The 43,244-nt window shown below is 43.1% G+C and carries 37 protein-coding genes, 3 tRNA genes and 1 pseudogene; 19 read left to right on the top strand and 22 right to left on the bottom strand.

From position 1 onward, the window contains the following. The 3 genes from FTU98_RS09715 to FTU98_RS09705 form a co-directional block, all read left to right on the top strand. Positions 1-236, top strand: a 236-nt coding sequence (locus FTU98_RS09715; protein ID WP_180051344.1) for a zinc ribbon domain-containing protein, incomplete at its 5' end; no start/stop codon positions are given. Positions 237-442: 206 nt separating this feature from the next. Next, the gene (locus FTU98_RS09710) at positions 443-679 is read left to right on the top strand and encodes a DUF2061 domain-containing protein (protein ID WP_004976091.1); all 237 of its coding nucleotides are present in this window, start codon (positions 443-445) and stop codon (positions 677-679) included. A 207-nt stretch (positions 680-886) separates the two neighbouring features. Further along, a complete protein-coding gene (locus FTU98_RS09705) occupies positions 887-1,747 on the top strand; it encodes a LysR family transcriptional regulator (RefSeq protein WP_180009098.1) in 861 nt (286 codons plus the stop codon). A gap of 94 nt (positions 1,748-1,841) precedes the next feature. Here the strand turns inward: FTU98_RS09705 and FTU98_RS09700 are convergent, their stop codons facing one another. Both FTU98_RS09700 and FTU98_RS09695 read right to left on the bottom strand, forming a co-directional pair. Beyond that, entirely contained in the window at positions 1,842-2,087 is a 246-nt protein-coding gene (locus FTU98_RS09700; RefSeq protein ID WP_004976087.1) for a DUF2789 family protein, read from the bottom strand. Positions 2,088-2,240: 153 nt separating this feature from the next. Beyond that, positions 2,241-2,891 carry an HAD family phosphatase gene (locus tag FTU98_RS09695; protein ID WP_070155338.1) on the bottom strand — a complete coding sequence of 217 codons (651 nt, stop codon included), beginning with the start codon at positions 2,889-2,891 and terminating at the stop codon, positions 2,241-2,243. A 183-nt stretch (positions 2,892-3,074) separates the two neighbouring features. Between FTU98_RS09695 and FTU98_RS09690 the strand changes: the two genes are divergently transcribed. Together FTU98_RS09690 and ptsP are read left to right on the top strand one after the other, a co-directional pair. Beyond that, complete coding sequence (locus tag FTU98_RS09690) at positions 3,075-3,557, top strand: RNA pyrophosphohydrolase (RefSeq protein WP_004976084.1); 483 nt, start codon at positions 3,075-3,077, stop codon at positions 3,555-3,557. 99 nt (positions 3,558-3,656) lie between these two features. After that, entirely contained in the window at positions 3,657-5,954 is a 2,298-nt protein-coding gene (gene ptsP, locus FTU98_RS09685; protein WP_167845752.1) for a phosphoenolpyruvate--protein phosphotransferase, read from the top strand. 15 nt (positions 5,955-5,969) lie between these two features. Here ptsP and FTU98_RS09680 read toward each other — a convergent pair whose 3' ends face one another. Further along, positions 5,970-6,161 (bottom strand): hypothetical protein, encoded by a 192-nt coding sequence (locus FTU98_RS09680; RefSeq protein WP_004976081.1) that lies wholly within the window; start codon positions 6,159-6,161, stop codon positions 5,970-5,972. 442 nt (positions 6,162-6,603) lie between these two features. Here FTU98_RS09680 and FTU98_RS09675 point away from each other — a divergent pair, with 442 nt between their 5' ends. Beyond that, a complete protein-coding gene (locus FTU98_RS09675; protein WP_004976080.1) occupies positions 6,604-7,095 on the top strand; it encodes a macro domain-containing protein in 492 nt (163 codons plus the stop codon). 135 nt (positions 7,096-7,230) lie between these two features. Here FTU98_RS09675 and FTU98_RS09670 read toward each other — a convergent pair whose 3' ends face one another. Continuing rightward, positions 7,231-8,883 (bottom strand): acyl-CoA dehydrogenase family protein, encoded by a 1,653-nt coding sequence (locus FTU98_RS09670; protein WP_131261059.1) that lies wholly within the window; start codon positions 8,881-8,883, stop codon positions 7,231-7,233. 81 nt (positions 8,884-8,964) lie between these two features. Between FTU98_RS09670 and FTU98_RS09665 the strand changes: the two genes are divergently transcribed. Both FTU98_RS09665 and FTU98_RS09660 read left to right on the top strand, forming a co-directional pair. Next, complete coding sequence (locus tag FTU98_RS09665) at positions 8,965-9,597, top strand: TetR/AcrR family transcriptional regulator (RefSeq protein ID WP_180051342.1); 633 nt, start codon at positions 8,965-8,967, stop codon at positions 9,595-9,597. A 537-nt stretch (positions 9,598-10,134) separates the two neighbouring features. Then, positions 10,135-11,655: a catalase gene (locus tag FTU98_RS09660; RefSeq protein WP_096902685.1), complete on the top strand. Its 1,521-nt coding sequence runs from the start codon at positions 10,135-10,137 to the stop codon at positions 11,653-11,655. 163 nt (positions 11,656-11,818) lie between these two features. Here the strand turns inward: FTU98_RS09660 and FTU98_RS09655 are convergent, their stop codons facing one another. The 8 genes from FTU98_RS09655 to hcaE form a co-directional block, all read right to left on the bottom strand. Continuing rightward, positions 11,819-12,871 (bottom strand): MBL fold metallo-hydrolase, encoded by a 1,053-nt coding sequence (locus tag FTU98_RS09655; protein ID WP_180009104.1) that lies wholly within the window; start codon positions 12,869-12,871, stop codon positions 11,819-11,821. Between the two features lie 247 nt (positions 12,872-13,118). Then, on the bottom strand, positions 13,119-14,027 hold the full coding sequence (locus tag FTU98_RS09650; protein WP_096902690.1) for a DMT family transporter: 909 nt from the start codon (positions 14,025-14,027) through the stop codon (positions 13,119-13,121). An 88-nt stretch (positions 14,028-14,115) separates the two neighbouring features. Next, positions 14,116-15,342, bottom strand: a complete 1,227-nt coding sequence (gene hcaD / locus FTU98_RS09645) for a 3-phenylpropionate/cinnamic acid dioxygenase ferredoxin--NAD(+) reductase subunit (RefSeq protein WP_180009106.1) — start codon at positions 15,340-15,342, stop codon at positions 14,116-14,118. Positions 15,343-15,346: 4 nt separating this feature from the next. After that, positions 15,347-16,312: a 3-carboxyethylcatechol 2,3-dioxygenase gene (locus tag FTU98_RS09640; RefSeq protein WP_167845747.1), complete on the bottom strand. Its 966-nt coding sequence runs from the start codon at positions 16,310-16,312 to the stop codon at positions 15,347-15,349. A 71-nt stretch (positions 16,313-16,383) separates the two neighbouring features. Then, positions 16,384-17,199 carry a 3-phenylpropionate-dihydrodiol/cinnamic acid-dihydrodiol dehydrogenase gene (gene hcaB, locus FTU98_RS09635; RefSeq protein ID WP_004976058.1) on the bottom strand — a complete coding sequence of 272 codons (816 nt, stop codon included), beginning with the start codon at positions 17,197-17,199 and terminating at the stop codon, positions 16,384-16,386. A 2-nt stretch (positions 17,200-17,201) separates the two neighbouring features. After that, positions 17,202-17,528: a 3-phenylpropionate/cinnamic acid dioxygenase ferredoxin subunit gene (hcaC, locus tag FTU98_RS09630; RefSeq protein WP_004976057.1), complete on the bottom strand. Its 327-nt coding sequence runs from the start codon at positions 17,526-17,528 to the stop codon at positions 17,202-17,204. After that, positions 17,528-18,046, bottom strand: a complete 519-nt coding sequence (gene hcaF / locus FTU98_RS09625) for a 3-phenylpropionate/cinnamic acid dioxygenase subunit beta (protein WP_104853007.1) — start codon at positions 18,044-18,046, stop codon at positions 17,528-17,530. Before hcaF ends, hcaC begins: the two co-directional genes overlap by 1 nt. Then, positions 18,043-19,410 (bottom strand): 3-phenylpropionate/cinnamic acid dioxygenase subunit alpha, encoded by a 1,368-nt coding sequence (hcaE, locus tag FTU98_RS09620; protein WP_167845746.1) that lies wholly within the window; start codon positions 19,408-19,410, stop codon positions 18,043-18,045. Before hcaE ends, hcaF begins: the two co-directional genes overlap by 4 nt. A 281-nt stretch (positions 19,411-19,691) precedes the next feature. On the opposite strand from hcaE, the gene hcaR reads away from it, so the two are divergent. Continuing rightward, on the top strand, positions 19,692-20,594 hold the full coding sequence (gene hcaR / locus FTU98_RS09615) for a DNA-binding transcriptional regulator HcaR (RefSeq protein ID WP_104853006.1): 903 nt from the start codon (positions 19,692-19,694) through the stop codon (positions 20,592-20,594). A gap of 331 nt (positions 20,595-20,925) precedes the next feature. Beyond that, positions 20,926-21,603 carry a DUF1345 domain-containing protein gene (locus FTU98_RS09610; RefSeq protein WP_096901303.1) on the top strand — a complete coding sequence of 226 codons (678 nt, stop codon included), beginning with the start codon at positions 20,926-20,928 and terminating at the stop codon, positions 21,601-21,603. 65 nt (positions 21,604-21,668) lie between these two features. Here the strand turns inward: FTU98_RS09610 and FTU98_RS09605 are convergent, their stop codons facing one another. From FTU98_RS09605 to FTU98_RS09575, 7 genes are all read right to left on the bottom strand, one after another. Beyond that, a complete protein-coding gene (locus FTU98_RS09605) occupies positions 21,669-22,529 on the bottom strand; it encodes an alpha/beta fold hydrolase (protein WP_004976044.1) in 861 nt (286 codons plus the stop codon). Positions 22,530-22,808: 279 nt separating this feature from the next. Then, on the bottom strand, positions 22,809-24,128 hold the full coding sequence (locus tag FTU98_RS09600) for an OprD family outer membrane porin (RefSeq protein ID WP_179989465.1): 1,320 nt from the start codon (positions 24,126-24,128) through the stop codon (positions 22,809-22,811). A gap of 426 nt (positions 24,129-24,554) precedes the next feature. Next, positions 24,555-25,574: a 4-hydroxy-2-oxovalerate aldolase gene (gene dmpG / locus FTU98_RS09595; RefSeq protein WP_096901305.1), complete on the bottom strand. Its 1,020-nt coding sequence runs from the start codon at positions 25,572-25,574 to the stop codon at positions 24,555-24,557. An 11-nt stretch (positions 25,575-25,585) separates the two neighbouring features. Beyond that, entirely contained in the window at positions 25,586-26,482 is an 897-nt protein-coding gene (locus FTU98_RS09590; RefSeq protein WP_004976037.1) for an acetaldehyde dehydrogenase (acetylating), read from the bottom strand. A 25-nt stretch (positions 26,483-26,507) separates the two neighbouring features. Continuing rightward, on the bottom strand, positions 26,508-27,305 hold the full coding sequence (locus FTU98_RS09585) for a 2-keto-4-pentenoate hydratase (protein ID WP_004976036.1): 798 nt from the start codon (positions 27,303-27,305) through the stop codon (positions 26,508-26,510). 429 nt (positions 27,306-27,734) lie between these two features. After that, positions 27,735-28,403, bottom strand: a complete 669-nt coding sequence (locus FTU98_RS09580; protein ID WP_154321084.1) for an HAD-IA family hydrolase — start codon at positions 28,401-28,403, stop codon at positions 27,735-27,737. 353 nt (positions 28,404-28,756) lie between these two features. Then, entirely contained in the window at positions 28,757-29,719 is a 963-nt protein-coding gene (locus FTU98_RS09575) for an RluA family pseudouridine synthase (RefSeq protein ID WP_154321085.1), read from the bottom strand. 762 nt (positions 29,720-30,481) lie between these two features. Here FTU98_RS09575 and FTU98_RS09570 point away from each other — a divergent pair. The 5 genes from FTU98_RS09570 to FTU98_RS09550 all read left to right on the top strand — a co-directional run bounded on the left by FTU98_RS09570 (position 30,482) and on the right by FTU98_RS09550 (position 36,509). Further along, the gene (locus tag FTU98_RS09570; protein WP_180009112.1) at positions 30,482-33,913 is read left to right on the top strand and encodes an Rne/Rng family ribonuclease; all 3,432 of its coding nucleotides are present in this window, start codon (positions 30,482-30,484) and stop codon (positions 33,911-33,913) included. A gap of 259 nt (positions 33,914-34,172) precedes the next feature. Further along, positions 34,173-36,014: a long-chain-acyl-CoA synthetase gene (locus FTU98_RS09565; RefSeq protein ID WP_180051340.1), complete on the top strand. Its 1,842-nt coding sequence runs from the start codon at positions 34,173-34,175 to the stop codon at positions 36,012-36,014. Between the two features lie 194 nt (positions 36,015-36,208). Beyond that, positions 36,209-36,284: transfer RNA gene (locus FTU98_RS09560), tRNA-Lys, on the top strand. Positions 36,285-36,305: 21 nt separating this feature from the next. After that, positions 36,306-36,381: transfer RNA gene (locus tag FTU98_RS09555), tRNA-Lys, on the top strand. 52 nt (positions 36,382-36,433) lie between these two features. Continuing rightward, positions 36,434-36,509: transfer RNA gene (locus FTU98_RS09550), tRNA-Lys, on the top strand. Positions 36,510-36,772: 263 nt separating this feature from the next. Here the strand turns inward: FTU98_RS09550 and FTU98_RS09545 are convergent. Then, the gene (locus tag FTU98_RS09545) at positions 36,773-37,300 is read right to left on the bottom strand and encodes a hypothetical protein (protein ID WP_225530221.1); all 528 of its coding nucleotides are present in this window, start codon (positions 37,298-37,300) and stop codon (positions 36,773-36,775) included. A gap of 363 nt (positions 37,301-37,663) precedes the next feature. Here FTU98_RS09545 and FTU98_RS09540 point away from each other — a divergent pair, with 363 nt between their 5' ends. Beyond that, positions 37,664-37,930, top strand: a complete 267-nt coding sequence (locus FTU98_RS09540) for a PspC domain-containing protein (protein ID WP_131261073.1) — start codon at positions 37,664-37,666, stop codon at positions 37,928-37,930. A gap of 228 nt (positions 37,931-38,158) precedes the next feature. Here the strand turns inward: FTU98_RS09540 and FTU98_RS09535 are convergent, their stop codons facing one another. Next, positions 38,159-39,262 carry an HPP family protein gene (locus tag FTU98_RS09535; RefSeq protein ID WP_131261074.1) on the bottom strand — a complete coding sequence of 368 codons (1,104 nt, stop codon included), beginning with the start codon at positions 39,260-39,262 and terminating at the stop codon, positions 38,159-38,161. Positions 39,263-39,463: 201 nt separating this feature from the next. Between FTU98_RS09535 and glyQ the strand changes: the two genes are divergently transcribed. The 3 genes from glyQ to FTU98_RS09520 all read left to right on the top strand — a co-directional run bounded on the left by glyQ (position 39,464) and on the right by FTU98_RS09520 (position 43,150). Continuing rightward, on the top strand, positions 39,464-40,450 hold the full coding sequence (gene glyQ / locus FTU98_RS09530; protein ID WP_004976017.1) for a glycine--tRNA ligase subunit alpha: 987 nt from the start codon (positions 39,464-39,466) through the stop codon (positions 40,448-40,450). Further along, positions 40,450-42,519, top strand: coding sequence for a glycine--tRNA ligase subunit beta (gene glyS, locus FTU98_RS09525; protein ID WP_179996344.1), 2,070 nt, complete (start codon positions 40,450-40,452; stop codon positions 42,517-42,519). Before glyQ ends, glyS begins: the two co-directional genes overlap by 1 nt. A 70-nt stretch (positions 42,520-42,589) precedes the next feature. Continuing rightward, positions 42,590-43,150, top strand: coding sequence for a YaaC family protein (locus FTU98_RS09520; protein ID WP_180009116.1), 561 nt, complete (start codon positions 42,590-42,592; stop codon positions 43,148-43,150). Here the strand turns inward: FTU98_RS09520 and FTU98_RS09515 are convergent. Further along, positions 43,128-43,244: pseudogene (locus FTU98_RS09515) on the bottom strand (IS982 family transposase); the annotation flags it as partial. The gene FTU98_RS09520 and the pseudogene FTU98_RS09515 overlap by 23 nt on opposite strands.

Raw genomic sequence — 43,244 nt, 5'->3', positions numbered from 1 at the left:
AGTATAAATGCGAGAACGCAGGGGTATGTTATGAAGAAGTCAATGAAGCCTATACCACCCAAATTTGTTCGTGCTGTGGCTCACGCTCCAGTAGTCCGGAAGGTAGAGCAGGACTTGGAATAAGAGAATGGCAGTGTGTGGAGTGCGGTACGCTCCATGATCGGGATGTAAATTCCGCACTGAATATTCTTGCGCTCGGGCATGAGCGTCTAGCAGTAGGAATCTCCGTCCTTTAGGTCGGGGAGGATGTCAATGATTCATCACGACCTGCCTATAAGCAAAAACAAATAGATGCTTAAAATTTTGACCTTATAATCTTTCTATTAAAATCTAATTTTCCAATCAAAATTACAAAATTATTCGTTTTTACAAATTAAATAAGAATAATTATCCTTTAGCTATCCACACAGAAAACGGTCAAAGCAGCAGAAGGAGTATTCACATGAGCCATATTCAAAAATTTGTCGCCAACAATCAACGCATGTTCAAAAAAACTTTAAGCTACTACATCATGCACATCACCGTGGCGATGGTGGTCGGTTATATAGTCACAGGCAATATTTGGATGGCCATTACCTTAAGTTTGGTCGAACCGACAGTACAAGCTGTTGCGTATTTCATTCACGAGCGGATTTGGGAAAAGAAAGCACAAACGCAAGATTCTAAAATTATCGCTTAATGGTTTTATAGATTCTGCTTGTGAATATTCCATTTCAGTTTGAGATCATCTTGGTTGCAGCCCACGATGATCTTTTTTTATCTCTGCTGTATCTCTACAAGATCATCCCGAATGCATAGTTTAAAAATAAGTAGAATTTGTTTTGATTAATTCTAATTTTTTCTAAATAATAAGCACAGTAATAAAAAATCTTTATGGATGGTGCAAATGAATCTTGCAGCCTTTGAAGCCTTTGTTAAAGTCATGGAAACAGGTTCTATTTCTTTGGCAGCAGATCAGTTATTTATTACCCAACCTGCGGTGACCAAACGTATTCACAGCCTAGAAGACTATTTTGGCGTGAAACTGTTTGAATCAGCAGGTCGTGGAGTGCAAGCCACGCATGCAGCACATTCATTATTACCCAAAGTCAAAAACTGGCTGAATGAACTGGGCGATATTCACCACACTCTCAGTCATGAGCAAGGACAGGTTCAAGGCAAACTGAAAATCGGCACCAGTCACCATATTGGTTTGCACCATTTACCCAATCATTTACGTGAATATGTACAGGAATTTCCCAACGTCACGTTAGATGTGCATTTTGTCGACTCAGAACAGGCACATGAACAAGTTTTGGCAGGCGATTTAGAACTGGCTTTTCTGACCTTACCGCCCAAATTAGATGAACGTCTGTCTTATGTCACCATTTGGAATGATCCATTGGTGTTTGTGGTCGCATCTTTTCATCCGCTTGCACATCAGGAAAACCTGCAATTGACCGATTTACTCGCCTACCCTAGTTTGTTGCCTGCCGCGCAAACCTATACCAGTCAAATCACTTTGGCAGAGTTTGAAAAGCAAGGTGTTAAACCTAAAGTCACCATGAGCAACAATCCGTTAGAATCAATTCGGATGTTGGTGTCAATTGGTTTGGGATGGTCTGTTTTACCTAAAACGTTGGTCAATCAGGACTTACAACAGTTAGATATTGACTTAGAAATGAACCGTCAATTGGGCATGGTATGGCATCCGGGACGGACGCAATCACGCGCTGTTTTAGAATTGATTGAGATGATGAAACACTAAAAGATTAATGGTTTCTTTTGAATGAAAAACACCCTCAGACACGATTGTACTGAGGGTGTTTTTTTATTGGCTCAACTTGGACACAAGTGAAGTCTTAACGACTCACCGAATCTTCATGCAAAGATTCATTCAATTGGTCTACCACAATTGCCCATGAACCATCCGATTTCATTTTTTCGACGATAAACTGACGCTGTGCTTCCGTCCAAAATTCTGCCTCGGCAATTGTTGTTTCTGCATTCAATTGATGCGTTTCAATAAATTGCTGAATCGCAGCTTCACTGGCATCCAAACCCAGTTGTTCAAATAAATGTGTCATTCTTGGGCGTACACCACTCATTTTTTCACTCCTGATCATTTTTAATTCTTGTCTTACCTTAGCATGCCTATTCTAAAAATGAATGACATAATCCAACATTGCAATAAATAAAAACAAAAAATAAATCAATAAGCTAGTAAAAGCCAGAGTAGCAACACCTCAAAAAATTCAGACTTAAATTGACCAATCCTGCACATCCCAACCTTGCTCTTCAGCCAAAGCCTGTAAACGTGCATCAGGATTTACAGCAATGGCGTGATCTGCATATTCCAACAAGAAACGATCATTAATCGAGTCTGAATATGCCCAAGATTCTGTCACTTCACGCCCTGCAAGCCATTGCTCCAAACGCACCAACTTGCCTTGTTGATAACACGCAGTATTAATGACTTTGCCTGTATATTTACCATCGACCACTTCGGCATTGGTGGCAATAATTTCACTAATACCAAACTCACGGAAAATAGGTGCAGTAATAAAGTCAGATGTTGCTGTAATCCCCACCAATTCATGCCCTAATTCTTGATGACGCTGAATAGCTTTAAACCCTTCAGGGCGCATTTGTGGACGAATCACCTTTTGCATAAATAATTCATGCAAATCTGTGAGGTACTGATTGTCGTGCTGGGTTAAAAACTCAAATACAAATTCGTTATATGCAATTGGGTCGAGTTGCCCTGCTTTGTAGTCTTCATAAAACTTGTCGTTCATGGCGCGATGGCGAACAGGATCGACCAAGCCTTCACTTACCAAAAACTCACCCCAAGAATGATCTGAATCAGTATTTAACAAGGTGTGATCGAGATCAAATAGCGCCAATTTCATGAAAATACTCGTAAAAACTGAAATTTAAGAAAAAAATTGTAAATCTATCTCCGCTAGTCGATAGAAATTCGTTAAGATCATAGCAATTTTAACATTATTTACACTTTGCGTTTTCGAGTTGGAGAAAAGAAATCATCATCCCCGAGTGCAAAGTCATAAATTAAACAATATTTAGGTAGCCAAATGATCGACTCAGAAGGTTTCCGACCCAATGTCGGGATCATTTTGGCAAACGAGTTTGGACAAGTTTTATGGGCAAAACGCATTGGTCACAATGCATGGCAATTTCCGCAAGGAGGTATCCAATATGGAGAAACCCCTGAACAGGCACTTTATCGTGAGCTGAGAGAAGAAGTTGGCTTACTGCCCGAACACGTCCAAGTTATCGCGCAAACTAAAGGTTGGCTGCGTTATCGTTTGCCACATCGGTATATACGCACGGATTCGGATCCCGTATGTATTGGTCAAAAACAGAAGTGGTTTTTATTGCAACTGACAGCGTCAGCGCATCATATTCGGCTGAATTTGTCAGATCCACCCGAATTTGATCAATGGCAATGGGTCAGTTACTGGTATCCGCTTGGTCAGGTCGTCAATTTTAAACGTGACGTCTACCGTAAAGCGATGGTGGAGTTGTGCAATCAATTGCCCCTGAAAAAACCTTAAAATTTGCATGAAGATGTAGATTTTTTAGCTTATTGTTATAGGGTCATCTGTGGTGTAAAACTGACCTCAAATCATTGATTGGAATATGGAGTAGCGCGTATGTCGAACATGCAACTGGATACCCTTAGACGCATTGTACAAGAAATCAATGCGTCCACCAGTTTGCATGAATCACTCGATATTATGGTCAATCAGGTCGCAGAAGCCATGCATGTGGATGTCTGCTCTATTTACCTGCTCGATGAACGCAATCAACGCTATTTGCTCATGGCATCAAAGGGTTTAAATCCTGAGGCTGTGGGGCATGTGTCTCTACATACCAGTGAAGGTTTGGTCGGTTTAGTCGGACAACGTGAAGAAATTGTCAACCTAGACGACGCACCTAAACACGAACGCTTCATGTATTTGGCCGAAACAGGCGAGGAAATTTATAATTCTTTCCTTGGCGTGCCTGTCATGTATCGCCGTAAAGTTATGGGCGTTCTTGTGGTGCAAAACAAGGACAAACAAGACTTTTCTGAAGCGGCAGAATCCTTTTTAGTCACACTTTGTGCTCAGCTTTCAGGTGTCATTGCGCATGCGCATGCCGTGGGCAACATTGATGTGTTCCGCAAACCCAACAACCTGCCTGCCTACAAAACCTTTCAGGGCGTATCAGGTTCGGGCGGGATTGCACTGGGTCGTGCGGTAATTCTGTATCCACCTGCAGATTTGGCGGCTGTACCTGATCGTGAAGCTGAAGACATTAGTGAAGAGTTAGAATTACTAGACAACGCACTAGATGCAGTGCGTCAAGAAATTCAGGCACTAGATGACAAAATGCAGGATGCCTTAATGGCAGAAGAACGCGCTTTATTCAGTGTGTTCCTACGCATGTTGGATGAAAATGCCCTGCCTGCAGAAATTAAAGAACTGATTCGTGAAGGTAACTGGGCACAAGGTGCAGTGCGTATTGTAATTGACAATCACATTGCCCTATTTTCGCAAATGGAAGATGACTATTTACGCGAACGTGTTTCTGACCTGAAAGATTTAGGGCGTCGTATTCTCGCCTCTTTACAAGAAGCCGATGCCAGTCACCGTGAACTGACCGATGAAAGTATTTTAATTGGCGAAGAAATTTCCACAGCAGCTTTGGTAGAACTACCTGTCGATAAAATTGCAGCGATTGTTACCACCGAAGGCGCAATGAATTCTCACATGGTAATTGTGGCACGTGCTTTGGGTATTCCAACCGTAGTTGGCGTAACTGAGTTGCCGATCAACAGCCTAGACGATGTGGAAATGATTGTAGATGCGCACCAAGGTCGGGTGTTTATCAACCCGCCACGTCGCATGCGGACACGCTATAAAGAAATTCAAAAAGAAGAAGAACAGATTGCCAAAGACCTCAAGCAATATGAAACCAAAGATGCCATTACCCCTGACGGCGTAGCGGTAAAATTGTATGTCAATACAGGCTTGATGATTGACGTGGTGCGTGGCGTACAACGCGGTGCTAAAGGTGTTGGTTTATATCGTTCTGAAATTCCATTTATGCTGCGTGACCGTTTCCCGGGCGAAGAAGAACAGCGTGCTATTTACCGCCAACAGCTCAGTCACTTTGCCAACAAACCTGTGGTGATGCGTACGCTAGATATTGGCGCAGACAAGGACTTGCCGTACTTTTCGATTGAAGAAGAAAACTCAGCCTTGGGTTGGCGCGGGATTCGCTTCACGCTAGATCATCCTGAAATTTTTTCTTCGCAAATTCGTGCCATGCTCAAAGCCAGTATTGGTTTGAATAATCTGCATATTTTGCTGCCAATGATCACCAGTGTCAGCGAGGTTGAAGAAGCCTTGTATTTGCTAGATCGTGACTTGCAAGCAGTGCAGGAAGAAGAACAGGTTAAAATCACCAAACCGAAAATTGGCATTATGGTAGAAGTACCGAGTGTGCTGCTGCAAATTGATGAATTTGCCCCGTTGGTGGATTTTTTCTCGGTAGGATCAAACGATTTAACCCAGTATTTATTGGCAGTGGATCGTAACAATCCGCGTGTGGCCAACGTCTATTCACACTTTCATCCTGCAGTACTGCGCGCCTTAACCCGCTTGGTGAAAGAATGTCATAAATATGACAAGCCTGTGAGCGTTTGTGGCGAAATGGCAGGAGATCCGCTGTCTGCGGTAATTCTGATGGCAATGGGCTTTAATACCCTGTCGATGAGTTCAAGTAATATCTTGCGGGTGCGTAAAGCAATTTGTCATGTACCGATGACCGATGCGCAACATTTATTAGATCAGGCGTTAAAAATGAATAATCCGCTGATGGTGAAAAGTCTGATGGAATATTATTTTAAAACCCATGGCTTGGGCGATATGGTGAAACTAGCGACACGTATCGTATCTCCATAAAACTTAGTTTAAGCCTCAAGCAACACACCATTCACTCCAAAAACAACAAGGGCGATAATCATCGGAATATCGCCCTTGTTTGTGTTTGCTATAGCCTCGTTTGGCATTTTTCTTACGGTCTACAAAAACCTGACTTTTGTTGACTTCGTGCATGTGTTTGGCCACAAAGTTATGCTGAATAAGCTCAGGCTGTTTTTTCTTTGCCATTGCGCTGTTCCTTTCGGTTGATCATAGAAATGAGCAGTGTCACTACTCTTTATAGATGGAGATGTTGAGGGAAAATTCAAGCCAATTGCTTCTGCATAACGTGACTATTCTCTCGCCAATGTTCCATGTTCAATTGGGAAGCCGATCATACGCTTTTTTGTACATTTTACAAGCGACTTTCATTCAATAGTGCTAAGATAAAAAGAAGGGTAAATAAATTATTGCGCCACTTTATCAGATTTTTCTGACGGTTATTTTTGAAGGCTATTTTAAAGAATACTCAGCGGCTTTACCCATACAATTATAGCATGAAATTCTAAAAAATTTTATTACTTTGCAAAGACTTAGTAGTTATAAAATCCGCTAGAAAAACGGCAATGATTGGCTAATATGAATATAGAAGATCAGTTTAACAAGACCATTAAAAACAGGAGTCAAATTCATGATTTATGAAGTTTCTGGAGATATTTTACTGAGCGAAGCACGTGCGATTGCTCACGGTGTTGCCCCTAACGATAACTTTGCAACAGGTTTGGCTTTAAGTCTGCGTGAGCACTGGCCTGCGCTATATAAAGACTTCCGCAACTATTGTCATATTTACCATCCTAAAGCGGGTGAGCAATGGACTTGGGTCAATGCCGAAGGTCAACGCATCGTCAACCTGATGACTCAGGAAGCGGCTTATGACAACGGTTCAAAACCAGGTAAAGCATCGACAGAATACGTCAACCGCACTTTGAAAAACTTAAAACAGTTGATTGAAGAAGAGAAAATTGAAAGCTTGGCGTTACCGCGTCTTGCAACAGGTGTAGGCGGTTTAGATTGGGAAGATGTACGTCCACTCATCTACAAACACTTAGAAGATTTGGATATTCCAATTTACATCTACACTCTATATCAAAAAGGTGTAAAAGCTGAAGAGCCTGCGAAATAAGTTTCGCTGAAGCAATCAGCTTTGCTACAAGCGAGCGTGATTGATCACGACTCGACTGCAATATACGGTTCAATTCACCCGTTTGGTTTTACCAAGCGGGTGAATTTTTTGTGCAGAATCAAGTAGCAAGGGATGCTATGCTGAAAATGCACGCTGCAAGATGGATGCAACATCGACCTGTTTAGGTTTAAGCATACCCACCACTTGCCCATGCAATGCACTATAACGCGACTGAATAAAACCTTCTGCCACAAAACTTGGCGCATAACGCAACAACAAAACCGCTTGTGCCAAAATCACCAAACGGCTCACCAAAGCACGTGCCATAAATTGTAAATCGTTGCTGTTCGTGGTCTGCAATAACTGCTGCAAACCATCTAATTCACTGCCCAAAATAGGATGAGTAACGGCAGTGCGAGCAAAATCCTGCAATAACACCTGAATCAGCTCAGGTTCTCGCTGCATAGCGCGTAGTACATCCAGACACATGACATTGCCTGAACCTTCCCAAATGGTATTTACAGGTGCTTCTTTGAAAATACGTGCCATGATGCTGTTATCGACATAACCATTGCCACCAAAAACTTCCATCATCTCACCTGTAAGTTCCACCGCGCGTTTGCAAATCCAGAACTTTGCAGCAGGGGTCATTAAACGCTTCCATGCCAAAGACACAGCATCATCGCTTTCATAACAATGTGCCAAATGAAAACTGAGCTGTACCGCAGCTTCAGTTTCCAAAGCCAAATCTGCCAAGACTGCCTGCATTAATGGCTGATTCGCCAAAGTCTGTCCAAATGCTTGACGTTGTCGAGTATAGGCAAGGCATTGCACCAAGGCTTGACGCAGCATGGCACTACTGCCCACAGCACAGGTTAAACGAGTGTAGTTCGCCATTTCAATAATGGTGGGAATACCGCGCCCTGCTTCGCCAATCATGATGCCCCACGCCTGCTGAAATTCGACTTCAGAACTGGAGTTACTCCGATTTCCCACTTTGTCTTTTAAACGCTGTACCTGAATATTATTTTTTCTGCCATCTTCTAACCAACGCGGTACAAAGAAACAAGCCAAACCATCTTGTTCGGTATTGGCGACCACCAAATGTGCATCACACATTGGTGCAGAGAAAAACCATTTATGACCTGTGAGCAAATAGGCTTGCCCACGCCCTGTTGCTGCGACTGGAATGGCAAGCGTTTGGTTGGCACGTACATCTGAACCACCCTGCTTTTCGGTCATGCCCATGCCCAACCAAATAGATTTCTTTTGTGAAATCGGCACATCACGCGGGTCATATTCATGCGATAACAGTTTTTCGCCCATGCTTGCCCATAATTCAGGTTCACGCTGAATGAGCGGAATACTGCCTAAAGTCATGGAATTTGGACATAAATTGCCACACTCAACCTGTCCCGCCAAATAAAAGCGACTGGCCCAATCGACCCATTTTGCCGTAGATTGCGGTTGTTTAAATGGATGTGCATGCGTGTCAAACTTGCGATTCAGCGCCATCCAGTGATGCCATGCGGGATGAAACTCCACTACATCTTTACGGCGTCCACGTGCATCGAAGGCATGTAAAATAGGCGTATGCCGATTGGCTAAATCGGCATAGTGATAATATTCTGCCGATGCTGCAATATGTCCCAATTCGCTCAGTCGAGTCTGATCTTGACTGCCATAACGGGTTAAAATTTCTTGTAAAACCGTATCGGTTTCAAATAAGTTATAGTCTTGTAATTCATCAAACTGATTTTGAATTTGATGGGTCATCCATGTCTGCATTGTGTCACTCCTAGACAAACGCGATGCTATCATTGCATTTAGTATAGAGAAAAATATGTGCTCAGGTGTTCGGCTTTATTTATGAAAAATTCTGAGGTTCAAGTGCGCCGTAAGCCGCGCCAATCGCGGGCTAAACTGACTCAAGAGGCTTTACAGGAAAGTTTTGTTCGGCTTTTGCATGAACGCTCGGCAGCTGAAATTACCATTCGTGAAATTACTAATTTGGCAGGTGTCGGTTTAGGCACTTTTTATGAATACTTTGCCAAGAAAGAAGATTTACTGGCATTGACGATTCACCTGCAAGTCAAACAGCATGCAGAACACTTAAAAAGTTATGCCCAACAGCAACTTGAGTTATCCACAGTTGTTGAAATAAACCGCTATATTGCAACCATCATTCAGTTTCAGCTTCAGCAAATTCAGGCACAACAATGGCTTTGGGCGCAGACTTTTTTACTGGAACGGCAGGTATCACACATTGAAACTTACCAAAAAAGTTACAGCATGATGCTACAGATGTGGCAACAGATTTTCGCACCTGTCATACACAATGCCGAACAACAACTGCGCCTTGCTTTGAATCTGCATCGCATCAGTTATGGTTTTATTTCGCAAAGTTTATTAATCAATCCACATTATCAAGATTGGGATGCCTTGCACACCGATATTTCATTGGCGATTCAACCGTTTTTAGTCTCTGTTTCAGATATTTAATGCTGCAAAAACTATTAGGGTCTGTTGACACTTCGTCTATGTTTGCGACGACGCATATTTTTTTAGCTGATATAAGGCATGAGATAGGGAATTTAGTCATTCTAAGTGACTGACACATAACGTAATAGCAGCAAAAAATATGCTTGTCCTGAAAGGCTGTGACTAAAACTTTCTCAGATTGCGTTATGAAACTTGGCAATAGTCTCGCTATTCCCTGCGTTTCATGCCTGATCTGCTCAGTTTTAGCCTACAGCGCAAGCCATTTATGAAATGTCAACAGACCCTGATTTCCACACAAACAATAATCGAATACACCAATCATAAACAATAAATTTATCTATTTGTAAAATTATAAAAATCGTTTTACATTAAAATGGTGAGATTTGAAAAGCTTTCATCTACAAAGCCCGATCTGCATGGTATTGTGGTGTTGTAGTTGATTTTTTAAACAAACAAAACGGTTCATGGCCGCTTGTTTTAGAAGCTAAATTTCTAATACAGCCCACCACATGATGATCACAATAATGGAGAACAACGATGAGCCAAGAGATAAAAAAATGCCCTGTAACGCATTTAACCACCGATGCAGGCGCACCTGTTGTAGATAACCAAAATAGTATGACTGCGGGCGCACGTGGCCCACTCCTTACTCAAGATTTATGGCTCAATGAAAAGTTGGCAAACTTTGTACGTGAAGTAATTCCTGAGCGTCGTATGCATGCCAAAGGTTCAGGTGCGTTTGGTACGTTTACGGTCACGCACGACATCAGCCAATATACCCGTGCCAAAATTTTCTCTGAAGTTGGCAAAAAAACTGAAATGTTTGCTCGTTTCTCTACCGTTGCAGGTGAGCGTGGCGCTGCCGATGCAGAACGTGACATTCGTGGTTTTGCTTTAAAATTCTATACTGAAGAAGGCAACTGGGATTTAGTCGGTAACAACACACCAGTGTTCTTTTTCCGCGACCCACGTCAATTCCCTGACCTGAATAAAGCGGTAAAGCGTGACCCACGCACCAACCTGCGTAATGCGACCAATAACTGGGATTTCTGGACTTTGCTGCCAGAAGCACTGCACCAAGTCACCATTGTGATGTCGGATCGTGGTATTCCTGTGGGTTATCGTCACATGCATGGTTTTGGTAGCCACACCTATAGTTTTATTAATGCCAATAATGAGCGTTTCTGGGTGAAATTCCACTTCCGCACTCAACAAGGCATTCAAAACCTGACCGATGCAGAAGCAGCAGAATTGATTGGTCGTGACCGTGAAAGCAGCCAGACTGACCTTTACAATGCCATTGAACGCGGTGATTTCCCGAAATGGACGCTGTTCGTGCAAATCATGCCTGAACTGGATGCAGAAAAAGTCCCTTATCACCCATTTGACCTCACCAAAGTTTGGCCGAAAGGTGATTATCCACTGATTGAAGTGGGTGAATTTGAACTGAACCGTAACCCTGAAAACTACTTCCAAGATGTTGAACAGGCTGCCTTTGCACCAAGCAACCTTGTACCAGGAATTAGCTACTCGCCAGATCGCATGTTACAAGCGCGTTTGGTCAACTATGCCGATGCTGCACGTTACCGTGTTGGTGTGAACCATTCACAAATTCCAGTGAATGCTGCACGCTGCCCTGTGCACTCAAACCGTCGTGATGGTCAGGGTCGTATGGATGGCAACTATGGCAGCTTGCCACACTATGAGCCAAACAGCTTCCATCAATGGCAAGAGCAACCACAATACCGCGAACCACCGCTAAAAATTCGTGGCGATGCAGATTTCTGGGATTATCGTGAAGATGATAGCAACTATTTTAGCCAGCCGCGTGCCTTGTTCAATTTAATGAACCCTGAGCAAAAACAAGCACTGTTTGATAACACGGCACGTGCAATGGGTGATGCTTTAGACTTTATTAAGTATCGTCATATTCGTAACTGTTATGCATGTGACCCTGCTTATGGCGAAGGCGTTGCAGCGGCTTTAGGCATGACCGTTGCCGATGCGCAAGCAGCACGTGCCAGTGACCCTGCACTTGGTCAGCCTGGCGTACTGTAATCTTTGTAGTTAAAGATCAAGTCAGTCTGAACAGCAAGACTTTAAACACCAAAACAAAGCCCCTATTTCGATAGGGGCTTTGTGTTCTATATCTATCATTGCCACTTTTCAGTAGCGTGAAAAGTAGCGTGTCACTTTTATTTAAGGTCAAGTTTTTAAAAGATTAAACAATTAATTTCTTACCTTCACGAATACAATAAAATGGGTTCATCAGTTTAGAAGAACGCTTCATGGCTTGATGCAAATCTGCCTCAGGCTGATCACGTCCTTCATCAGTCAATTCAAAGGTTCGATAGTGAATTGCCAATGAACATTTGGAATGTAAGTCTTTATGTGCCTGAAAAGCATCTTCAGGATTCATGTGCATATAACGCATTAAATTGTGGGGTTCATAAGCACCAATCGGCAAAAGTGCCACGCGCGGTGCGCCAATGCGGGTTTGGATTTCTTTAAAGTGTGACGAGTAACCTGTATCGCCCGCAAAGAAGCAATGATCTTGCCCATGCAAAATAGAAAAACCGCCCCATAACGCCATGTTCTGATCACGTGCGCCACGCCCTGAACCATGTTGTGCAGGGGTGTAGACAATTTTCACTTCTTTAAATAAAGCCGATTGCCACCAGTCCATTTCAATCACATGCAAATCAGGCGGCAAATACCAAGCATTGCCCAAACCTGTATAAATAGGCATGGCAAATTGATGATTCAGCCATTTTAAGGTGGCTAAATCCATGTGGTCATAATGGTTATGGCTCAAGAAGACGGCATGAATGGTCGGTAAATCTTCCAGTGCAATCCCTGCAGGACAGGCACGTTTAGGCCCTCGCCCCTGTTTCGGACTGGCATGCTCTGCCCAGACTGGATCGGTTAAAAAGTTATACGGTCCAATTTGAATCAGCACCGTTGCATGCCCCACAAACCAAACTTGCCAATCATCCAAACTGGCGTGTGGACGTAATTGTGGCAAAGCACTTGGCGCTGTAAAAAATTGCTGTGCTTCTTGTTGCGGATTGACATTCCAACTGTTCGATTTGCGTTTTAGCAACCATTTCAATAAATCAGTTTGGCTGCGCCCCTCAGGACACGCAATCGGATTAAAAAACTGCGCTCCATCATAATGATTTGAAGGCAAAAACTGCAGCTTGGGTTTACGCCAAGTATGCGACCAACAGGCTTCCGTTGGCAGTTGAAAATGCTTTTGTTCCACGTTGTTCATGTAAGCCCAATAATATATAGCGCATCTACCATGATGCTTTTTATCCTGATCTGTTCAGAAAAAAACACAGCTTTGGTTCATGTGTTGACTCTATCACGCATAGTAGCGAAATCAAGCAGGCAATTTCCTTTATGTTTTTGTTGTTTTGAGAAAAAAGTCGTATCGACAGCGGGTTAATGATCGGAAATTTATACCTCAGATAAACGAGGCTTTAGAAAAACCTAAACACGGGTATAGCAATGCGGGCTTAGCGTTTAGCAAAATATTGTTCGCGCCATTCTTTCCAGAAATACATCACAATCCCGAACATCACCACGGCAATGCCAATAAACGCATTCATGCTGATGTGTTCATTATTTAAGGTCGCACCTAAAATTAACGCGATGATGGGAGTCATCACATTACTTAAAGATACGGTTGAGGCATTTAAACGACGAATCAGCCAGAAATAACACAGCATGGCGACAATAGACGACATGATCATGGTAAATACAAAACCAATCATGGCTTGGCTGCTTGGCATTTGAGTCGGGAAATGCGACCAAATAAAGGGAATTAATAACAATGACCCTGCCGATGATACCAATAAAGAACCTGTGGCTTGTGACATCGGCTTTAAAGGAGCATTGATTTGTTTGACCCAAAAAATTGAGCTGATATAGGACAGCATACTGATAAACATCAACACCACGCCCCATGGATTCACTTTGCTGTCGGCAGAGTCTGCAAAGACAAAGCTGAGTCCTGCAATCGCAATTGCCATCCCTGTCCACTGTAAGGCAATCAATTTTTGCGTGCGTAAAATCACATGACCAATCAAGCCTGCGATTAAAGGAGAAAAACCAAAAATCAGTGCCATTAAGCCTGAAGTTAAATAATTGGCGGCCAAGTAAATAAATAGCTGTGCACCAATTAAATTCAGACTACCCGCCAAATAGCTTTTCATTGAGGTGTGATCAAAAGGCAGTGGATCGCGCATGAGTTTAAGCACGCACAGCGCAATCACGGAAGCCCCAAAGTAGCGGATAATCAAAACCCACATTGGATGAATTTCCTGCACACTCCAGACAATCGCCAATGGCGTGGTCGCCCAGATGAGTACCAATAAGGCATAAATACTGGCGGTTACCACAACAGGAGATGTATTCGTATTCATCGCTTGCTCAACATAAAATGGACACTTTTCTTCGGCAGATAAAAAACAGACCCAAGTTGCCTCAGGTCTGTTTTTCATCAGTTCAAGCTTACTTCACCAATTTGCGAAGGTCTTGGCTCACATCTAAATATTTGTCTGCTTCAAAAGCAGCTTGTTTAGCAATCAGCTTTTTCAAGTGACGCATATCTTTGGCTGAGTTGACGGTAATTCCGCCGACAATCACGCCATCGGTCACACCAAACAATACGAATGAAGACTCACTGCGTTTGGAAGCATCCATCTCACCACGCACATGCCATTCTGCTGCTGACATATCTCCTACAAATTGGTAGTTAATGTCGAGTTGATCAGTCCAGAACCAAGCGGGATTGGCTACAGGATGTTCCACGCCCATCACATGACGCGCGAATATGCCTGCTTGCAGGTTGGCATTTTCCCAAGTTTCTACACGACGATGATTGCCACATTCACGCAGTTGTGATGCGACATCGCCCGCAGCATAAATGTCTGGGTTTGAGGTTTGACAGTTTTCATTCACATGCACGGCAAAGTCTGCATCTAAGCCTGCTTCAACTGCCAGTTGTGCGTTTGGAATAATCCCAATACCGTAAATCACCGCATCGGCACGTAGTTCTTCGCCACCTTCTAGGGTCACGACAATTTCTTCACCATCTAGCTTGCAATCTGCAATTTGCGTAGACAGACGTACATCAACTCCTGCCAATAACTGCTGTTGCAGTAAAAACTCACTCAAGATGAGTGGTGATGAACGTCCCATCACCATTGGTCCCATTTCAATGACGGTTACCCGACAGTCTTTGAAACGTGCAGAAGATGCCAACTCTAAACCAATCACACCACCACCAATTAAGATGATGCGACGACCCGCTTGTAATACAGGGACTAAGGCTTGCGAGTCTTCAAGATTACGCAACGTGTAAACGTGTTTACCTAAGGCATCAAAATTTGGCAAGCGACGTGCAGCACCGCCTGTGGCAAGTAACAACTTGTCGTAGGCAATAACCTCACCATTTTGCAATTCAACCGTATGTGCTTCGGCATTGATTTTGCTCACGCCATTGCCACGAATAGTGGTCACACCTAGTTCTGCCAATTTTTCTTCCGACAGAATCTCGATTTTGGTTTCTTCAGGACGCAAAATCACATCTTTAGACAACGGTGGACGCTCATAAGGCAAATGTATTTCATCGCCAATTAAGATGATGTTGCCTGCATATTGATTGCCTCGCAGCTCAAGAATGGCGCTCGCCCCTGCCTGACCTGCACCCACAATCACAATTGTTTCTACACTCATGGGCTTAACCTTTTAACTCGGCAGATACGATGCCAAAGCCCGCAATCCACTCACTAATATCTTCATAGCAATGCGTGGTCATTTCATACGCACCCAGTTCATCTAACGCAGCAAAAGCAGCCATCCACGAACGGACTTCCTGACCACCACGACCACCATCTCGACGAATTTCAGCTTCGGTCATGGCTTCCATAGCCACAAAGTCTGCCTGTTTGAATTTTTCAAGCAAGGCAATATCCCACTCAGGGCTGAGCGGCACAGCCACAGAGGTATCACCTGCTGCAAGTTTTTGACCGACTGCAATCACTTTAGCCTGACGTGCATGACGTGCTTCAGGACTCGGATTACGACCTGCAATTAAAAATTCTTCAACTTCAGGCGGTACTGAACCCATTTGCGGTGTTGGTGGATCGTGCGACAAACCACCTGTACCTAAAACAAGAACACGTTCATTTTCAAGATTCAACGACTTGATAAATTGACCCACAGCACGCCCCAAAGCAATGGTACGCTTGGTGGTTGGCATCGGCGCTGCAGCGCCATTAATAAACACGGGAATGGTTGGATAACGATCTAGCTGCCCTTCACACAAAAAGTGTAATGGCTGAGTCACCCCATGGTCGGCCTGCATACGATACGAATATGCAACATCTACACCTTCATCCAACACACGGCGCACCATCGCCAAGGCTTTGTCTTCAGGCACATCAATACGGTTGTTGTCTTTGCCGTAGTCCCAGTCACCCGCAGCCGTAGCACGAATACCGACACAGAAACTTGGCATCAAATCGTAAAAGAAACCGTTGAAATGGTCTGGACCAAAGGTAATGATCAGGGTTGGATCGTATGCTTTGACTTCGGCAGAAAGTTGCTCAAAGGCAGCACGAACTTTTTGTTCTTTAGATTGATCTTGCGGTGTTGCAAATTCCATTAAAGGACTGTGCGATGCACAAATGAGTTTAACGGCCATGAAAGACTCCTAAATAAGGAAGGCAGCCCAGAGAAAGGCTGCCGATTCGTCTATTGAATTTAGACTCAATTTTATTCGTCAAAAAAACCTGCACGTGGTTGACGCAAACCACGAATACCCAAACCACATTCTGCATTGATCAGAACGCCAGTCAGCGCACGGTTATTTTGACGCGATGCCAAGAGCACATACGAACCAGTCATGTCTTCTGGCTCAGGCAAGAAATTCAGCGGCATACCGCGTGCAATTTTTTCAGGATCACGTGCATCGAGTAAGCCTAGGTTTTCCTGACCTAAAGATGCTGCGCCCTTAATATTGACATTCATCGCTGAAGGCGCAACAGCATTGACACGTACTTTAGGTGCCAATTCATAAGCCAACTCTTTCATGATGCCAACACCTGCATGTTTAGATGCAGTGTAAACAGGACCACCGCCTGAAGAATACAGCGCAGAATTGGATAAGGTTAAGATGATAGAACCTTCAGATTTCACCAACTCATCCAGTGCTGCTTTTGCCCCCAAGATTAACGCCTTGGTATTGATGCCCATGATTTCATCAAAGGCTTTTTCAAGCTGCTCACCAGAAGTATTGACGATATCTGCGTAGTGATCCCAAATCCCTGCATTGCCAATAAAGCAATCCAGCTTTCCAAAACGCTCCACAGTGGCCTGCACAGCACGGACATTGTCTGCATAGTTGGCAACATCACCAGCGACTGCCACGATTTGATCACCAAAACGTTCTTTTAAGGCATCGACTTTAGATTGTGAGCGCTGTAACACGCCCACATGCGCACCTTCTTCAAGAAAGCGCTCGACCAAAGCCCAACCTAAACCAGAACCGCCACCTGTAATCAGTGCCACTTCGCCTTTTAGCCAACCCATGCTTACTCTCCTGCCATTTCTACATATAACGCGCCGTCTTCAACCACCACAGGGAAAGTTTGAATCGGGTCGGTGGCTGGCAAGCATAATGCTTGACCAGTCTTTAAACAGAAACGTGCAGAATGCAGTGGGCATTCAACTGTGCCATCATCTTCAAGATAACCTTCAGACATTGAGGCATTGCCGTGTGAACAACGGTCATTCATGGCAAAGAACTCACCACCGTTGTTGAATACTGCCAGTGCTTCAATACCGTTCACACCGCAATCCACTTTTAACGCTTCGCCTTCGTCTAATTCGTCAACTTGGCAAACAAAGATTTTATTCATTAGAAGAATACACTCAGGTTGTGTGAGTTATAGGTTACTTGGTCAAGTACAATCTTACGGTTGAAGATCTGGAAGCCTAAGCCACCTTCAACACGACGGATTTTGTCATGGCGCTTACCACAGTAAATAGTCACGTCTTTCTCTTTTTGAGTACGGTACAACAAGTAAGTTACGTGTACGTCGTATTCACCTTCGACCTCTGTCGCTTCAACAATCACGTTGCTGACCATATGCGTGGTACGTGACGGAGGTTCTTCAGCCCATGCCATACCTGTTTCCAGACGTGCAACACGGCGCTCAAGCAAGTGTTTGTTGTCGTTGAACACCCAAGTTGTAGGTGGTTCAACTGAACGACGACGGTCACGGGTTTGCGCATTTGGTGTGGTACGCAAGGTATAAGAAATGTCTTCTGCCATGAGGTCTAACCACTCACGGAATTTCCAGTCGTCCAGCAATTTTGCTTCGCGATACAAGAATTGGCTCACTTCATGTTGAAGTTCTAAACTGATTTGACTCATTTCATTAGCTCCTTCTCGTATTCGTCAGCTGCTTTTTCAACGTCTTCCCATTTTTCATGGATCAGCAAGTCTGCCCAACGGCGGTACATACCACGTGCTGCAGTTTCAGAGAAAATGTAGTTGGTGATTCCTGGAATACCATCTTCACGTACTTTTTCGTTGCCTTTACCCATTTCGACAATGAGCTTGTTTTGACGTGCTTTATAGCCGCGCAATACTTTTTGAATTTCAATCCAGTTTTCAGAGTCATCTTGCTCTAAGAAACCTGCAGGACCGAAAGCACGTGTTGCAGAACGCTCAAATGCTTCTTTCACGTCTTGAGGTGCTTCAGCATCGGCAATACAGAATGCCCATACTTCAGTTTTGTTTGGACCACGTGGATGCCATACGCGCAGTGTTGCAGTACCGTTCAACCAAGACAGTGTTGGGAACATGGTGTTGTGACCTGCAAGACGTAAAGCACGTACTTCGCCTAAACGCTCTTTCACTTCTTCGTAAGTTTCGCGGAAGTAATTGGCAACTTCACCATCAACCCATACGTTTGCATCTGGTTTTTCTGTAAAGAAGAAACCTGAACCGTGACCACGTGAACCATACTGAATTGCATCTTTGGCAGTTTCCCAAACAGGACGAGCTGTTTGCGCTGCACCTAATTGTTTGGTGCTGTCATCATCTGGTTTTGCACCAAGTACCTGAATGGCAGAGGCGTGTGAGAACAAAGCGTGATATTGGTCAGAAGCAAACTGTTCTGCAGCAAATTTCCAGTTACAGTCAATTTCCCACTTGTGTACGCCACCAATAATTTCAGTACCACCCGGACGACGGTCAATCACGCCATCTAAGTACCAAGCGATGTCGCCCATATATTCTTCTAGGTCTGGAGTGGTTTCATCCCAGCAACCAAAGATCAAGCCTTTGTAAGACTTCACGCGGTTCACTTCCACCAAGCCCCATTGCTCTTTACAAGCACCTTGTGGATACGCACGTTCTTCTAAAGGAATATCTTTGAGTGAACCATCAATACCGTAAGACCAACCGTGATATGGGCAAGTAAATGCACGGGTATTACCACAGTCTGCAAAGCTCACACGCATAGAACGGTGACGGCACTGGTTTAAAAATGCTTTGATTGAACCGTCTTTTTGACGTGCCACAATAATTGGATCTTCACCCATGTAGGTGTTGAAGAAGTCGCCAGCTTTAGGAATTTGGCTTTCATGACACAGGAACAACCACGTACGGCCGAACACACGTTCAAGTTCTAATTCGTAGATATCTGGATCTGTATAAATAGATGGAGTGATACGTCCATTTTGTGCATCGACCAAAGCGTCGATTTCGCGCACATCAATTTTTCCACTCATGAAAAGCTCTCCTGTGACCAACAACGGCACAAAGTAAATAGACTCAACTTTTGATGGATAATGGTTTTTTAGGGACGTTTAGTGAAATATTTTTTTTGTTTCAATTAATAGTTTTTATAGATTAATCCAGCATTATATTTTGCATTTAAATCGTTGCATAATGATGAAACCCTATTTACTTCGTGAATGACACAATAATTCTCACCGAATAGTTGTTTATAGATCATTCTTTTATTAATCTATAATTAGACATATTTTGAATTAATCTTTGGAATGGTTGTATGGAATTACGTCACCTTCGCTACTTCATTACCGTTGCTGAAGAACTCAACTTCAGTAAAGCCGCACTTAAACTTTATACGGCTCAACCTTCGCTGAGTCAGCAAATTAAAGATTTAGAAGAAGATGTCGGCGTTAAGCTACTCAACCGTACCAAACGTAAAGTCGAGCTAACCGAAGAAGGTGCTGTATTTTTAGAACAGGCGCGTCTGACTTTGGCGCAAGCCGACAAAGCGGTTGCCATGGCGCGTCAGGTGTCACAAGCCAAACAGCAAATGCTGCGCATTGGCTTTGTTCCTGTGGCAGAAATGAAAATTTTCCCTTTTGTACTGCCTAATTTACGAGTACAAAACCCAGATTTAAAAATTGAATTGCTGAGCCTAAACAACACTGAGCAAATGAAAATGATTAAAAAAGGTGAACTCGACATCACCTTTACCCGTCACAATATCAACAGTGATGAAATTGAAAGCCAGTTTGTACTGCGTGAACCACTGATTTTTATTTTGCCCAAAGATCATCCGTTAGCAAAATACGAACGCGTTCCTGTCAAAGCATTGAATGGCATTGATTTTATTATTCCTTCGGCAGAGGCTTCTTATAATCTGCATCACTTGATTGTCGATTTTGCCAAACAGCACAACATTGAACTAAACATTGTGCAAAAAGCTGACAACATTTTATTTAATATCAACTCGATTGGTATGGGCTTGGGCTGCACCATTTTACCGGGCTATGTTGCCCCCCTCACCATGGAAAATACCGTCATCCGCCCACTTGATGTAGAACTTCCGCATTTAGATTTGTACGTCAGCTACGGCAAAAACAGCCATTCCGCTGCGGTACAGAAATTTATGGAACTGCTCACACGTGTGTTCTATTTGGACATCAACCGCGAACAATAATTCTAAAACCACTCGCGTTTTTCAACCTTTCAAAAGTGCTTGCTGCTTGATGTAGTAAGCACTTTTTTTGTGCATCCTAAATGCTAAAACAAAGCTTTAGACTTAAGTCTAAACTTATTTTTTTAATCTTTTTCTGAACTACTGCTCATTCTTACACTCAAACATTCGCATTTTTGCAGTCTGCTTTTTCCTCGCTTCGCTACCACATTTCCTGCAAATTACAACTTAAGTCTAATAAGTTAAAATAGGCACCCCATCGCTATTTTCTAAAATTAAGCCGATGATAACAGGCAGTAACACCTTTAGATTGCACATCCAGAAAGGATCAAGAATGATAAAAACACCCTTCAGCAGAATGAAAACAGGGATTCAATATCGTCCTTATTTTTTTATCAGTTTTGTGATTACCATTGTGCTGTATGCTATTTTTCAGACCCTCACTGCATGGTCATGGTCAAGCTGTTTATTGATTAGCTGGAATATCGCGATTTCCTGCTATTTGGTTTTAACCATGCGCAGTTTGTGGCACAGCGATCATGCACATATTTTACAACGTGCCCAACAACAAGATGCCAGCAAATGGCTGATTTTATTCTTGGTATTTCTAACCTTAGTGATGTGCTTTATTGCGATCATTGTCGAGGTGAATTTATTTGCACAAAGTGAGTTTGTGCGCATGGGACATTTTATTTTATCCATTACCACTATTTTATGTGCTTGGTTTTTTATGCACACCATTTTTGCGATTCACTATGCGCATGACTATTATTTGGCACTGCAACAGCAGCAAGAAGGTGGTTTGGATTTTCCCAAGACGTCGCATCCAACCTATCCTGACTTTTTATATTTCAGCTATGTGATTGGTACATCTGCACAAACCGCCGATGTCTCGATTAGCTCACAACCCATGCGGGTACTGAACACGCTACATATTATTTTGGCTTATAGCTTTAATACCACTATTTTGGCAATTTGCATTAACTTGGTCGCGAGCTTTATTCAGCACTAAATTGGGTACATAAAACATCCATAAAAAAGGATGGCAAATTGCCATCCTTTTTTACCTCACTGCGCTTAATTTACGCCACGTGCAGTTAAGTAGTTTTTAATCACAGTGTTAAATTCTTCCGCTTTTTCAACCTGTGACCAGTGACCACATTGGCTGAAAATGTGTGCATCGGCATGTGGCACAATATTTAAAATATCCCATGTACGCGATACTGGAATCACCACATCTTGCGTACCGTGAATCAGCAATACAGGCACAGTGATGTCTTTCATTTTGTCAAAGTCGAGTGGGAACTCGAAACGGTCACGGTCACGCGCGCCCACAACATCCATTAAACGGTCTGAAGCATAGTCATTTTTTGCAGAAGCAAAACGGACTTTGACCAACTCATCTGTAATCAAGTCTTTATTTACCACGAACATTGAAAGCGTCTTTTTAATGCCTTCTTCAGTCAATACAGGATTTGCATGCGCTTTGAGGGCTGCAGTCTGTTTTGCACCGCCTGTACCCATTGAGATAATACCAAGAACACGCTCTGGGTAATCCAATGCCAACTGGAATGCCAACCAGCCACCCAACGAGTTACCCACCAACCAAGTTTTTTCAATGCCCAATGCATCTAAAGTACGTACAGCATGATCTACCCATGCACGGATGCCATATTGTGTGCCCGGTGCAACCACAGTTTGACCATAGCCGATGGTATCAATGGCGATACAACGTGCTTGCTCACCAATTTGTGGCAAGTTTAACCACCAGTTTGCAGCAGCCGATACGCCTGTACCTGAACCGTGTAAAAATAGAATAGGTGTACCTTCACCCACTTCATGATAATGCGTTAATTCGCCTTCTGCTGTTTCAATCCATTTATCTTCTAAGCCAAAGAATGGATCTGTTGTATAGTCAGGGATTTGAACAGTGCTCATATATACTCCTCGTACAGTCTTTAGCTTGCGTTTGGCTCTAGGTATAGAATTTGACGTCAAGTGGACTCATTCAACATTACTTTTTACAGGCTTATATTACCTGTTCACACAGCATCAACTGATACAAATTTACGATCACAACCCATAAAAAAACGATTAAACAACTCTTTGAATTTTATAACTTTAATAAAATAAAAGTCTTAATTTATATAAGGTATTTATTCAGTAAATATTAAAAAAAGAGCGACTATAAAAAGCCGCTCTGATTTTTATCTAGCTTTAGAATTTATAAGTGTAAGTCGTGGCGATACGGTGTTCTTCTAAGTCATTCGCAAAGTTAAAGTTGGTATCGATGAACATGTACTGAAAACCAAGTCCTTTAAGTTTACCTTCAGGCACAACATAATTTACGATTACATTCGTTTCGTTTTCTTTACCCTCTTTAAGCGACTGACCAGCATTGTTGGTTAACTTATGGTAAGTACCATCTATATTATCACCGCGAAAATGACGTACTGTCGCTGTTAAACCAGATACACCCACATCGGCAAAATTATAGGTATAACCCAAACTCCAAGAACGCTCATCTTTACGAATGAAGCTCGCCACAGACCAGTTGTCTAAGTAAGGCTGCGGCACCCACCCGCCCAAGGTCGGGAACATTGGGGCTTTTGTACCGTGCTCACCAAACATTTGTTGATAACCTAACTGTACAGTGTGCATCCCATTGTTGATTTTTGCACCCGCAGACACGGCCTGGCTGTCAATATTGCCATACAGCTTGTCACCCGATTCGCTGTTGTCAAAATAGCGTACATGGGTATCCAGCTTAGTTTTTTCAGCCAAAGTCGTTTTATAGTTTGCAGCGACATAATGTTGTTGATAGATGTTGGTTACATCCGCATACCAATAACTTCCACCTACTTTAGGGGTAAATTGATGATCTACTCCCACAAGATACATGCCATCGTCTGTGCTTAATTTATTCGCTTCAGCAGCAGAAAAATTATTTTGAGGGAACAACGTAAAATCTTGGTATTGGTTATCATAACGTGCATTAATACCATCTAAATAAGCCAAAGTTAATTTAGTATCTTTTAAATCCTTTGATTCTAACCATGCACCGCTATAAGTCGTTAACAATTGACGCGATGGGTCAAAAAACACCACAGGTGACATTGGTAATAAGTCACCTACTTTTAATTCAGTTTCAGAAAATTTAACTTTTAGAGTTGCACCAACTTTTGCATTATCACGCTCAGTACGCTTCTCGGTATAGTTAAAAGGCATGTGAATATCATTCACTTCACCACGTGATTTTAAACCTATCGCATATTGAGCTAATAAATCTGCACCGACTTGAATGCCTGCACCAATATCTTGATAGCCAGATTTGGCATCTAAAGTTACAGCTTGAGTCCAGTTTCCATAACCCGGAGTAACTGAGCGTCCTGCTTCATGAGCATATTCACGATCTAAATAAAAATTCTTAAATTTAAGTTGAATATTGCTGTCGTCAATAAAATCTGCCTGAGTTGCAGTTGTCCCTAAAGTTGCTGTCGCAGCAAAAAGTACTATCCATAAATTGTGACGATGCATGCGTTTTTCCTATTCATCCAATAAGCGAATCTGGGCATCATGCAAAACTCTTGTCATGAAAAAAATCCGACCACAGTATTAAGCTTTTCTACAAATTCAGCACTTTCTGTATCGAGCAGCTTTTTTCCAAGTTTTTTAATTCTTTTTAACGATAAAAAATTAAGCTCAAAATCCTCACTAAATGAATTTTTATTTGAATTCACTGCTTAATTTAGGTGAAAAACGCTGTTATTTTTTGCATCATGTGAAGGATTAATCTTTTTTAACTTTAAACCCATGTGTTAGCGTTATTTTCTATAAACCCAACTTATAAGAAAAACATTTTAATCAGCACAAAATTCAGCACATTTTACATCTTTCACAGCATAAAAAAGCACCCCAAACGCATTTGGAGTGCTTAATTCAAGCCTGCTTTATATTAAAAACTTAGGCTTGCATTTCACGTGCTTTAGACATAGTCAATGCCAAGTCTTCAATCATATCTTCCTGACCGCCCACCGTGCCACGACGACCAAGCTCAAGTAGAATTTCACGCGCAGATACTCCATATTTTGCTTCGGCACGTTTTGCGAACAATAGGAACGATGAGTAAACACCTGCATAACCTAAAGTTGCTGCATCACGGTCTGCACGAATTTGATGCGTCATCATTGGAATGATCAAGTCTTCAGCAATATCCTGCACTTTAAACAAGTCCACACCTGTTTCCATTTGCATACGGTTTGCGACCGCTACAAACAATTCAAGTGGTGTATTACCTGCGCCTGCACCTAAACCAGCCGAAGCCAAGTCAACACGGGTTGCACCTGCGGTCACAGCCGATACAGAGTTCGCAACGCCCATGCCCAAGTTATGGTGACCATGGAAACCAATTTCGATGTCTGAGGCGAGGTTGGCACGTAAAATACCTACGCGATCAGTCACATCTTGAGGCAACATATAGCCTGCAGAATCTGTTACATAGATACAGTTTGCACCGTAAGACACCATTTTTTGTGCTTCTTCGAGCAATTTTTCAGGAGAAGCCATGTGCGCCATCATCAAGAAGCCCACAGTGTCCATACCCAGTTTACGTGCTGCAGTAATGTGCTGTTCAGAAACGTCTGCTTCAGTCGAATGTGTCGCCACACGAATGGTTGCCACGCCTACATCATGCGCCATTTTCAGATGATCAACTGTTCCAATACCTGGCAGTAATAGTGCAGAAACTTTTGCCTGTTTCAGGTTTGGAATCACTGCTTTCAGATATTCTTCATCAGTAGCGGCTGCAAAACCATAGTTCACAGAGTTACCACCTAAGCCATCACCGTGTGTGACTTCAATTAAAGGCACACCTGCATCATCCAAAGCAGTGGCAATCGCAACCATTTGCTCTGGCGTGGTTTGATGGCGCATTGGGTGCATACCATCACGTAAAGTCATATCATTAATAATAATCTTAGACATTTTGGTATTCCTTAAGCTTCAGCAGTTTTGAAAACGTGTTCTGCAAACATTTCTGCAGTACGTGCAGCCGCTGCAGTCATAATGTCTAGGTTACCTGCATATTTAGGCAAGTAATCACCCAAACCTTCAACTTCCAAGAAAATTGAAACACGGTTGCCATCAAAAACAGGGCCGTTTACAAGTTTGTAACCCGGTACATATTTTTGCACTTCTTTGATCATGGCATGCACAGATGCTGTAATCGCTGCCTGATCTGGCTCACCTTCCACCAAGCAGTGAACGGTATCACGCATCATTAATGGTGGCTCAGCTGGGTTAATGATGATGATGGCTTTACCTTGTTTTGCACCGCCAACTTCTTCAATCGCGCCTGCAGTTGTACGGGTAAATTCATCAATGTTTTTACGTGTACCCGGCCCCACAGATTTAGTTGATACCGTTGCAATAATTTCACCGTATTCCACAGGTTGAACGCGAGAAACTGCAGCCACCATAGGAATTGTTGCCTGACCACCACAAGTCACCATGTTGACGTTTGGCACTTCGCCCGCTTCAAGCAATGCTTCAAGGTTCACTGGCGGTACGCAGAATGGGCCAATTGCCGCAGGCGTTAAGTCAATCATCAACACGCCAAGCTCATTCAGTTTGCGGCTATTTTCTGCATGCACATAAGCAGAAGTTGCATCAAAAGCAATTTTAATGTCATCTTCAAGTACGTGAGGAAGAAGACCATCTACACCGTCACTTGTGGTTTTTAAACCCATTTTTGCCGCACGAGCTAGACCTTCAGAGGTTGGGTCAATTCCCACCATCCACACAGGCTCTAACCATTCACTGCGTTGTAATTTATAAAGCAAATCTGTACCAATATTACCTGGACCGATCATTGCACATTTAATCTTTTTCATGCATGTACTCTCTTAGAATCTCGATTTATTCCGCAGCAAACGCAGCTGTCACTGAACCAAAGCCTTCAATTTCGACTTTAAATTCTTCACCTGGCTGTGCAACAACCATAGGACCTAAAGCACCAGTTAAGATGATGTCGCCTTTTAACAATGGACGACCACGGCGCACCATTTCATCGGCTAACCACACGGCAGCGTTTAATGGATTTGCTAAACAAGCTTTACCCACGCCTTGAGAAACTACTTCTTCACCACGGGTCATCACCATTTTGCAGTTCACCAAATCCAGATTTTCTAGCTTGACTGGTTTTGAACCTAGAACGAATGCAGCAGAAGATGCGTTATCGGCCACGGTATCAATCAAACTAATTTTCCAGTTTTCAATACGGCTATCGACCACTTCAATGGCAGGCAAGGCATATTCAGTCGCGCTGATAATATCCGCATACGTGTGTTTTTCTTTGGTTAGATCTTGGTTAATCACCAATGCAATTTCTGCTTCTACTTTTGGCTGAATCAGCAAACCTGCAGGAATCGCTTCACCATCACCATAAGCCATATCGGCAAACAACATGCCAAAGTCAGGCTGATCTACACCCAGTTGTGCTTGAACCACTTTAGAGGTCAAACCAATTTTACGCCCCACCAAACGACGACCTTCTTTTAAGGCACGTTCGGTATTCACTTCTTGAACGGCATAGGCAATATCTACGTCAGCACTTTCACCACCAAGTTCTGGGCGGATTGGCGCAATCGCAGTTTGAGAGAGTTCGGCAGTACGTAATGCTTGCGCAACTGATTCAACAACAGCAGAATTCGACATCAATGTTTCCTTAAACTGCAAAAATTGGGCATATACCCCGAGATGTTGGAAAGGTAATAATAGAAAATAGGGATGATGACCCCGATCTTGTCCATTCTCAGGACAAGCTATCCAGCTCAGAGGTATGTAAACTGATTAAGAATCGGAAAAATGGCGGGTTTATGCCAATACTTATTTTCTTTTTTTCAATAGCTATTAGCTATTAATCTATTTTTATAAAAAGCAAGCAAAACAGTTGTCTGTAGGCTATGACATTATTTTCCGAGTCATTGACTCGGCAATTCGCAGCAATCTTAAAATGTCTTAATCCTAACTTTAGACTAAAAGCTAAGCCTTTTTATGACGCTCCCAAAAGTACATAAAAAAAGAGCAACCTGAAATTTTTCAAGTTACTCTAATTTCAAATTCATCTAAATTGTTTTACTGGGTTTAACTCGCCTGACGTAAACGATATTGCTGCACTAAAAAATCATGCAAACTCGGCACATCATCTGCAATGGTTAAAGGCTGATAACGCTGCAACACCTCTACACTATGCACGCCATAACTCACGCCTACACGCGGCATAGCAATATTTTGTGCCATTTCTAAATCGTAAGAAGTGTCACCCACCATAATCGCTTGCCCGACCTGCACATCGGTACTGCTCAAAATTTCCTGCAGCATTAAAGGATCAGGTTTAGATTTGGTTTCACTTGCAGCACGTGTCGCCACAAACAAATCCTGACTTTGGGTTTGCGCCAACACTCGGTCTAAACCTTTACGGCTTTTGCCTGTTGCCACTGCCAATTTCAGTCCCAAACCTGACAACTCATCGAGCATATCTGCCACACCCTCAAACCAAGCATCGGTTTTTGAGTGTTCGACATAGTGTTCTGAATAGCACTGCAAAATCGCTTGATGCAGCTCTGGCACTTCAGGAAATAAACGCTGTGCCACTTCAGGCAAACCCAAACCAATAATACTTTTAGCCGCAGCATCGGTCAGGGGTTGCTGAAATTGTTGTGCTGCGAATTGCAAACTCGCCACAATTTGACCGACGGAATTAAATAAGGTGCCATCCCAATCAAAAATGATGAGTTCTACAGGTTTGTTCATATTAGATTCCTAGATTTGATTCGGCTTTTAAATTCCCTCGCTTTACCTTAACTCAAAAGGATAAACGACCAAGAATCAGCACATATATCACAACAAATATTCGATACGCGAAGGGCGACATGGATGTCGCCGTTTCGCTGTGGCACAGAGATGTTCCATCAGCGAAACAAAAGTTTTTTGTTACTTTTCATCTTTGAAAAGTAAGGCATAGCCTATACACCAAAAATTTAAATTAAAAACTTTAAAATGTGGCAGTGAATTACCCCTGAAAACCTCATCTCCTTTTTGCGAAACAATGTTCCTCATCTTTAAAAAGAAGCAAGCTGCTATCGCACAACAGAGAGTTACAAAAATTAAAACTCAGGTGGCGCCGTCGGCTTATCCGCCTTTTGCGCTCTCAACTGCGCCACCAAACTCTGCATATCTTCAGGTAAAGGCGCTTCAATCACAGGATAGCCTGGAATTTCCAAACGCATGGCATGTAAGCACAAACGACGTGGCGCAGGACCCCGATATTCAGTTTGATGACCATATTTATCATCACCCACCAACGGATGCCCAATGCTTAAACCATGCACACGAATTTGATGGGTACGTCCTGACAACGGCGAAGCATATACCAAGCTTGCATGCATAAAACGCTCAGCCACATTCCACTGGGTTTTAGACTCTTTACCTTCTTTAGATACACGTACACGACGTTCGCCATTCGCCAATTCATAACGATGCAACGGCGCATCAATCAATTGTTGATCCAAACTCACCTGCCCTTTGACAATCGCAGCATAAGTTTTTTGGATTTTATGTTCGCGCAATAAATCTTGCAGGGTTTTTAAGGTACTGCGTTTTTTGGAAATCATCACCAAGCCTGAAGTATCACGGTCAATACGGTGAATCAATTCCAAATATTTTTTACCTGTCGCAGCACGTAAGCCTTCAATCAACCCGTAGGCAACGCCACTGCCGCCATGGACTGCAATGCCCGAAGGTTTATTCACCACCATCAAGCCTTCATCTTCATAAACCACACGGCTCAATAAACCCTGTGCCACCTTGTCTGAAATTGGAGCAGCACTGTCGTCTTTTTGTTCATAGCGAATCGGCGCCACACGAATTTGATCGCCAATATTCAGTTTGGTTTCTGCTTTAATGCGCTTTTTATTGACCCGCACCTGCCCTTCACGAATCAAACGATAGATGCGACTTTTAGGCACCCCTTTTAAACGACTAAACAAAAAATTATCGATGCGTTGACCCGCTTGATGCTCATCCACTTCAAACCAAGTGACACTTTGCCATTGTTGGGTAGAATTCATACAGTTAAGAGACCTAATAAAATACTAAAATTGATTAAAAACTGATCATTTAGGCTATGCTTTACACAAGAAACATAAGCTTAGCCCATAGGCAGATGATGCAAGGTTTGATATAGTCAGCGCACGGAAACCATCGTCAGTGGGTTCACGTTGAATCTTTTCAGGTTTTTCTGAAATAGAGCAATCAACCAACATCCCACTACATACGAGCAGGTCCCAAAAGAATTATGCCGACGCCGAAGGCTTATTATATCGGCAAAAAAGCAAACTGTTGCGTTTAATTGTACCTCAGGTACATAAATCAGTTTGCCTGAAAAAATATGTCGCCAACTCTAGTTGGTTTTTAAACGTAAACTGATACACATCAGATTAGTCGCACCCTGAAAACCACTTCAGGCTAAAGCGTTTGATGTATTGGATCTGCACAATTTGTAAAGATACGACGATAATTCCGTATCAAGACACTCTATCTATGAAAGAAGAGATGATCTTCGAGCAATGTGACAGTGAAAGTTACACACATCCAATACACCGCTCGTCCGCCAGTGAAGCGATCAGGTGACTTTATCCGTTTAAAGGTTAAAGCCGTATTGCCATCATCAATACGTGAATCATACACCGCAGCCCCACACAAAAAGGCCGGTAAAAAAAGCTCAGACCACAATTGGTTTTTTTGAGATCTGAGCAGTTGATCCGTGATGCTTGATGTTCGCTACGTGTCTAGCGATTTTTTGCTGTGTATCACTATTAGGTGTTACACCCATGAAACGTATGTTGATTAATGCAACACATGCCGAAGAAATTCGCGTTGCACTTGTCACTGGTCAGCGTCTTTACGATTTCGATTTAGAAAATCGTACCCGTGAACAAAAAAAATCGAATATCTACAAAGGTCATGTGACCCGTGTAGAACCTTCTTTAGAAGCCGTATTTGTTGAATACGGTGCAGGTCGCCAAGGCTTCCTGTCGATGCGTGAAATCGCAAACTCTTATTACAAAGCCGACCCTCGCCAAACTTCTAATATTCGTGAACTGATCACTGAAGGCACTGAGCTTTTGGTACAGGTAGAAAAAGAAGAACGTGGCAACAAAGGTGCTGCGCTCTCTACCTTCATTTCTTTGGCTGGTCGTTATTTAGTGCTTATGCCAAATAACCCGAAAGGTGGCGGTATCAGTCGTCAAATTTCAGGTTCTGTGCGTGAAGAACTCAAAGAAATGTTGGCATCTTTAAACGTGCCACGCGGCATGAGCGTGATTGTACGTACTGCGGGCATTGGTCGTTCACAAGAAGAATTACAGCTTGATTTACAACACTTGCTTGACCTTTGGGCGCAAATTCAAAACACCGCAAGCTCTGGCCCATCGCCAATGTTGGTACACCAAGAAGCAGGTGTGGTGACACGTGCGATTCGTGACTACTTACGTGATGATGTTGCCGAAATTTTAATTGACTCAGAACAAGCTTATAACGAAGCCTATAACTTCGTAAAAGCCGTGATGCCACGTCAGTTAGACAAGCTAAAAACCTATACTTTAAATGAGCCGCTATTCGCGCATTTTGGTATCGAAAGCCAAATTCAAACAGCTTATGAGCGTGAAGTTAAATTGCCTTCAGGCGGCTCAATTGTCATTGACCAAACTGAAGCATTAGTTTCAATTGACATCAACTCGGCTAAGTCTACCCGTGGTCAAGATGTTGAAGATACTGCGCTTAATACCAACCTTGAAGCTGCCGAAGAAATTGCGCGTCAATTGCGTTTACGCGACATCGGTGGTTTGGTGGTCATCGACTTTATCGACATGACCAAAGACCGCAACCAACGTATGGTTGAAGCCAAACTTCGTGAAGCAACACAAAGTGACCGCGCACGTATTCAATTTGGTCAATTATCACGTTTTGGTTTAATGGAAATGAGCCGTCAGCGCTTACGTCCATCACTTGAAGAAGCGACTGGTTACGTTTGCCCACGCTGTCACGGTACAGGCATGGTACGTGACCTACGCTCTCTTTCACTTTCAATTATGCGTAAAGTGGAAGAAATTGCCCTGCGTGAACGTCATGGTGAAGTTCAAGTCGAAGTACCTGTTGAAATTGCAGCATTCTTACTGAATGAAAAACGTCACAGTCTGGTTTACCTTGAGCAAACTTCAAATGTGCGTGTGACTGTATTACCTCACCCACACTTAGAAACCCCGCATTACGAAATTTCGTATAATCCTGAAGGCTTTGCACCAACCAGCTATGAACGTACTGAAGCAACTCGTTCAAGCGAAAAAGAGTTGGGTTATGAATCTTCTGAATGGCATTTAGAAGAAGCCGATCAATCGCACAGCCACGCTGCAGCACCTGCGGCAGAAAAAACTTCTGCAAGAAAACCACAAGCAGCACAGCAAAATAAAGCATCTGCACAACAGCAGCTTGCACCTGCGGCAGCCACAACAGCTGCAAGCCCATGTGCATGGTTAGAAAACCTGTTTGTTCAAAAGCAAGCCAGCACCATTGATCAAGCACGTAGTGCCAACAATGCGGCAGCAGCCATTGAGCAAATGGTAAATAGCGGTGCCGTGAGCCGTGGTCAGTTTGGTCAAATTGCAACTGCATCTGCTGCCCCTGCTGCAAGCAGTCAAAATGTATACCTTACACCATCGACAGTGGCACAAAAAACTGAACGTGACTCTGCAGAGAAATCTGCTGAACGTGAAGACAAACCGGCTCCTCGTCACAACAACAAAAAGCCGCGTCATAGCAACAACAATAACAACAAGCACAAAGAGCAACGTGAGCCACAAACTCAGCACGACAATCAACAACATCAAGTGCATGAAGAAGTGGTTCAGATGTCGCGTCAGGAGCAACGTCAGGAAGCGCGTGAAAACAAACGCAATTCTCGTCGTCAGCACAGCAATGACCAAGCACCGCAGCAGCAAGAAGCTCAAAATAACAATGAGCAGCAAAATGCCGTGCCACGTCGTGACCGTCGTAACCAGCCTCGTCCAGAACGCCCAAATCGTCACCGCGACCCAAGCGTATTGAATGAGCAAGCACCTACCGCAGTGGCTTCTAATCAGCCAAAAGTGGACTTAATTGATGCACCGCGTCAAGAGTTCAACACGACGGCTTTGGTAGTGAATGTCGATCAAGCTCAAACTGAAATTGTGGCATTGAATGCTGCGCCAGTAGCGGCTGAACCAGTGACAGCAGTAGAAGCAACTGTGCTTGAAACGGTTACTGAACCAACTCAAGCTGTTGCAGTGGTAGAAGCTGCAGCCGTTGTTGCAGAAGAAACAGCTGCACCTGCGGAAGCTCAAGCACAACCGACTGCGCCTGCAAAACGTGCCAGCAATGACCCGCGTCAGCGTCGTCGTCAGCAACGTGAAGGTCAAGCGCAGCAAGTAACTGCACCAAAGTTAACACCTTCACAGGTGCCAACTTTAGCGCAATACAGCATTGGTAGCCTGATTCGCCACGTATATGGCGAAGATTGTTCAGTTCTGATTGAACAGTTTGGTTTAATTCCAACGTTCAATCGTGCTTTGCAGAAGTTCACTGACGAGTATGCTGCAAGCCTTGTTAGCACTGCGCCTGTGGCAGAGAAAAAACCTGTCACTCGTGATGTGGAAGTTGCCAAAGCTGCTCCTGAAGCTGAGCCTGCACCTGTGTTAGACCTAACACCACCAAAACCAGTGTCAGATAAGCGTGTTGCCAACGATCCGCGTGAGCGTCGTCGTTTAGCCAAACAAGCTGCTGAGCAAGCATTGGAACAAGCCAAGCAAGCACAGGCAGTAGAAAAAGCTGAAGCGGAAAGCACACCTGCAGCAGAGCCAACGACTGAAGTTGTGGCAGCTACAGAAGGATCTGTAGAAGCAAGTTCTACGGTAGAAACGTCTGCAACAGTAAGCACTGAAGTCGAAGCAACTACAGAAGTAAACCCTGAAGCAGTGGCTACAACTGAAGCTACTCAGCCTGAGTTGAACGCGCAAGACGACCTTGCACAAGCTGTCACTGAAACTGCAGCAGCGCAAGAAGAAACTGCCGTTGAAGTGGTCGCACCTGTACAAGCGGAATTGGCTGTAGACGACCCAGTCGAAACTGCTGAATCTGAACAGGACAAAGCAGAGAAAGAGAAAACTGCGCGTCCGCGTCGTCCACGTGGCCGTCCACCTAAAAAAGTAACTCCGCCAACTGAGTCGTAATTCGCACTTTTGCAGCGGAATAAAAAAATCCAGTCATTTTAATGGCTGGATTTTTTTTGCTACTTTAGAGCCAACGCGGTGCTGACTTAAATTTAAGCGAGCTAATTTGAACTTAGGTGTTTTTGATTTTTAACAGCTTTTCTAAAAACACCTAACAAAGCTGAAAAATTAGGTTGATTGCACTAGGACTTAGGGATTACAAAACAACAAGACGTGATGCTGTGCAGATGCAACGGATGATGACAAAAACAGGATTCTTATGAACCAGATGACAAAAAGCGATTTAATTGGCTTAACGGATGTTGCGGCAAAAATTCCGCAGTTTATGACTAAAGTGCCTCACCTGATCACAGGGTTAAAGCAAGCCTATTTACGCACACCCAACACGCCTGCAGGCTTAGGTCTAGCATTTGAAAAAGCCGTGCATCGTAACCCGCATGGCTGTGCACTAGTGTTTGAAGATCAGCAGTACAGCTATTTACAGCTCAATGCTTGGGCCAACCAAATTGCCCATTACTATTTAAGCATAGGTGCACGTAAAGGTGATGTCATTGCGGTGATGTTGGAAAATCGCCCTGAATTAATTGCCAGTGTCATTGGCTTAGCAAAAATTGGCGTTACCGTGGCTTTGGTCAATACCGCACAAGTTGCCAAAGTTTTGGCGCACAGCATCAATTTAGTCAAACCAATTACCGTGATTGTGGGGGAAGAATGTCGCCAAGCCATTGCCGATATTCGCCAAGAACTTGAACTTGCAGAAAATCGTCTGTATTGGTTTGCAGATCAAAATACCCGTACCGATGCCGGCACTGCGCCTGAAGGTTTTCAAAATTTAGCGCAATGCATTGCATCATTCCCAAGCTTTAATCCTGCCACCACACAGTCGGTACAGAGCAAAGATGGGCTGTTTTATATCTATACCTCAGGTACAACAGGCTTGCCTAAAGCGGTGATTTTCACCAATAGCCGTTGGACGTTGGCTTATGGTACCTATGGTCATGTCTTGGGTTTAAATCAGGATGATGTGATGTACTGCACTCTGCCGCTGTACCATGCCACAGGTATTGTGGTGTGCTGGTGTGGCGTAATTGCAGGCAGTGCCACCTTTGCCATCCGTAGAAAATACTCCACTTCATGCTTCTGGCAAGATGTACACAAATTCAATGCCTCTGCGATTGGCTATGTGGGCGAATTGTGCCGTTATTTAATGGATGCGCCTGCTTCTGATTTAGAGCGTGGGCATCGTGTGACCAAAATGATTGGCAATGGCATGCGTCCTAATATTTGGAGCAAATTCAAAACACGCTTTGGCGTTCAGGAAATTCTGGAACTGTATGCGTCTAGCGAAGGCAACGTCGGCTTTAGCAATGTGTTTAACTTTGACAACACGGTTGGTTTTTCACCGACACCTTATGCGGTCATTCAGTTTGATAAAGAAAAAAATGAACCCGTACGCGATGCCAAAGGCAAATGCATGAAAGTCAAAAAAGGCGAAGTCGGCTTATTGATTGGAAAAATCACCCGTCGCTCACCGTTTGATGGCTACACCGACCCTGAAAAAAACAAGGCGGTGATGATGCAAAACGTGTTTAAACAAGGCGATGCCTATTTTAACACGGGCGATTTAGTCCGCGACATTGGCTTCCGTCACGCCCAGTTTGTTGATCGTTTAGGTGATACCTTCCGCTGGAAAGGTGAGAACGTATCCACCACAGAAGTAGAAAACATTGTCAGTGACTATGAAAAAATTGCTGAAGCTGTCGTGTATGGCGTTGAAATCCCACATACCAATGGTCGTGCAGGTATGGCTGCGATTACCTTAAACGAAGGCTGCCAGTTAGATGAACAAGACTTGCGTCAAATGCTGGTGGAGTTTAAAAAAGCAATGCCCGCTTATGCAGTACCCGTTTTTTTACGCATTCAAAAGCAAATGCAAACCACAGGTACATTTAAATATCAGAAGAACACCCTGAAAACTCAAGGTTTTGATTTAAAACAGTGTGATGAAAAAATTCTGGTATTATTGCCAAACCAATCTGCTTATTGCGAACTGACCCAAGAAATTTACGACAATATTCAACAGTATCAATATCGCTTCTAAGCCACCAGGTTGCCTATTTTTTGATTAGATACGACAAATTTGTTGCATTTATAATCAAACATAGGCAACTTTTTTATTTTTTACTTGCGCTCGCTTCATATCTTGCTACAATACGCTCCATCAAACGAAGTGGTGCTTAAAACCCTCTGGTTTTTCTTGCACTTCACAATCAAGCCTGCTTGATTGCTGGTTCAGGGTCGTTAGCTCAGTCGGTAGAGCAGCGGACTTTTAATCCGTTGGTCCCGCGTTCGAATCGCGGACGACCCACCATTTCCTTGATCAACCTTAGATGGGTCGTTAGCTCAGTCGGTAGAGCAGCGGACTTTTAATCCGTTGGTCCCGCGTTCGAATCGCGGACGACCCACCATCTTCTTCAAGGTTGATATTCTAAAAATGATCATCATCATTTTTACTCCTCTGGGTCGTTAGCTCAGTCGGTAGAGCAGCGGACTTTTAATCCGTTGGTCCCGCGTTCGAATCGCGGACGACCCACCATTCCTTATAAAAAATCCTTTAAATTGCCAGTCATCACAGCACTATTCTGTGGATCATGCAGTTTCGTAATTTACTATACAATTCCCGTATTCTGCCCTATTTGACTAACACTTTTATCCACTACACCCTGCTCCATTCAGTTGTAGAAGATGTGCCATCATTGATAAATCATACTTTACACATCCCAAAGAAAAACTTGATGTAAAAAAACAAAAGCCCAAAAGTTTTTCACTCATGGGCTAAGAATTGAGTTGAATCAACAATTAACTTGCTCTGATTAAATGATAATTTTGCGAAGGTAAGGGATTGCTTTTAAAGTATTCACGATTATTTTCTGTTGCAATCGCAATTTTGTTTTTATCCATAATTAAATTATGGTCTTGATCAACATTATAGTAAAAGTTCACCCCAGAGGCGCGTGCCACCACAATTTGATGCGCGTCTTCATCATAGAACCATAAATCTTTGCGGTATTTTTTTTTATTGTCGTAACTGATTTGCCCCGCATTGACAAAAATACGATGCGCTGTCCCATCAGGCAATAAGGTCAGAATATAATCGACTTTTCCGCTTTCGCACATAACAAACTTATCTTCACAGCTAATCTGAATGGTATAGCGTCCCACATAAGTCAGATGATTCTCGGGAATATGATGTTCCGTTGCAGCCGTTTGTATGGGTGCGATTGCCTGCCCTGCCACCTCAGTCAGTCTTTTGGTTTCTGCCTGTTCTGTATATTTTTGCACGGCAGCTTGCTCAAGTTGTGAATCATCGCATCCAAGCAATGCCACTGCACTCCATATTGAAACTGCGCAAATATTTGATTTAGCTGACACACTATCCCTCATATAGAGTGACCAGACTGAATACTCAGTCCTATTCAAACCACTGAATAGGCAGCTCGATGTAAGCCATGCTTTTCCTCAATCCTTTGTGGTCAAGCGCTTACTCTGCCCATCGCTTCTTTAGGATATTTTAGGTGGATGCTGGTTTAAGCAACACCAAATGTTACATAACTTTACTAATTGCCTTGCTTACCGCCCTTTAAAAACCCAAGTGCATCACCATTTTTATTTTATATATAGATGATGTGCTGTGAAGCTAAACATCAGCCTGTATTTATTTTGAATTTTAGATCTCTTAAGGAGAATTAGATGGCCAATGTTGGTTTATATCGCTCTAACCGCTCAAATATGATTGCTGGGGTCATGGGTGGTATTGCTGAACGTTTTGGTTGGAACGCAAATTTACTGCGCTTAATTTTTGTGATTGTTTCCGTGATGAGCGCTGCCTTTCCTGGCATTTTGGTGTATTTGGTGTTGTGGTTGGTGATCCCTAAACAAAACCAGTCGAATACAACAAACTATACTCAGGGCTACACAAGACCTGTGCGCACGGTCAATCCTGATCAAGACCGATAAACGGTATTGAAATTTTAAAGACTGACCATATTTAAAGATTCATAGGCTTGAATCATTTACCGATTCACTTGTAGACACCACCCTATTCACACAACTTTCTTCTTTTTCGCTACGATTGCTCCCCCAAGCATCGTAGCTTTTTTTTGCCTTTCAACCTGCAATATATTTTAAAAGTCACAGCATTTCAGGATTGAGTCGTGTTGAATACACATCGACAATGCGAGTCTATTAATTGGTCTTTACAGCAAGCTGTTGATTCAAGACGGCAATCATATCGGCACGGCTAATGATCCCCACCAAACGCTGCTGCTCTACCACAGGAATGTAGTTAAAAGAGCGCTCGACAAAGTACGGCACAAGGTCTTGAATACTCTGTTGCGGTTGCACCGTGACCACTTGGCGTAACATGATATGTTTCACTTGATGTTTCCAGCTATACGGCAAATCTGTTGCGTGTTTAAACCATTCCACTACTTCATACAGCGCCAAAGTTCCAACCAAATGTTGCTCTGTATCAATGACAGGTAAACTCATTAAATTCATGTGTTTGAATTTTTCTAAAGCACTGTGAATATCCTCATCTTGCTGCAAACTGACCACATCTTTACTCATAATATCGGCACAAGTCAGTGCTTGAGTTTGTCGTTCACTGGCTTTGTGTTGCGCTTCTAAAATGATTTTTTGTAAGTCGTATTCACTAATATCTAGCAACTGGGTTTGTGCATCTAAAACATCTTGAATATCTTGCGGCTGAATAGTGGCTTTTTGAGTAGGCGTTGGGTCTTGGGTACGTTGATTCAACTGTGGCGTTTGAGGATAAGGCTTGCCAATCATGCGGTTAAATACAATTGCAATCACCATCAGCAAAACTGAATTAAGCAGCACAGGATAAAAGATGAAGTGATAACCCAGCTCACGCACGGCATCTCCGCCAAGCACTGCGGTAATGGCCACTGCTCCACTCGGTGGATGCAGCGAATCGGTGGTCATCATCAAGAAAATAGATAAAGCCACAGCCACACTAAAGGCTTCGGTTAAATTTGGAATATATAAAGCACAGCTCACGCCCATAATTGCTGCAATACTGTTCCCAACTACAATATTCCACGGCTGCGCCAAAGGACTGGCAGGCACAGCAAACAACAATACCGAAGATGCACCCATTGGCGCGATATACCATGCGTTAATATCGCCCAACACCCACCAACTGATCAGGGAAGATAATGCCAAACCCAATAATGCGCCCAAACCACAAAGTAGGCGTTCTTTTAACGGCAATACTTTAAAATTGGGTTTCAGCGTATTCAGCCAATCAAGTTGTGAATGAAACACGGGCAGGCAATCCAGTGGTGACAATTGGACAAGATTATAAGGCAATCATTCAGTAAGATGTATTTGTTTTATATCTTTAATTTATCAGTGAATTTGTAAAACCCCAAACAACCAACCGCTAGTTGTGCTTTAACCTTTGCCAGCACCCCGCAAAATCCTTATAATTGAGCACAATTTTTCTCTAATTTTAAGTGGATGACCATGAGTCGCGCCATATCGCATATTGATACCTTTCAAGGCTTAATTCTTGCCTTACAAAACTACTGGGCGGAGCAGGGCTGCGTCGTTTTACAACCTTACGATATGGAAATGGGTGCAGGGACATTCCACACTGCCACTTTCCTACGTGCTTTAGGTCCAGAAACATGGAACGCGGCGTATGTACAACCATCTCGTCGTCCTAAAGATGGTCGTTATGGCGAAAACCCGAACCGCTTACAACACTACTATCAATTTCAGGTGGTGCTGAAACCAAACCCAGACAACATTCAACAGTTGTATTTAGATTCTTTAAAAGCAATTGGAATTGACCCATTGGTGCATGACATTCGCTTTGTAGAAGATAACTGGGAATCTCCAACTCTTGGCGCTTGGGGCTTGGGTTGGGAAGTATGGCTAAACGGCATGGAAGTGACTCAGTTTACTTACTTCCAGCAAGTCGGTGGTGTTGAGTGCTACCCTGTAACAGGCGAAATCACCTACGGTCTTGAACGTCTGGCAATGTACTTGCAAGGTGTAGACTCAGTTTACGACTTGGTTTGGACTAAAGGACAGTTTGGTACTGTAACGTATGGCGATGTGTTCCATCAAAACGAAGTTGAACAATCGACCTATAACTTTGAATACGCACCTGTAGAAAAAATGTTTGAACTGTTTGACTTCTATGAAGTAGAAGCGAGCCGTTTAATTGCAGCAGAATTACCGCTACCTGCTTATGAGCAAGTGATTAAAGCATCTCACTGCTTTAACCTCTTGGATGCGCGCGGTGCAATTTCTGTGACTGAGCGTCAGCGTTATATTTTACGTGTCCGTACTTTGGCACGTTCTATTGCACAAAGTTATGTGGCTGCACGTGCAAAATTAGGCTTCCCAATGGCTGAACCACATTTACGTGATGAAGTCTTGGCACAATTAAAAGCACAGGTTGAAGCGGAAGCCAAAGCGCAAAATACTGAGGAAAGCAAATAATGTCTAAACATACAGTTTTATTTGAACTCGGTTGCGAAGAACTCCCACCGAAAAGCTTAAAAACCTTACGTGATGCACTACTTGCAGAAACTGAAAAAGGTTTAAAAGATGCAGGCTTGGCTTTTGATGCAATTGAAGCCTATGCAGCACCACGTCGCTTGGCACTTAAAATTGCTAATGTTGATGCCGCACAAGCAGACACACAAAAACGCTTTGACGGCCCTGCTGTTCAAGCTGCTTACGATGCCGAAGGCAAACCAACCAAAGCCCTTGAAGGCTTTATGCGCGGTCAAGGCATTACTGTAGATCAAGTATCTACATTCCAAGCAGGTAAAGTTGAAAAAGTGTGCTACTTAAAAGACGTGAAAGGTCAAAGCCTTGATGCGTTATTGCCACACATTTTACAAACAGCATTGGACAACCTGCCAATTGCAAAACGTATGCGTTCTGCTGCAAGCCGTACTGAATTTGTGCGCCCAGTAAAATGGGTCGTTTTACTTAAAGATCATCAAGTAATTGAAGCAACGATTCAAGACCATCAGGCAGGTAATGTCACTTATGGACATCGTTTCCATGCACCTGAAGCAATCACCCTTGCACATGCAGATGAATACCTTGAGAAGTTAAAAGCAGCGCACGTTGTCGCTTCTTTTGAAGAGCGTCAAGCGATCATTGATCAGCAAGTAAAAGCATTAGCGGATGAAGTGAATGCGATTGCAATTGTTCCTGCGGATCTACGTGACGAAGTCACTGCACTGGTTGAATGGCCGGTAGCTTTACGTGCCAGCTTTGAAGAACGCTTCCTTGCCGTTCCTCAAGAAGCCCTGATCACTACCATGCAGGATAACCAGAAGTATTTCTGTCTGGTGAATGCTGAAAACAAATTACAGCCTTACTTCATTACCGTTTCAAACATTGAGTCTAAAGACCCGACTCAAATTATTGAAGGTAATGAAAAAGTGGTGCGCCCACGTTTGTCTGATGCTGAATTCTTCTTCTTGCAAGACCAAAAACAACCACTTGCATCACGCAAAGAAAAATTGGCCAACATGGTTTTCCAAGCGCAATTGGGCACACTTTGGAACAAGTCTGAACGCATTGCCAAACTGGCTGTTGCTTTGGCGCCAATTACGGGTGCAAATCCGCAAGATGCAGAAAAAGCTGCTTTACTTGCAAAATGCGACTTAACCTCTGAATTGGTGGGTGAATTCCCAGAACTTCAAGGGATTGCGGGAACTTACTACGCACGTCTTGAAGGTGAAAATGACGAAGTTGCAGAAGCACTGGGTGAACAATACTTACCTAAATTTGCGGGTGATGTGCTTCCTAAAACCAAAACAGGCACGACGATTGCCCTTGCAGACCGTTTAGACACGCTCACAGGTATTTTTGGTATTGGTCAAGCACCGACAGGTTCTAAAGACCCATTTGCATTGCGTCGTTCTGCGATTGGTATTTTGCGCCTTGTAACAGAAAACGGTTTAGATGTTTCAATTGAAGACTTAATTAAACTAGCCTTGGCTGCTTATGGTGATGTCTTGAAAGACCACGACAAGACTTTGGCAGATGCAGTCGCATTCCTTGAAGGTCGTTACCGTGCGAAATACGAAGATCAAGGTGTTGCGGTAGATGTGATTCAAGCCGTTCAAGCTTTATCACCAAAATCTCCACTAGATTTTGATAAGCGTGTGAATGCAGTAAATCACTTCCGTGCCTTGCCTGAAGCGGCTGCATTGGCTGCTGCAAACAAGCGTGTTGCCAACATTTTAGCCAAAGAAACCGCGCCTGAAGGTACTGTCGTTGAAGTAAACTTGGTAGAAGATGCAGAAAAAGCATTATTCGCTGAACTTGCAAAAATCACACCTGTGGTTGAGCCATTATTGGCAGCAAAAGACTACACCACTGCACTTTCTCAATTGGCTGCATTACGTGCGCCTATTGATGCCTTCTTTGACAGTGTCATGGTGATGGCAGATGATGCTGAGTTGAAAGCCAACCGCTTACGTTTACTCGCGCAGTTACGTGATTTATTTACACGTGTTGCAGATGTAAGTGTGTTGCAGCACTAAAGTCTTAATTACTTGTAAATTAAAAGAAACCCCGCTATAAATTAGTGGGGTTTTATTTATGTGGGTAAAAATGAGTAAGTTAGAAAAGGGTGAAATAGCTCTATTTAAATATAATAAATTAAGATTTTCTTTTGCAAATTTAAACGCTGGTGATCAACAAATATTAACTAGTGATCCATGGTCGTTAATTAACTCACATCTCCAACAAAAAATATCAAAAAGCCGTGGTGAAAATAAAGTTTTTCTCGAACGTGCATTATATTTTTCTTCTCTTGCAGAGTCCTTTTACAAAGCAGCTAATAGTGTCTTACTGCCTACAAGAGCCACTCTTTTATACTATGGAATGCTCAACTTAGTTAAATGCTTCCTTTCTTATAACAAAATTGAGCTTGAAACAGTTCATGAGCATCATGGCTTAAACTTACCTCTTGGCACTGAAGGAGTAATTCAGGTAAAACCTAAAACCAATGAAGGCGTGAACATATTTGCTATATTTTCAGAAATACTTGGTAAAAAAATTAATCACCCATTAAACATAAACTTTCGTCAAGCTGTAACAAATATTCCTGAAATTCACAGCCTCTGTCATAGCTTAAACTTAACCCCAGTTACGGATAAGCCAAAGATTTAATCACATGAATTTTAGGCTTATTCTTTTGGCAAAGTTGATACGCACATAGTGAAGAAAATACGCCTGCTAAAAAACCAGCAATCGAACGATGTTT

This window comes from Acinetobacter sp. YH12211 (assembly GCF_013418015.1).
Classification (GTDB): Bacteria; Pseudomonadota; Gammaproteobacteria; order Pseudomonadales; family Moraxellaceae; genus Acinetobacter; species Acinetobacter towneri.
Note: the sequence above shows the minus strand (reverse complement) of the source record. Positions and strands in the feature narration are given on the sequence as shown.

Coding starts and splice junctions, on each gene's coding strand:
- FTU98_RS09580 (WP_154321084.1), bottom strand. CDS start 28,403: ATGAACAAACCTGTAGAACTCATCATTTTTGATTGGGATGGCACCTTA.
- FTU98_RS09610 (WP_096901303.1), top strand. CDS start 20,926: ATGATAAAAACACCCTTCAGCAGAATGAAAACAGGGATTCAATATCGT.
- dmpG (WP_096901305.1), bottom strand. CDS start 25,574: ATGTCTAAGATTATTATTAATGATATGACTTTACGTGATGGTATGCAC.
- FTU98_RS09600 (WP_179989465.1), bottom strand. CDS start 24,128: ATGCATCGTCACAATTTATGGATAGTACTTTTTGCTGCGACAGCAACT.
- ptsP (WP_167845752.1), top strand. CDS start 3,657: ATGTCGAACATGCAACTGGATACCCTTAGACGCATTGTACAAGAAATC.
- hcaD (WP_180009106.1), bottom strand. CDS start 15,342: ATGAGTGTAGAAACAATTGTGATTGTGGGTGCAGGTCAGGCAGGGGCG.
- hcaR (WP_104853006.1), top strand. CDS start 19,692: ATGGAATTACGTCACCTTCGCTACTTCATTACCGTTGCTGAAGAACTC.
- FTU98_RS09540 (WP_131261073.1), top strand. CDS start 37,664: ATGGCCAATGTTGGTTTATATCGCTCTAACCGCTCAAATATGATTGCT.
- FTU98_RS09655 (WP_180009104.1), bottom strand. CDS start 12,871: ATGAACAACGTGGAACAAAAGCATTTTCAACTGCCAACGGAAGCCTGT.
- hcaC (WP_004976057.1), bottom strand. CDS start 17,528: ATGAATAAAATCTTTGTTTGCCAAGTTGACGAATTAGACGAAGGCGAA.
- hcaE (WP_167845746.1), bottom strand. CDS start 19,410: ATGAGTGGAAAAATTGATGTGCGCGAAATCGACGCTTTGGTCGATGCA.
- FTU98_RS09670 (WP_131261059.1), bottom strand. CDS start 8,883: ATGCAGACATGGATGACCCATCAAATTCAAAATCAGTTTGATGAATTA.
- hcaF (WP_104853007.1), bottom strand. CDS start 18,046: ATGAGTCAAATCAGTTTAGAACTTCAACATGAAGTGAGCCAATTCTTG.
- FTU98_RS09585 (WP_004976036.1), bottom strand. CDS start 27,305: ATGTCGAATTCTGCTGTTGTTGAATCAGTTGCGCAAGCATTACGTACT.
- FTU98_RS09690 (WP_004976084.1), top strand. CDS start 3,075: ATGATCGACTCAGAAGGTTTCCGACCCAATGTCGGGATCATTTTGGCA.
- FTU98_RS09605 (WP_004976044.1), bottom strand. CDS start 22,529: ATGAGCACTGTTCAAATCCCTGACTATACAACAGATCCATTCTTTGGC.
- glyQ (WP_004976017.1), top strand. CDS start 39,464: ATGAGTCGCGCCATATCGCATATTGATACCTTTCAAGGCTTAATTCTT.
- FTU98_RS09660 (WP_096902685.1), top strand. CDS start 10,135: ATGAGCCAAGAGATAAAAAAATGCCCTGTAACGCATTTAACCACCGAT.
- glyS (WP_179996344.1), top strand. CDS start 40,450: ATGTCTAAACATACAGTTTTATTTGAACTCGGTTGCGAAGAACTCCCA.
- FTU98_RS09575 (WP_154321085.1), bottom strand. CDS start 29,719: ATGAATTCTACCCAACAATGGCAAAGTGTCACTTGGTTTGAAGTGGAT.
- FTU98_RS09705 (WP_180009098.1), top strand. CDS start 887: ATGAATCTTGCAGCCTTTGAAGCCTTTGTTAAAGTCATGGAAACAGGT.
- FTU98_RS09640 (WP_167845747.1), bottom strand. CDS start 16,312: ATGGCCGTTAAACTCATTTGTGCATCGCACAGTCCTTTAATGGAATTT.
- FTU98_RS09710 (WP_004976091.1), top strand. CDS start 443: ATGAGCCATATTCAAAAATTTGTCGCCAACAATCAACGCATGTTCAAA.
- FTU98_RS09650 (WP_096902690.1), bottom strand. CDS start 14,027: ATGAATACGAATACATCTCCTGTTGTGGTAACCGCCAGTATTTATGCC.
- FTU98_RS09570 (WP_180009112.1), top strand. CDS start 30,482: ATGAAACGTATGTTGATTAATGCAACACATGCCGAAGAAATTCGCGTT.
- FTU98_RS09695 (WP_070155338.1), bottom strand. CDS start 2,891: ATGAAATTGGCGCTATTTGATCTCGATCACACCTTGTTAAATACTGAT.
- hcaB (WP_004976058.1), bottom strand. CDS start 17,199: ATGGGTTGGCTAAAAGGCGAAGTGGCACTGATTACAGGTGGCGGTTCT.
- FTU98_RS09680 (WP_004976081.1), bottom strand. CDS start 6,161: ATGGCAAAGAAAAAACAGCCTGAGCTTATTCAGCATAACTTTGTGGCC.
- FTU98_RS09675 (WP_004976080.1), top strand. CDS start 6,604: ATGATTTATGAAGTTTCTGGAGATATTTTACTGAGCGAAGCACGTGCG.
- FTU98_RS09665 (WP_180051342.1), top strand. CDS start 8,965: ATGAAAAATTCTGAGGTTCAAGTGCGCCGTAAGCCGCGCCAATCGCGG.
- FTU98_RS09590 (WP_004976037.1), bottom strand. CDS start 26,482: ATGAAAAAGATTAAATGTGCAATGATCGGTCCAGGTAATATTGGTACA.
- FTU98_RS09520 (WP_180009116.1), top strand. CDS start 42,590: ATGAGTAAGTTAGAAAAGGGTGAAATAGCTCTATTTAAATATAATAAA.
- FTU98_RS09565 (WP_180051340.1), top strand. CDS start 34,173: ATGAACCAGATGACAAAAAGCGATTTAATTGGCTTAACGGATGTTGCG.
- FTU98_RS09700 (WP_004976087.1), bottom strand. CDS start 2,087: ATGAGTGGTGTACGCCCAAGAATGACACATTTATTTGAACAACTGGGT.